The 55,293-nt window shown below is 70.2% G+C and carries 59 protein-coding genes and 1 tRNA gene (2 of these 60 only partly in view); 43 read left to right on the top strand and 17 right to left on the bottom strand.

Annotated features, from left to right (window positions below; genetic code table 11):
* Together ACERZO_RS34750 and ACERZO_RS34745 are read right to left on the bottom strand one after the other, a co-directional pair.
* Positions 1-122 carry the beginning of a hypothetical protein gene (locus ACERZO_RS34750; protein ID WP_372669969.1) on the bottom strand. Its footprint begins 571 nt before the window's first position, so the window shows 122 of its 693 coding nt (coding positions 1-122); it begins with the start codon at positions 120-122; its stop codon lies beyond the left edge, outside the window.
* Between the two features lie 58 nt (positions 123-180).
* Positions 181-885, bottom strand: a complete 705-nt coding sequence (locus ACERZO_RS34745) for a hypothetical protein (RefSeq protein ID WP_372669967.1) — start codon at positions 883-885, stop codon at positions 181-183.
* A 296-nt stretch (positions 886-1,181) separates the two neighbouring features.
* Between ACERZO_RS34745 and ACERZO_RS34740 the strand changes: the two genes are divergently transcribed.
* Complete coding sequence (locus ACERZO_RS34740) at positions 1,182-1,523, top strand: hypothetical protein (protein WP_372669965.1); 342 nt, start codon at positions 1,182-1,184, stop codon at positions 1,521-1,523.
* 155 nt (positions 1,524-1,678) lie between these two features.
* Complete coding sequence (locus ACERZO_RS34735; RefSeq protein WP_372669963.1) at positions 1,679-1,876, top strand: hypothetical protein; 198 nt, start codon at positions 1,679-1,681, stop codon at positions 1,874-1,876.
* Between the two features lie 29 nt (positions 1,877-1,905).
* Here ACERZO_RS34735 and ACERZO_RS34730 read toward each other — a convergent pair whose 3' ends face one another.
* Together ACERZO_RS34730 and ACERZO_RS34725 are read right to left on the bottom strand one after the other, a co-directional pair.
* Positions 1,906-2,304, bottom strand: coding sequence for a DUF1883 domain-containing protein (locus ACERZO_RS34730; RefSeq protein ID WP_372669961.1), 399 nt, complete (start codon positions 2,302-2,304; stop codon positions 1,906-1,908).
* A tRNA-Thr gene (locus tag ACERZO_RS34725) sits at positions 2,296-2,368 on the bottom strand. Before ACERZO_RS34725 ends, ACERZO_RS34730 begins: the two co-directional genes overlap by 9 nt.
* 171 nt (positions 2,369-2,539) lie before the next feature.
* On the opposite strand from ACERZO_RS34725, the gene ACERZO_RS34720 reads away from it, so the two are divergent.
* The 4 genes from ACERZO_RS34720 (at position 2,540) to ACERZO_RS34705 (ending at position 8,773) form a co-directional block, all read left to right on the top strand.
* Positions 2,540-4,033, top strand: a complete 1,494-nt coding sequence (locus ACERZO_RS34720; protein WP_372669958.1) for a threonine/serine ThrE exporter family protein — start codon at positions 2,540-2,542, stop codon at positions 4,031-4,033.
* Positions 4,034-4,171: 138 nt separating this feature from the next.
* Positions 4,172-5,611 (top strand): alpha,alpha-trehalose-phosphate synthase (UDP-forming), encoded by a 1,440-nt coding sequence (locus ACERZO_RS34715; protein ID WP_372669956.1) that lies wholly within the window; start codon positions 4,172-4,174, stop codon positions 5,609-5,611.
* A 39-nt stretch (positions 5,612-5,650) separates the two neighbouring features.
* The gene (gene otsB, locus ACERZO_RS34710) at positions 5,651-8,182 is read left to right on the top strand and encodes a trehalose-phosphatase (RefSeq protein ID WP_444843241.1); all 2,532 of its coding nucleotides are present in this window, start codon (positions 5,651-5,653) and stop codon (positions 8,180-8,182) included.
* An 87-nt stretch (positions 8,183-8,269) separates the two neighbouring features.
* Entirely contained in the window at positions 8,270-8,773 is a 504-nt protein-coding gene (locus tag ACERZO_RS34705) for a hypothetical protein (RefSeq protein WP_372669953.1), read from the top strand.
* On the opposite strand, the gene ACERZO_RS34700 is transcribed toward ACERZO_RS34705, so the two are convergent.
* Together ACERZO_RS34700 and ACERZO_RS34695 are read right to left on the bottom strand one after the other, a co-directional pair.
* The gene (locus ACERZO_RS34700) at positions 8,751-8,861 is read right to left on the bottom strand and encodes a DUF397 domain-containing protein (RefSeq protein WP_372670408.1); all 111 of its coding nucleotides are present in this window, start codon (positions 8,859-8,861) and stop codon (positions 8,751-8,753) included. The genes ACERZO_RS34705 and ACERZO_RS34700 overlap by 23 nt on opposite strands.
* A gap of 85 nt (positions 8,862-8,946) precedes the next feature.
* Positions 8,947-9,735 carry a helix-turn-helix domain-containing protein gene (locus ACERZO_RS34695; protein WP_372670407.1) on the bottom strand — a complete coding sequence of 263 codons (789 nt, stop codon included), beginning with the start codon at positions 9,733-9,735 and terminating at the stop codon, positions 8,947-8,949.
* A 149-nt stretch (positions 9,736-9,884) separates the two neighbouring features.
* On the opposite strand from ACERZO_RS34695, the gene ACERZO_RS34690 reads away from it, so the two are divergent.
* Together ACERZO_RS34690 and ACERZO_RS34685 are read left to right on the top strand one after the other, a co-directional pair.
* Entirely contained in the window at positions 9,885-10,457 is a 573-nt protein-coding gene (locus ACERZO_RS34690) for an ArsR/SmtB family transcription factor (RefSeq protein ID WP_372669952.1), read from the top strand.
* Positions 10,458-10,470: 13 nt separating this feature from the next.
* Positions 10,471-11,742, top strand: a complete 1,272-nt coding sequence (locus ACERZO_RS34685) for an alpha/beta hydrolase family protein (protein ID WP_372669950.1) — start codon at positions 10,471-10,473, stop codon at positions 11,740-11,742.
* On the opposite strand, the gene ACERZO_RS34680 is transcribed toward ACERZO_RS34685, so the two are convergent.
* On the bottom strand, positions 11,739-12,332 hold the full coding sequence (locus tag ACERZO_RS34680) for a C39 family peptidase (RefSeq protein WP_372669948.1): 594 nt from the start codon (positions 12,330-12,332) through the stop codon (positions 11,739-11,741). The two genes, ACERZO_RS34685 and ACERZO_RS34680, sit on opposite strands and share 4 nt — an antisense overlap.
* Positions 12,333-12,487: 155 nt before the next feature.
* Here ACERZO_RS34680 and ACERZO_RS34675 point away from each other — a divergent pair, with 155 nt between their 5' ends.
* Positions 12,488-13,081 (top strand): RNA polymerase sigma factor, encoded by a 594-nt coding sequence (locus ACERZO_RS34675; RefSeq protein WP_372669946.1) that lies wholly within the window; start codon positions 12,488-12,490, stop codon positions 13,079-13,081.
* Positions 13,074-14,144: a hypothetical protein gene (locus ACERZO_RS34670; RefSeq protein ID WP_372669944.1), complete on the top strand. Its 1,071-nt coding sequence runs from the start codon at positions 13,074-13,076 to the stop codon at positions 14,142-14,144. Before ACERZO_RS34675 ends, ACERZO_RS34670 begins: the two co-directional genes overlap by 8 nt.
* Here ACERZO_RS34670 and radA read toward each other — a convergent pair whose 3' ends face one another.
* Positions 14,145-15,503 (bottom strand): DNA repair protein RadA, encoded by a 1,359-nt coding sequence (gene radA, locus ACERZO_RS34665; protein ID WP_372669942.1) that lies wholly within the window; start codon positions 15,501-15,503, stop codon positions 14,145-14,147. It lies immediately after the preceding gene.
* A gap of 39 nt (positions 15,504-15,542) precedes the next feature.
* Entirely contained in the window at positions 15,543-16,220 is a 678-nt protein-coding gene (locus tag ACERZO_RS34660) for a hypothetical protein (RefSeq protein ID WP_372669941.1), read from the bottom strand.
* 275 nt (positions 16,221-16,495) lie between these two features.
* On the opposite strand from ACERZO_RS34660, the gene ACERZO_RS34655 reads away from it, so the two are divergent.
* From ACERZO_RS34655 to ACERZO_RS34580, 16 genes are all read left to right on the top strand, one after another.
* Positions 16,496-16,987 (top strand): CarD family transcriptional regulator, encoded by a 492-nt coding sequence (locus ACERZO_RS34655; RefSeq protein WP_004559016.1) that lies wholly within the window; start codon positions 16,496-16,498, stop codon positions 16,985-16,987.
* A 53-nt stretch (positions 16,988-17,040) separates the two neighbouring features.
* Positions 17,041-17,658: an IspD/TarI family cytidylyltransferase gene (locus ACERZO_RS34650; protein ID WP_372669938.1), complete on the top strand. Its 618-nt coding sequence runs from the start codon at positions 17,041-17,043 to the stop codon at positions 17,656-17,658.
* Positions 17,655-18,122, top strand: coding sequence for a 2-C-methyl-D-erythritol 2,4-cyclodiphosphate synthase (gene ispF, locus ACERZO_RS34645; RefSeq protein ID WP_372669936.1), 468 nt, complete (start codon positions 17,655-17,657; stop codon positions 18,120-18,122). The genes ACERZO_RS34650 and ispF overlap by 4 nt, the downstream gene beginning before the upstream one ends.
* A 96-nt stretch (positions 18,123-18,218) precedes the next feature.
* Complete coding sequence (locus ACERZO_RS34640) at positions 18,219-18,614, top strand: PPOX class F420-dependent oxidoreductase (protein ID WP_372669934.1); 396 nt, start codon at positions 18,219-18,221, stop codon at positions 18,612-18,614.
* Positions 18,615-18,624: 10 nt separating this feature from the next.
* Positions 18,625-19,011: a PPOX class F420-dependent oxidoreductase gene (locus ACERZO_RS34635; RefSeq protein ID WP_372669931.1), complete on the top strand. Its 387-nt coding sequence runs from the start codon at positions 18,625-18,627 to the stop codon at positions 19,009-19,011.
* A 22-nt stretch (positions 19,012-19,033) separates the two neighbouring features.
* Positions 19,034-19,720 carry an HAD family hydrolase gene (locus ACERZO_RS34630; protein ID WP_372669929.1) on the top strand — a complete coding sequence of 229 codons (687 nt, stop codon included), beginning with the start codon at positions 19,034-19,036 and terminating at the stop codon, positions 19,718-19,720.
* Between the two features lie 43 nt (positions 19,721-19,763).
* Positions 19,764-21,152 (top strand): cysteine--tRNA ligase, encoded by a 1,389-nt coding sequence (cysS, locus tag ACERZO_RS34625; protein ID WP_372669927.1) that lies wholly within the window; start codon positions 19,764-19,766, stop codon positions 21,150-21,152.
* Positions 21,153-21,181: 29 nt separating this feature from the next.
* A complete protein-coding gene (gene rlmB, locus ACERZO_RS34620; RefSeq protein WP_372669925.1) occupies positions 21,182-22,138 on the top strand; it encodes a 23S rRNA (guanosine(2251)-2'-O)-methyltransferase RlmB in 957 nt (318 codons plus the stop codon).
* Between the two features lie 53 nt (positions 22,139-22,191).
* Positions 22,192-23,625, top strand: a complete 1,434-nt coding sequence (locus ACERZO_RS34615) for an MBOAT family O-acyltransferase (RefSeq protein WP_372669923.1) — start codon at positions 22,192-22,194, stop codon at positions 23,623-23,625.
* Between the two features lie 16 nt (positions 23,626-23,641).
* Positions 23,642-24,004, top strand: a complete 363-nt coding sequence (locus ACERZO_RS34610; protein WP_372669921.1) for a hypothetical protein — start codon at positions 23,642-23,644, stop codon at positions 24,002-24,004.
* A complete protein-coding gene (locus ACERZO_RS34605; protein ID WP_372669920.1) occupies positions 24,004-24,609 on the top strand; it encodes a histidine phosphatase family protein in 606 nt (201 codons plus the stop codon). The genes ACERZO_RS34610 and ACERZO_RS34605 overlap by 1 nt, the downstream gene beginning before the upstream one ends.
* Positions 24,610-24,682: 73 nt before the next feature.
* A complete protein-coding gene (locus ACERZO_RS34600; RefSeq protein ID WP_372669918.1) occupies positions 24,683-25,264 on the top strand; it encodes a transglutaminase domain-containing protein in 582 nt (193 codons plus the stop codon).
* Between the two features lie 183 nt (positions 25,265-25,447).
* Positions 25,448-26,461 carry a hypothetical protein gene (locus tag ACERZO_RS34595; RefSeq protein WP_372669915.1) on the top strand — a complete coding sequence of 338 codons (1,014 nt, stop codon included), beginning with the start codon at positions 25,448-25,450 and terminating at the stop codon, positions 26,459-26,461.
* Between the two features lie 2 nt (positions 26,462-26,463).
* On the top strand, positions 26,464-27,102 hold the full coding sequence (locus tag ACERZO_RS34590) for a hypothetical protein (protein ID WP_372669913.1): 639 nt from the start codon (positions 26,464-26,466) through the stop codon (positions 27,100-27,102).
* Positions 27,103-27,174: 72 nt separating this feature from the next.
* Positions 27,175-27,846, top strand: a complete 672-nt coding sequence (locus ACERZO_RS34585; RefSeq protein ID WP_372669912.1) for an HD family phosphohydrolase — start codon at positions 27,175-27,177, stop codon at positions 27,844-27,846.
* 70 nt (positions 27,847-27,916) lie between these two features.
* Entirely contained in the window at positions 27,917-28,378 is a 462-nt protein-coding gene (locus tag ACERZO_RS34580; RefSeq protein ID WP_372669910.1) for a hypothetical protein, read from the top strand.
* Here ACERZO_RS34580 and ACERZO_RS34575 read toward each other — a convergent pair.
* Complete coding sequence (locus ACERZO_RS34575) at positions 28,375-29,025, bottom strand: class II aldolase/adducin family protein (protein ID WP_372669907.1); 651 nt, start codon at positions 29,023-29,025, stop codon at positions 28,375-28,377. The two genes, ACERZO_RS34580 and ACERZO_RS34575, sit on opposite strands and share 4 nt — an antisense overlap.
* A 528-nt stretch (positions 29,026-29,553) precedes the next feature.
* A complete protein-coding gene (locus ACERZO_RS34570) occupies positions 29,554-30,489 on the bottom strand; it encodes a hypothetical protein (protein ID WP_372669905.1) in 936 nt (311 codons plus the stop codon).
* A gap of 176 nt (positions 30,490-30,665) precedes the next feature.
* Between ACERZO_RS34570 and ACERZO_RS34565 the strand changes: the two genes are divergently transcribed.
* Genes ACERZO_RS34565 through ACERZO_RS34555 form a run of 3 tightly spaced genes read left to right on the top strand, consistent with a single transcriptional unit; the run spans position 30,666 to position 34,317 of the window.
* Positions 30,666-31,838 (top strand): DUF445 family protein, encoded by a 1,173-nt coding sequence (locus ACERZO_RS34565; RefSeq protein WP_372670406.1) that lies wholly within the window; start codon positions 30,666-30,668, stop codon positions 31,836-31,838.
* A gap of 60 nt (positions 31,839-31,898) precedes the next feature.
* Complete coding sequence (locus ACERZO_RS34560; protein WP_372670405.1) at positions 31,899-33,071, top strand: DUF445 domain-containing protein; 1,173 nt, start codon at positions 31,899-31,901, stop codon at positions 33,069-33,071.
* A gap of 37 nt (positions 33,072-33,108) precedes the next feature.
* Entirely contained in the window at positions 33,109-34,317 is a 1,209-nt protein-coding gene (locus tag ACERZO_RS34555) for a DUF445 domain-containing protein (protein WP_372670404.1), read from the top strand.
* A gap of 1,265 nt (positions 34,318-35,582) precedes the next feature.
* On the opposite strand, the gene ACERZO_RS34550 is transcribed toward ACERZO_RS34555, so the two are convergent.
* Genes ACERZO_RS34550 through ACERZO_RS34540 form a run of 3 tightly spaced genes read right to left on the bottom strand, consistent with a single transcriptional unit; the run spans position 35,583 to position 38,215 of the window.
* A complete protein-coding gene (locus ACERZO_RS34550) occupies positions 35,583-36,458 on the bottom strand; it encodes a metal ABC transporter permease (RefSeq protein WP_372669903.1) in 876 nt (291 codons plus the stop codon).
* Between the two features lie 3 nt (positions 36,459-36,461).
* Positions 36,462-37,307: a metal ABC transporter ATP-binding protein gene (locus tag ACERZO_RS34545; RefSeq protein WP_372669901.1), complete on the bottom strand. Its 846-nt coding sequence runs from the start codon at positions 37,305-37,307 to the stop codon at positions 36,462-36,464.
* Between the two features lie 2 nt (positions 37,308-37,309).
* Positions 37,310-38,215: a metal ABC transporter solute-binding protein, Zn/Mn family gene (locus tag ACERZO_RS34540; RefSeq protein ID WP_372669899.1), complete on the bottom strand. Its 906-nt coding sequence runs from the start codon at positions 38,213-38,215 to the stop codon at positions 37,310-37,312.
* Positions 38,216-38,403: 188 nt separating this feature from the next.
* Between ACERZO_RS34540 and ACERZO_RS34535 the strand changes: the two genes are divergently transcribed.
* The 5 genes from ACERZO_RS34535 to ACERZO_RS34515 all read left to right on the top strand — a co-directional run bounded on the left by ACERZO_RS34535 (position 38,404) and on the right by ACERZO_RS34515 (position 42,946).
* Positions 38,404-39,504: a LacI family DNA-binding transcriptional regulator gene (locus tag ACERZO_RS34535; RefSeq protein ID WP_372669897.1), complete on the top strand. Its 1,101-nt coding sequence runs from the start codon at positions 38,404-38,406 to the stop codon at positions 39,502-39,504.
* Between the two features lie 99 nt (positions 39,505-39,603).
* The gene (locus tag ACERZO_RS34530; protein ID WP_370969180.1) at positions 39,604-40,095 is read left to right on the top strand and encodes a beta-class carbonic anhydrase; all 492 of its coding nucleotides are present in this window, start codon (positions 39,604-39,606) and stop codon (positions 40,093-40,095) included.
* 3 nt (positions 40,096-40,098) lie between these two features.
* The gene (locus tag ACERZO_RS34525; RefSeq protein ID WP_372669895.1) at positions 40,099-41,040 is read left to right on the top strand and encodes a glycosyltransferase; all 942 of its coding nucleotides are present in this window, start codon (positions 40,099-40,101) and stop codon (positions 41,038-41,040) included.
* A 10-nt stretch (positions 41,041-41,050) separates the two neighbouring features.
* Positions 41,051-41,926 carry an A/G-specific adenine glycosylase gene (locus ACERZO_RS34520; RefSeq protein WP_372669893.1) on the top strand — a complete coding sequence of 292 codons (876 nt, stop codon included), beginning with the start codon at positions 41,051-41,053 and terminating at the stop codon, positions 41,924-41,926.
* A gap of 63 nt (positions 41,927-41,989) precedes the next feature.
* Entirely contained in the window at positions 41,990-42,946 is a 957-nt protein-coding gene (locus tag ACERZO_RS34515; protein ID WP_372669891.1) for a peptidoglycan recognition protein family protein, read from the top strand.
* On the opposite strand, the gene ACERZO_RS34510 is transcribed toward ACERZO_RS34515, so the two are convergent.
* On the bottom strand, positions 42,936-43,682 hold the full coding sequence (locus ACERZO_RS34510) for an alpha/beta fold hydrolase (protein ID WP_372669889.1): 747 nt from the start codon (positions 43,680-43,682) through the stop codon (positions 42,936-42,938). The two genes, ACERZO_RS34515 and ACERZO_RS34510, sit on opposite strands and share 11 nt — an antisense overlap.
* A 68-nt stretch (positions 43,683-43,750) precedes the next feature.
* On the opposite strand from ACERZO_RS34510, the gene ACERZO_RS34505 reads away from it, so the two are divergent.
* The 3 genes from ACERZO_RS34505 to ACERZO_RS34495 are packed head-to-tail and all read left to right on the top strand — an operon-like array spanning position 43,751 to position 46,274.
* Complete coding sequence (locus ACERZO_RS34505; protein ID WP_372669887.1) at positions 43,751-45,157, top strand: M1 family metallopeptidase; 1,407 nt, start codon at positions 43,751-43,753, stop codon at positions 45,155-45,157.
* A gap of 18 nt (positions 45,158-45,175) precedes the next feature.
* Positions 45,176-45,487, top strand: a complete 312-nt coding sequence (locus tag ACERZO_RS34500) for an antibiotic biosynthesis monooxygenase family protein (RefSeq protein ID WP_285477085.1) — start codon at positions 45,176-45,178, stop codon at positions 45,485-45,487.
* Positions 45,480-46,274, top strand: a complete 795-nt coding sequence (locus tag ACERZO_RS34495) for an SIR2 family NAD-dependent protein deacylase (RefSeq protein WP_372669884.1) — start codon at positions 45,480-45,482, stop codon at positions 46,272-46,274. The genes ACERZO_RS34500 and ACERZO_RS34495 overlap by 8 nt, the downstream gene beginning before the upstream one ends.
* Here ACERZO_RS34495 and ACERZO_RS34490 read toward each other — a convergent pair.
* On the bottom strand, positions 46,271-47,287 hold the full coding sequence (locus ACERZO_RS34490) for an endonuclease/exonuclease/phosphatase family protein (protein WP_372669882.1): 1,017 nt from the start codon (positions 47,285-47,287) through the stop codon (positions 46,271-46,273). The two genes, ACERZO_RS34495 and ACERZO_RS34490, sit on opposite strands and share 4 nt — an antisense overlap.
* Before the next feature lie 104 nt (positions 47,288-47,391).
* On the opposite strand from ACERZO_RS34490, the gene ACERZO_RS34485 reads away from it, so the two are divergent.
* Both ACERZO_RS34485 and ACERZO_RS34480 read left to right on the top strand, forming a co-directional pair.
* Positions 47,392-48,369 carry an ATP-binding cassette domain-containing protein gene (locus ACERZO_RS34485; protein WP_372669880.1) on the top strand — a complete coding sequence of 326 codons (978 nt, stop codon included), beginning with the start codon at positions 47,392-47,394 and terminating at the stop codon, positions 48,367-48,369.
* Positions 48,366-49,172 carry an ABC transporter permease gene (locus ACERZO_RS34480; RefSeq protein ID WP_372669878.1) on the top strand — a complete coding sequence of 269 codons (807 nt, stop codon included), beginning with the start codon at positions 48,366-48,368 and terminating at the stop codon, positions 49,170-49,172. The genes ACERZO_RS34485 and ACERZO_RS34480 overlap by 4 nt, the downstream gene beginning before the upstream one ends.
* A 73-nt stretch (positions 49,173-49,245) precedes the next feature.
* Here the strand turns inward: ACERZO_RS34480 and ACERZO_RS34475 are convergent, their stop codons facing one another.
* Positions 49,246-52,413, bottom strand: a complete 3,168-nt coding sequence (locus ACERZO_RS34475; RefSeq protein ID WP_372669876.1) for a BTAD domain-containing putative transcriptional regulator — start codon at positions 52,411-52,413, stop codon at positions 49,246-49,248.
* A 147-nt stretch (positions 52,414-52,560) separates the two neighbouring features.
* On the opposite strand from ACERZO_RS34475, the gene ACERZO_RS34470 reads away from it, so the two are divergent.
* The 4 genes from ACERZO_RS34470 to ACERZO_RS34455 form a co-directional block, all read left to right on the top strand.
* Entirely contained in the window at positions 52,561-53,994 is a 1,434-nt protein-coding gene (locus ACERZO_RS34470) for a M1 family metallopeptidase (protein WP_372669875.1), read from the top strand.
* 65 nt (positions 53,995-54,059) lie between these two features.
* On the top strand, positions 54,060-54,698 hold the full coding sequence (pcp, locus tag ACERZO_RS34465; protein WP_372669873.1) for a pyroglutamyl-peptidase I: 639 nt from the start codon (positions 54,060-54,062) through the stop codon (positions 54,696-54,698).
* A 100-nt stretch (positions 54,699-54,798) separates the two neighbouring features.
* On the top strand, positions 54,799-55,179 hold the full coding sequence (locus tag ACERZO_RS34460) for a hypothetical protein (protein ID WP_372669871.1): 381 nt from the start codon (positions 54,799-54,801) through the stop codon (positions 55,177-55,179).
* Positions 55,180-55,186: 7 nt separating this feature from the next.
* Positions 55,187-55,293 carry the beginning of a hypothetical protein gene (locus ACERZO_RS34455; protein ID WP_372669869.1) on the top strand. It continues 955 nt past the right edge of the window, so 107 of the gene's 1,062 nt are visible here — the first part of the coding sequence; the start codon lies at positions 55,187-55,189; the stop codon falls past the right edge of the window.

Here is a 55,293-nt window from a genome sequence, read left to right as displayed (position 1 = left end):
TGCTGGCTCGCCGCGGGCAGCTCCGCGTCGGTGACGGACGCGGACGCGACACCGGCGCCCACCATCAGCAGGCCGCCGCTGACCAGTGCGATCTGCAGGGTTCGCTTCGTCTGAATGCGCATGACAAATACTCCTTCAAAAAAACAATGGGGGAAGAACGGCCGGAAGTTCGGACGCGCGTCAGTCCGGCGTGACGCCGGGCTGGATTTCCGCTGACGCCACGGCCCGGCGCAGCACGCCGTACCCGTGGTGCGACGGCTGCGGACGAACCGCTGCCGATTCCTGGATCGCGTCACCGAAATTGCGGTCGTGGCCGGCCGTGAAACCGGCGACGGCCGGCCCCACGCAGGACAGCAGCCACGATCGGCCGCCGTCACCGTGCTCGGACCGGGTGTGCGGCTGGCTCACGACCCCCGCGCGAACCGGGACCACCGAGGAGAAGGCGGCGGACCGTTCGCGCGGGCCGCTGCTCGCCGTCGCGCGCGTCGAGCCGGACGCCTCCGCGACACCGGGACCGGCGGCCGGCTTTTCGAGGTGGTCGCGCGGGCCCGCGGCCGGTGCACCCGGCTCCGCAACGGCAGTGCGCCCGACCGAGACGACGGTGGCCGGCACCGAAGCCACCACACCGGTCGCGAACCGGGCCGTGTGCGCGGCTGCTCCAGACAGCTCGCGCACCCGGGCGACCGCCGGCGCCGCGGCGCCGCGCGCCTGCCGCACCACGGGGATCGAATCCAGCGCGGGCGGCTGCACGACAGCGATCGGCGCATCCGTGACCTCGGTGACGGTGCTGGCCGACGCGGTGGCCGTCAGCCACGCGATCGCGCAGGCCGCGGCAGCGCCGCCGAGCACGACGAGCGCACGCCCGAGGATCCGACCGGCATTCACCGTGTCGCCTCCCTGCCGCGTCCCGCTCGTCACGATCTCACCCGTTCACCGACTCGTCCGCCAATGGCGATCAATCGGGCACACCATAACCACACGCCATTCACCACTTCCGCATTACCCCCGATAAGGCACGGCGCCGACCAGCGCAAACTCACCCGATCCAGCTACAAGGTCATGGAATTTCGCCGCTTTTCCGGAACACGATCGAGGGGTCCACGCATGAATCGCGACCGCGGCGTGCACCCTCCGCACCGACAACGCTTTCCCCGTTCCATTCCCAACCGAGGAGATGCTCCATGATCAAGAAGATCGGCCTGATCACCGCCGCCCTCGCCGCCGGCGCGTTCCTCACCGGCGGGATCGCCGCCGCCGACACCCCCGGCTACGACGGCGACGAGTTCGGCGAGGCCGGTTTGGTCAACCTGCACAACACCGACGTCCTGCACAACCTCAACGTGACGCCGGGTGTCTGCGGCAACAACGTCAACGTCCTCGGCGTCCAGGTCCCGATCCAGGACTCGCTCAACGGCATCGGCGTGCCGATCCTGTCGCCGGGCGAACACGAGGCGAGCGGCGAGAACCCGGGCAACTGCGCGGCGGGCGAGATCACCGACGGCGGCACCAGCCAGGGCGACTGACCGGATGCTGGGGGCGGGCACCGAGGGCGGCCCGCCCCCAGTGGGTGTCACCCGAGACGGTGCCATCGGCCGCGAATCCGTTCCCCGCACCGTTTCCGGGGCACTCCCCGGCGGCACGACCAACCGGAAACCGGCTCTAGGACAGGAGAATCGCCATGCGACGCATCACTGCCACGATCGGTGCCTTGGCTCTGACGACCGGAGTCCTCCTCGGAGCGACCGGAACGGCTTCGGCCCAGGCGGAACCCACGCCGGGGGTACGTTGCGTGGGCAGTTCGCTCGCGATGTGGGCCACCAACGCCCTCTGCGTGGTCGACCGCCAGTACCCCCTGCTCATCATCCCGGGCTCCTGAACCCCGACGACCGCCGGACGGGCCGCTGATCACGTGACGATGGTGATCTCGGCCCGGAACCGGCTCGCCTTCAGGCCCTCGGTGTCCACGGCGACGTACCAGTGCCCGTCGAGCGGGACGGTGATGTCGAATGGACGTTGCGTAGCCACGCCACCGACCATCCGGTAAGCAATTCTCTTCTTGTACGCCTCGATGTTCGATTCCGTCATCAGCCGCACATTGGCCATGACGTCGAGTTCGACTCGCACGACGGTCGCCCTGCTGAGCCAGCCGAGGTCGAAGACTTCCGCACCGGCCATCGCGACCCCCGGGGAGACGAATTCTCTCCTCCGCTCGGCCTTTTTCAACCGGAGGCTGGCAAATACGCTGCACGCCTCACCGAAGTCGACCGGGCTGATCGCGGTGTTACACCTCTTCTGAGCCGCCAAGGGGGCTCGAACCCCTGACCTTCTGTTTACAAGACAGATGCTCTACCAGCTGAGCTATAGCGGCCTGGTACCCAAGGCACCGCCCCCAGTGTATCGGCCCCGCCCCGACGCCCTGTCAAGAGGCAAGATCGCCAGCTCCAGGCCACTATGGAGCAACGTGGTCAACGCCACTGCAACGATGGACACACCCCCGTCGATGCACCCGGAGGAGGACGACAGAGCGAGGAGGTGGATCTTGACGATCGACAGCAACGGGCACACCACGACGAGATGGCCCCTCCTCGAACCTCCCGAGCAGAAACCGCGGACCCACCGCCCGAACCTCCTCAAGCGCCGCCCCTGGCACGTCCTCGAGGCTCCCACCGGCGAGTTCCCCGCCGTCGACGCCGACGAGGCCATGGGGCCGCAGCTGCCCGACGAGGCCACCGTCAACTTCGTGCTCGACCTCTCCCTGCGCATCGGTGAGGTGCAGATGGCCAGCGGCGCCGGAGCGTCCGACGTCACCGCCACCATCATCGCCATCGCCGGGGCTCTCGGGCTGCCGCACTGCGAGGTGGACGTCATCTTCACCTCGATCACCGTCACCTGCCACCGGGGCAGTGACCTCACGCCCGTCACCGCGCTGCGCGTCGTGCGGAGCCGGAGCCTCGACTACACCCGGCTCACCGAGACCGAGAAGCTCATCCGGCAGATCGTGCGCGGGAACGTCGGGGCCGAGCAGGCGCAGCAGGAGCTCGAACGCATCACGCAGGCCTCGCACCCCTACCCGCGCTGGACCGCGACGCTCGCCTGGGGCGGGGTCGCCGCCTTCATCACCCTGCTGCTCGGCGGCGGCCTCGACATCGCGCTCGTCGCCTTCGTCATCTCCGGCGTCATCGACCGGATCGGGCGGTTCGTCAACCGCTACGGCCTGCCCTTCTTCTTCCAGCAGGTCATCGGCGGCCTGGTCGCGACGCTCTCGGCCATGGCCATCGTCAGCTTCAACGTCCTGACCACGGACAAACCGACGCTCGTCGTCGCCGCCGCGGTCACCGTGCTGCTGTCGGGCCTCTCCACCGTCTCCGCCGTGCAAGACGCCATCACCGGCTACAACGTCACCGCCGCCGGCCGCACCATGGAGACCGCGCTGATGTCCGCCGGCCTGATCGCCGGGGTCGTGCTCGCCCTGCGGATCGCCGTCATGCTCGGCCTGCCGCGGACGCCGCTGCCGGACGTGCCGACCTCGACCGCGACGCAGCTGCCGATGGTCGTGCTCGGCGGGGCCGGCGCCGCCGCCTGCTTCGCGCTCGCCAGCTACTCCAAGATGCGCGCGATGCTCGTCGCCGCGGCCGCCGGGGGGATCGGGGCCGCCGTCTACGGGTCACTCACGGTCGCCCAATTGGACGGGGTCAGCTCCTCCGCCATCGCCGCGACGCTCGTCGGGTTCTGCGGTGGCGTGCTCGCGCGGCGACTCGGTGTTACTCCACTGGTAGTAGCCGTGTCCGGGATCACTCCGCTGCTTCCGGGTCTCTCGACCTACCGTGGTCTGTATCAGATCGGGGTCGAGCCCAGTGGCAACATCTCGACGCTCATGACCGCCGTCGCAATCGGGCTTGCGCTGGCAGCGGGCGTGGTACTCGGGGAATGGCTCGCCCAGCCGGTGCGGACCGGCCTGGGCAGGCTCGAGCGGCGGTTCGCCGGACCACGCATGGCTGGTCCGCTCGAACCGACCGAACGAAGTCTTGAATAACGCAGCGGCACGAAGTGCCTCCGTTGAGGGCGGCGGTGGGGGTATTGGTGGAGTAACTCGGCGGTCACCGGCTGTTCATGGTTATCGCGATAGGGTTTCACTCTGGGGCCGCGACCCAGGACGCGAGGAGCAGCAGCTGTGAGTGACAAGGAGAACGGGAACCAGGCCGACTTCGTCGTAGTGGCGAACCGGCTACCGGTGGACCTCGAACGCACGACGGACGGTGAACGCCGCTGGACGGCCAGCCCGGGTGGGCTCGTCTCCGCGCTGGAGCCGTTCCTGCGGTCGCGAAAGGGCGCCTGGGTCGGCTGGCCGGGCATCCCGGACGTCGACGTCGAGGAGTTCGACGACGACGGCCTGGTGCTGCACCCCGTTTCGCTCAGCGCCGACGAGGTCCGCGACTACTACGAAGGCTTCTCCAACGCCACGCTCTGGCCGCTCTACCACGACGTCGTCGAGCGCCCGGTGTTCGACCGCGTGTGGTGGAACAGCTACGTCAAGGTGAACCGCCGGTTCGCGCAGGCCAGCGCCGACGTCGCCGCCCAGGGCGCGACCGTCTGGATCCAGGACTACCAGCTACAGCTGGTGCCGGCGATGCTGCGCGAGCTGAGACCGGACCTGCGCATCGGCTTCTTCCTGCACATCCCCTTCCCGCCGGTCGAGCTGTTCATGCAGATGCCGTGGCGCGCCGCGCTCATCCGCGGCCTCACCGGCGCCGACCTGGTCGGCTTCCACCGTCCCGGCGGGGCGCAGAACTTCCTGTGGCTGTGCCGTCAGCTGATCGGCCTCGAGTCGACGCGCGGCGCGGTCGGCGTCCGGTCGCGGCCGGGCACCATGCAGGTCGGCGACCGGACCGTCCGGGTCGGCGCCTTCCCCATCTCCATCGACGCCGCCGGCCTCGACACGCTCGCCCGCACCAAGGGCGTCCAGGAGCGGGCCGCGCAGCTGCGGCGCGACCTCGGCAACCCCAAGACGGTCCTGCTCGGCGTCGACCGCCTCGACTACACCAAGGGCATCGACCTGCGGCTGCAGGCGCTGCACGAGCTGCTGCACGAAGGCCGGCTGCAACCGGACGACGTCACGTTCGTCCAGCTCGCCACCCCCAGCCGCGAGCGCGTCGAGCACTACCAGCGGATGCGCGGCGAGATCGAGCAGATGGTCGGCCGGATCAACGGCGAGTTCTCCCGCGTCGGCCACCCGGTCGTCCACTACCTGCACCAATCGGTCGACCGCACCGAATTGGCCGCCTTCTTCTCCGCCGCGGACGTCATGGTCGTGACGCCGCTGCGTGACGGCATGAACCTCGTCTGCAAGGAGTACGTCGCCGCCCGCCACGACCTCGGGGGCGCGCTGGTGCTGTCGGAGTTCGCCGGCGCGGCCGCCGAGCTCTCTAGCGCATTCCTCGTCAACCCCCACGACCTGGACGGGGTGAAGGACGCTTTAGTAGCTGCCATTACGCTCGACCCGGCCGAGGGCCGTCGCCGGATGCGCGCCATGCGTCGCCAGGTCCTCACCCATGACGTCGATCGATGGGCGCGCTCGTTCCTGCAGGCTTTGGGCACCGAGGCGGTCGACTGACATAGTCTTTGACCACGCACGAGCTCCTGAGGAGGAGTGTTGACTGCCGAGGCCCTGCCCGCCGAGCTGCGGCGTGCGATCGTCCAGATCGCCCGCACGCCGCGCCTGCTGGTCGCTTGCGACTACGACGGCACGCTGGCACCCATCACCCTCAACCCGGACGAGGCACGTCCGCTGCCCGAGTCCGTGGGCGCCCTCAGATCGCTCGCCGGTCTGCACGAGACCACGACCGCGGTGATCTCCGGCCGCGCCCTGCGTGACCTGGCGACGCTGTCGCGGCTGCCCTCCGAGGTGAACCTCGTCGGCAGCCACGGCTCGGAGTTCGACATCGGCTTCATCCACGCCCTCGACGAGAAGGCGCGCGACCTGCACCGGCGGCTGGAGGCCGAGCTGGAGCAGCTCGTGCTGGACGTCCCGGGCGTGTCGCTGGAGGTCAAGCCGGCCAGCATCGCGGTGCACGTGCGCCGAGCCGAGCACGAGGCCGGGCGCCGCGTGCTCGCGGCCGTCCACACCGGACCGTCCACATGGGAGGGTGTGTCGACCACCGACGGCAAGGAGGTGGTCGAGCTCGCGGTCGTCCAGACGGACAAGGGGCGCGCGCTCGACATCCTGCGCCACCAGGTCGGCGCCACCGCGGCGATCTTCCTCGGCGACGACGTCACCGACGAGAAGGCCTTCGCCCGCCTTTCCGGCCCGGACCTGGGCATCAAGGTCGGCGACGGCGAGACGCTCGCCGGCTTCCGCGTCCCGGACACCGTGGACGTCGCCCTGGTGCTGGCGTTCATGCTGGAAGAGCGGCGCAACTGGCTGTACGGCGAGTCGGCGCCGCCGATCGAGCGGCTGTCGATGCTGGCCAACGAGCGCTCGGTCGCGCTGCTGACGCCGGACGCGAAGCTGACCTGGCTCTGCCACCCCGGCCCGGACGCGCCCGCGGTGTTCGCCGACCTGCTCGGCGGCGAAGGTGCCGGCCACTTCTCCATCAAGCCGCACCGCAACGGCCTGCCGCTGGGCCAGCGCTACCTGCCGAACACGATGACGGTCGAGACGCGCTGGTCGCGCCTGCTCGTCACCGACTACCTCGAGCCGGAGAGCCCGCAGCACCGCACGGACCTGGTCCGCGTGATCTCGGGTGAAGCGGTGGCGAGCGTCAAGTTCGCGCCGCGCCCCGAGTTCGGCGGGGTGCCGGTGAAGCTGGAGATCGTCGAAGGCGGCGTGCGGGTCCTCGGCACGTCGGAACCGTTCGTGCTGTACTCGCCGGGCGTCGAGTGGACCATCACCTCCGACGGCCTGCACGACACCGCGAGCGCGCTGGTCCAGCCGACGCCGACCCAGCCGGTGGTGCTGGAGCTGCGCTGCGGCACGACCGACCTCGGCCCGCACGAACTGTCCGAAGTGGAGCGACGCGACCGCGCCGGCCGCTACTGGAGCGAGTGGACGTCGAAGCTGCGGCTCCCGACGGTGCAGACCGACCTGGTGCTGCGCTCGGCGCTGACCCTGCGCGGCCTGGTCAACACCGACACCGGTGGCGTGCTCGCCGCGGCGACGTCGTCGCTGCCGGAGGAGATCGGCGGCGTCCGCAACTGGGACTACCGCTACTGCTGGATCCGCGACGCCGCGATGACCGTGCGGGAGCTCGTGCACCTGGGCTCGATCGAGGAGGCCGAGGGGTACCTGCGGTGGCTGCACGGCGTGCTCGCGACGCTGGCCGGCCCGGAGCGGCTGCACCCGCTGTACACCTTGGCGGGCAGCGTGATCGGCGCCGAAGCGGTCATCGAGTCATTGCCCGGTTATGCCGGTTCTCGCCCGGTTCGCGTCGGCAACCTGGCGAACCACCAGGTGCAGCTGGACGTTTTCGGCCCGGTTGTCGAGCTGGTCGGCACGCTGGCCGCGGCGCGCAGCGACCTGCGTGACGAGGACTGGCAGCTGGTCCGCGCGATGGCGGAAGCCGTGACGCGGCGCTGGAACGAGCCCGACCACGGGATCTGGGAGGAGCGGCACGTGCCGCGCCACCGGGTCTACTCCCGCGTCATGTGCTGGGTGACCATCGACCGCGCGATCAAGCTCGGCGAGCAGTACGGCCGCGAAATCCCGGGCAACTGGCACGGATTGCGCGAGGAGATCTCCCACGATGTCCTCACGCACGGTTGGAACGACGAGGTCCAGGCCTTCACCACGGCTTACGACGGCACGGACCTCGACGCGGCCTCGCTGTTCGTCGGGCTCACCGGCCTGATCGACCCGGCCGACGAGCGGTTCCAGCACACGGTGACCGCGATCGAGGCGGAGCTGCGCAGTGGGTCCACTGTGTACCGTTACCGCCGCGACGACGGCCTTCCCGGTGGTGAGGGCGGGTTCCACATCTGCGCGGCGTGGCTGATCGAGGCGTACCTGCTCACCGGGCGGCGCACCGAGGCGCAGGAGCTGTTCGACCAGATCGTCGCGGCCGCCGGCCCGACGGGGCTGCTGCCCGAGCAGTACGACCCCATCGCGGAACGGTCCCTCGGCAATCATCCGCAGGCCTATTCGCACATCGGGCTGATCCGGTGCGCCAACTTGCTGGCGGCCAGTTAGCCCTTTCGGTCTGAATCTTCGTGGAGGCCACCGTGCGGAACGCCAAGTTCCTTATGGTGGCCTTCACGGCGTTCGGAGGTGAGGTGGATGCAGGGCACTTCCGGACAGGTCGAGTTCGTCCCGCTGCCGCCCCGGTTCGCCGAGCGGGTGCGCGCGGGTTCGGTGGTCGTCGGGTGTTCGATGATCGCCGCGATGGTGCTTCTGGTCGGTCTCACGACGTTCCTCGAGAGCCTCGCGCGCGGCCACGCGCTGCCGGAGTCGCTGATCGGGAAGGCCGCGGTCGTGCTGCCGCCGCTGGGCGTGCTGGTGATCGCGGTGCTGGTGCTCTCGTCACGGCGTTGCCTGCGCGGTGACTACCTGGTGGTCGCGAGCGCGACGTCGGCGCGCACGGCGCTCGTGTTCGCGTACGTGCTGACGCTCGTGCTGATTCTCGGGCTCTTCGCCGCGTCGCTCGTGTTCCGGCTGCGGCCGGACCTGCTCACCACGGTGGCGACGTTCACCTTCGCCACGTTGGGTTACGTGGCCGGGATGTTCTTCGTGCGGCCGTCGGTGCAGACGCTGCGGAAGTTCAGCGATCACCCGATTTGGTGAGGAAGGCCGACCAGGCGGCGGCGCTCAGGTGCAGTTCGCCATGGGGCGCCTTGGAGTCCCGCACGCCCACTCGCGCACCGAGGGCCACCTCGACACAGTCGCTGCCCTGGCCATCTGTGCTGTAGCTGCTCTTGACCCACCGTGCGTCTACAGTGGACACCGCAGCCTCCCGCTCAGAGCCGTTCGATCAGCGCGATCGAGTCCTCCGCGTCCAAGGCCCGATCGGCGAAATCCTTGAAGGCCAGCTTAGCAGCGGCGACCTCTCCCTCCTTCTCAACGTGAACCGAGCCGAAGATGTGCTCGACGTAGGCGATGTCCGGCTCCTGGGGATCATCGAAGCTCGCGATGATGAGGTTGCCGTTCTGACCCGCGTAGGCGCCGACATCCTCCGGCACCACCTGGAGGGTCACGTTAGGCATCCTCGCCCGCTCGATCAGGTGCCGCAGCTGCTCCTTCCTCTCCGCCTGCCCAAGGATCGGCTTGCGCAGCGCGTACTCGTCGATGATCGCGTGGAGCTGCAGGATCGGCGGGTCGGTGAGCCGCAACTGCCTCAGCAGCCGCACGGTGACCTGGTTCTCGAGCACCTTCGGCTTCATCTGCACCCGCGCCGCGGCGAAGACCTCGCGCATGTACGCCTCGGTCTGGAGCAGTCCGGGGATGTAGCCGAACTGGAAGACCCGCACCTTGCTCGCCTCGGCCTCGATCGGCAGGAACCCGCGGTTGCCCACCCCGTAGTGGTGCCACCAGCCCTTCTCCTTGGCGCGGTCGTAGGCGGCGATGTACTCGCCCCAGTCCGAAACGACCACGTTGTACCGGTCCAGCAGCGCGCGGAAGTCGTGGTAGGGCGGCAGGTACCCCATCTCGATGCGCGACATCTTGCTCGTCGACATGCGCAGCGGCGCGCCGGCTTCGTCCTGCGTCATGCCGAGCCGTTCGCGCATGCGCTTCAGTTGACGCCCCATCTGCCGGGCGGGCAGGTTCGGCTCACCCACGGCGTCTGACCCCTCGGAACCACATGAGCACGGATAGTAAGGCCCGGGTCTGACAATCTGGGATTCCCGCGTGCACAGATTTCTTTGCACAACTTTCTTTGCACGGCTACAGTGGCGTCATGACCAGCGCTCCACCACCGGAAGAACTGGACCCGGACGTCCTCAAGGCCGTCACGCACCCGTTGCGGCGCCGGATACTCGGCGTGTTGTCCGCGGGTCCGGCGACAGCCACGAAGCTCGCGCAGACACTCGGCGAGAACACCGGCGCGACCAGCTACCACCTGCGGGAGCTGGCACGGTTCGGGTTCGTCGAGGACGTCCCGGAACTGGCCAAGGGCAAGGAACGGTGGTGGCGGACGCGGCCGCGGGACATCCGCTGGCCACGCCGCAGCTCACAGAGCGCCGAATCCCGCGTGCTGTTCGACGACATGCAGCGCCAGGGGTTCGAGGACGACCTCGAAAAGCTGAACCGGTTCGCGGAGGCGCGTGACGCACTGCCCGGCGACTGGCCGGACGCGCTGCTCTACGCCCGCGGCGGCACGTGGCTCACCGCGGAGGAACTGAAGCAGTTCTGGGACGACTACATGGAGCTGTTCCGCCGGTACTGGCGGCCCGAGGACGACCGGTCACCGGAAGCGCGGCGCGTGCTCGTGCGCCTGCTCGCGTTCCCGGACCCAGGGGAAAAAACATGACAGGGGATCTCAGATGCGAAGAGGGGCTCTACTACTGGCCGGGGTGATCCTGGCTCTTTCGGTTCCGTCGGCTTCGGCCGCGGACAGCTCGGACGTGACTTTCACGAACGGCGGAGTGACGTTGCACGGCAGCGTCGTCGCCCCGCCCGGGGGATCGAAACTGCCGGGCCTGGTGATGGTCCACGGCTCGGGGGAACACAGCCGTGAGGACTACCGCGATCAGGCGGAAGCGTTTGCGCGGCAAGGAATCGCGACACTCATCTACGACAAGCGGACCGAAGGGTATTCGCAGTTCTCGCGGTCGTACTCGACGTTGGCGGACGACGCGCTGGCGGCCGTCGAGGCGTTGCGGAAACGGCCGGAGGTGGACCCGTCGCGGGTCGGCGTGTGGGGGTTGAGCGAAGGCGGCTGGGTGGCACCGCTGGCGGCTTCCCGTTCCGCTGACGTCGCTTTCGTGGTGACGCTGGGGGCGAACGGGGTCGAGCCGTCGCGGCAACAGGCGTGGGCGATCGAAAACCAGCTGCGGCAGCTGGACGTGGACGGCTCGATGGTCCGGATGGCGTCGTCGACGATGATGCGCCAGCTCGTCGGCGGCGGCGTGTTCCCGGAGGCGTACTACGACCCGGTGCCGGTGCTGAAGAGCCTGCGTCAGCCGGTACTCGGGCTGTGGGGTGCGAAGGACGTCCTGACACCGCCGGGGGAAGCGGTCCGGATCTTCCAGGAGTCCCTGGCGCGATACACATTGCGGGTCTTCCCGGACGCGCAGCACCAGCTGCGCCGCACGACGAACGGCTACGACAAGCTGCCCGGGTACGCGCCGGGCTACCTGGAGCTGGTGGGCACGTGGGTGCACGACCTGCCCGCGGCGTCTTCGGCCGACGCACCGCCGCCGCAGGACCGGTCGAGCGTCGCGGTGCCGCCGTTGGCCTGGTACGAGTCGACGTGGCTTCAGCTGGCGGTGCTGGTGTTCCTGCTGGTGGCGTTCGGTTTCGGCCTGCGCCGCGGGACGCGTTGGCTGGGCGTGACGGGACTGCTGACGGTGGTCGGGTTCCTGGTCGTCGACGTGCTGATCCAGACGACGATGGGCAAGGGCCTGGGCCCGGCGGTACTGGGCCGGCCGCTGCCGTGGCTGGCGTTGCAGCTGCTGGCACTGGGCGCGGTGGCCGCCACCATCGGCACGGCGGTGACGTGGTGGCGGCACCGAACCCCCCGCCTCGGCGTGGCCCTGGCCGGCGGCGTGGTGTTAATTCCCTGGGCGGTTTATTGGGGTCTGCTGGGGATCTAGGCGGAGTAGCCCTTCGGCGGGATCAGCGTCGCGAGCTGGTTGAAGCTCAGCCAGTAGATCTGGTTCCCGCCGAAGCTCGCCGGGTCCGCGATCTTGACGGTCATGTCGGAGCTGTCGTACCCGATGATCGTGAAGTAGTGGTAGATGGTGTAGTTCGGGTAGCCGGGCGGGTGGTTGTTCGCGGGGGCGACGATGTTGGCGACGATCGCGTAGCCGTTGTTGATGTCGAGGGTGATGTCCCGCCAGAGCAGGTCGCGCTGGGCCTGGGTGGGCGGGTCGTTCGGCATTTCCTTGGTCTCGTACCAGGAGGTGCCGAGGTCGGAGTTCAGGACGCCGGTGACCTGGCCGATCCAGTCGGTGCCGTTGGTGGTGGTCCCGAGCTGCGAGGCGAGCGTACCTTGGCTGGGCAGGTTCCCGGTCCGCGCGGACATGGCGATCCGCGTGGCGGCGGGGCCGCACCAGTAGCCGGTTTGCTGGACTTGGTACTGGATGTTGAGAACGGCTTCGGTACGGGCTTGGGCAACGGCGGGCAGGCCGACGAGCCCGAGAGCGGCGACGAGCGCGACGAATCCCGCGCGGAATCTACGCATGGCGATCCTTCCCCAGGTGTGGCGCTGGTGTGTTGGCGCCTCACCAGGGATGATCGCGGTCCAGGTCAGGCCGTGTCTCTCACCCACCCGGAACGGATCACGACGAAGGTAGGTTCGCCCGTGAACGCTCGCGCGCGCTGCGGGCAACTGGGGGCATGCAGGTGATCCACGAGGGATCGGAGATCTGGGGGCACGACCGCCCGGACCTGGGCGGAAGCGAGCCCGGGCCGGCGTTCGGGCGGCTCTTCGACGCCCATGCCGCCGCTCTCCGGCGATACCTCGCCCGGCGCGTCGGGACCGAACCCGCCAACGACCTCGTCGCCGAGACCTTCCTCGTCGCGCTCCGGCGGCGGGACAGCTACCGGCCCGAACTCGGCACCGCGCGCTCCTGGCTCTACGGCATCGCCACCAACCTGCTGCGCCACCACGTGCGGTCCGAGCTGCGGGGGCTGCAGGCCACCGCGCGGCTCGCCCGCGCCGGGGACCACAGCCACGCCGCGCACGACGGCCGCGTTGCCGAGCAGGTCGATGCCCAGGTGCGCGCCGCGCAGCTCGCCGGGGCGCTCGCCAAGCTCAGCCCCGCCGATCGCGACACGCTGCTGCTCGTCTCGTGGGCCGGGCTCGAACCGGCCGAGGTCGCCGAAGCCCTCGGCATCCCGCCCGGTACCGTCCGGTCCCGGCTGCACCGGATCAGACGCTGGCTCAGGACGAACGCCCCGGCTCAAGAGGAGGTGCAGGACCTTGCGTGAAGACAACGTCCGGAAGATCTGGTCCGACGCCGAACTCGACGCGGCCCTGTCCGATCTGCACGACGACGTCGACTCCGGCGATGAGCTCGCCTCCGCTCGCGCGTCCCTGATGGCGGCGGCCGGCACGACCGAAGAAGCACCACCCCGGCCGCGCCGGCGCGGGAGCTGGCGGTGGATCGCCGTGGCCGCGGCCGTCGTCACGCTGGTCGGCGGGCTCGGCGTCGTCGTTTCCCTGCGTCCGCCGGCCCCGGAACCGACGCGGCCCGGCGCGACGCTGCAGGACATCGACCGCCCGCTCGCACCCGGCGAATTCCACTACGCGCAGAAGACCGCCTGGGTGCCCCAGCTCATCTTCGGGCTGAAGGCCGAGACCCAGCAGATCGTCGAGCTGTGGATCCCCGCCGACCCGACCGGCGTCTGGCACCGCCGCACGCGGTGGACGGGCGGCGTGACCGGGCTGGACGAAGCCACGCAGGCGAAGGTCAAGGTCAACCGGACGCCCCTCGACGAGTACGGCCCGGCCGGGGTCTTCCCCAGCCGGCCGCCCGAGAACTGGCTCGCGCCCGACGCGTCGTTCGTCGCGTCGCTCACCCCGGACCGCGCGCAGCTGGCCGCAGCCCTGGCGCGCGACCGTTCGCCCGCCGGGTCCTCGACCGTGGAAGCGCTCACGATGGCGCGTTCGGTGCTGGCGCTGGGCCTGCTCCGCAAGGACGTCCGGCTCGCCCTGCTGGACGTGGTCAGCACGCTGCCCGGGATGTTCGCCAAGGCGTCGCAAACGCCCGACGGCCGCCCGGCGACGGTCGTCATCGCGAAGGATACGGGCGAGCGCCTCTACTTCGACCCCTCGACGGCGCAACTGCTGGCCGCGACCGACAGCACGACGATCACGCACCGGAACGACGTCCCGCTGAGCATGACGACGGAACGGCCGCCGAACTCGGCCGCGATCCCGAGCACGACGGTCACGATGTCCTCGGAAATCCCGGTGTTCCCGCCGGACTCCCGGAAGCTCGGGGAGCCGGACGCGGTCTACTCGTACGCCATCACGCAGACCTCGGGGTGATCAGCGGGCGTGACTGGCCGCGTTCAACGCGTCTGCGACGTTCGCCACCTCCAATACGCGGATTCCCGCCGGCGGCTTCCCGGAGTCCGGCGGGACCAGGGCGTGCGTGAAGCCCAGCCGCGCGGCCTCCGCCAGCCGGCGCCCCACGCTCGGCACGCGGCGGATCTCACCGGCCAGCCCGACCTCGCCCACCGACACCAGCCGGGGCGACAACGCGACGTCTTCGAACGACGACGTCAGCGCCAGCACCAGTGCCAGGTCGATCCCCGGCTCGGTGATCTTCATGCCGCCGACGGTCGCGGTGTAGACGTCCTTGTCACCCAGCTTCAGCCCGCCGCGCTTCTCGAGGACGGCCAGGACCATCGCCACGCGCGCCGAGTCCAGCCCGCTCACCGCGCGCCGCGGCTGCGGTGCCGACGTCGACGACACCAGCGCCTGGACCTCGCCCAGCAGCGGCCGCTTGCCCTCCATCGACACCGTGATCGCCGTGCCCGGCACCGGTTCCGCCGTGCGGCTGATGAACAGCCCGGACGGGTCCGGGACGCCGACGATGCCTTCTTCCTGCAGCTCGAAGCAGCCGATCTCGTCGGACGCGCCGAACCGGTTCTTGATGCCGCGCAGCATCCGCAGCGTGGAGTGCTTGTCGCCTTCGAACTGCAGCACCACGTCCACCAGGTGCTCCAGCACGCGCGGGCCGGCAACCGAGCCGTCTTTCGTGACGTGCCCCACCAGGACCACGGGCAGCCCGCGCTCCTTGGCCAGCGCGACCAGCCCGGACGTGACCGCGCGGACCTGCGTCACCCCACCTGGTGAGCCGTCCACCTGCGGGGACGCCATCGTCTGCACCGAGTCGACGATCAGCATGCCCGGCTTGACGTCGTCGACGTGCCCGAGAATGGCCGCGAGATCGCTTTCGGCGGCCAGGTACATGCCGTCGTGGACGTTGCCCGTTCGCTCAGCGCGCAACCGGACCTGGCCGGCCGACTCCTCGCCGGTGACGTACAGGGACCGGTCGACGGTCTTCGCCCACTGGTAGGCGACTTCGAGCAGCAGGGTCGACTTGCCGACGCCGGGCTCACCGGCGAGCAGGACGACGGCGCCGGGGACGAGGCCGCCACCGAGCACGCGGTCGAGCTCGGAAACGCCGGTGCGCCGGGCACGCGCGGCTTCGACGTCGACCTCGCCGATCGGCCGCGCGGGCGCGCTGGGCGCCCCGGCGGCGACGCGCTGGATGGCCGGCTTGGCAGGTGCCCCGCGTTCCTCGAAGGAGCCCCATTCCTGGCACTCCGGACACCGGCCCAGCCACTTGGCCGCTTCGTACCCGCAGCTCCCGCAGCGGTAGGTGGTCCCTTTCTTCACCCCGCGAGGCTATCGGCGACCACCGACAAAACCGGGGACCTACTCCTTGACGTGCGCCGGAGCCGCGACCGGCAGCTCCACGGTGACCGGGCCCGCGTTCTGGAACACGAAGGTCACCTTGATGGTCTGCCCCGGCCACAGCGGCTGCTTCAGCGCCGGCAGCTTGACCGTGGCCTGGCCGACCTTCTCGGGCGCCGTCGGCGTCGCGGCCGGGCCGGACGACGGGACCTCGGACGTCGACGACGCCGTCAGGCTGCCCGGCGTGTTCGTCTCCGACTTGGTGGGCGTGGAGCTGGAACTCGAGCTCGACGAGGGCGCGCTCGGCGGTGTGGTCTGCACCTCATTGGTGGACTCGACCGCGTCGTCCGGGCCGATCACCAGCGAGTGCGCGGCGACGACGGCCTTCGAGCCGCTCACCGTCGCCTGGGTGCCGTCCTCGGTCGTCACCGAGACGAGCGAGTCGTCCTGGGTGCCGGTGTTCACGATCGTCAGCGTGAGCGACGGGGTCGCGCCGGCCGGGTAGCCGGGACCCGACGTCGGGTACTGCACCGCGGCGTCACGCAGGACGATGGTCTTGACCTGGGCATACGTGCCGTTGACGGCGGGCTGCTGCGTGTCGGTCTGGGTGATCTGGCCGGCCCCGCACCCGGCGAGCACGAGCGCGGCACCGAGCGCCAGCACGCCCGCGCCGAGCACGCGACGATTCTGCAGCCTCACGTCGCAGTCCTTCCAGTTTCACGGCCTCGTTCCCGCGAAGACTAGCCGGGCGCGATCTCCCGGGCAGAACCGGTCCGCGTTGCGCCCAAGATCAACCGTCCACAAAGGATTTCCTGCCACGTCGGGAAACGCGTCCCGGTCACCTGCATGAGCATGGGCCTCCGACGTTTGTCAAGCCCCGCTCAGGCCGCTGACCTGCGAGGACGAGTCCGGCCCGCTAGGTGGGCACTGGCGGACCGTGCTAGGATGGAGTCAGCGAAAGGGGCAGAGGACACATGGTTTTCAAGGTCGGAGAGACCGTCGTCTACCCGCACCACGGTGCCGCACTCATCGAAGCCATCGAGACCCGTGTGATCAAGGGCGAGGAAAAGAAGTACCTCGTCCTCAAGGTCGCGCAAGGGGATCTCACGGTTCGCGTGCCCGCTGACAACGCCGAGATCGTAGGCGTGCGCGATGTCGTCGGGCAAGAAGGACTGGACAAGGTCTTCGACGTTCTGCGTGCTCCGCACACCGAGGAGCCAACCAACTGGTCTCGTCGGTACAAGGCCAACCTCGAGAAGCTCGCCTCCGGCGATGTGAACAAGGTGGCCGAAGTGGTGCGCGACCTCTGGCGGCGAGAGAAGGACCGCGGGCTTTCGGCAGGCGAGAAGCGCATGCTCGCCAAGGCGCGGCAAATTCTGGTCAGCGAGCTCGCGCTCGCGGAGGGCACCGACGAGGACAAGGCTGAAGTCCTCCTCGACGAAGTTCTGGAAACCGCGACGGTCTGAGCCCAGGGTGGTCCACCCGACGGGCGGGTGGATGCCTCTACGATCGCGAACCGATGAACGTCGTCGCGATCGTGACCGTCGCACATCATGCCTCCGACGGAGAGCTCGCTCTCACGCCGGTCCATGGTGAGCCGCTACTCACGCACACCGTGCGGGGGCTGCTCGACGTACCGGAGATCGATCTGGTGCTCGTGGCGGCCCCCCAGCGGTGTGCTTCGTTGTTTTCCGAGGCCGTTCGCGGCCTGGACTGCCGGGTCGTCCCCGGCTCGCTCCGGCAGGCCTTCGCCGTCGTCGAGCCCGATCTTCCCCGTGACTCAGTTGTACTCCTCCACGACGCTCTGCGTGCCTTCATTCCTGCGGAAACGGTGCGTGACGTCATCACCGCGGTGGGTGACGCTCCGGTCGTCGTCCCGGTGCTGCCGATGGCGGACACGGTGAAGCTGACCGATTCGTCCCTGATCGTCGGAACCGAGGACCGGACACGGCTGCGCACGGCCCAGACGCCGATCGGCTACACGCTGCCGGCGTTCCTGTCGGCGGCCGACCCGTGGGACGTGGCCGGCGCGGCGCTGGTGGCCGGCCACCCGGACGCGATGCGCGTCACGACGGATTTCGAACTGTCCCTGGCCGAGGCGATCGCGGCGGCACCGAAGAACGAGGAGACGCTGTGAGGATCGGCAACGGGGTCGACGTCCACCCGGTCGAGGCGGGCCGCGAGTGCTGGATGGCGGGGCTGCTGTGGCCGGGCGTGGACGGCTGCGCGGGCCATTCGGACGGCGACGTGGCAGCGCACGCGTTGTGCGACGCGCTGTTGTCGGCGGCTGGGCTTGGTGACTTGGGCGCAGTGTTCGGCACGGGTGACCCGCGGATGGACGGCGCTCACGGCGTGGACATGCTCGTGGAGGTCCGCGAGCTGATTTCCGCCGCTGGTTGGCGGGTCGGGAACGCTTCCGTGCAGATCGTGGGCAACGCACCGCGCGTGGGGAAGCGGCGCGAGGAGGCGCAGAAGGTGCTGTCGGAGGCGGTCGGCGGGCCGGTGAGCGTGTCGGGGACGACTTCGGACGGGTTGGGTCTGACCGGGCGCGGTGAGGGGATCGCGGCCTTCGCTACGGCGCTGCTGCTGGCCCGGACGTAGTGAATGACTCATTCATGTCGCCAGATGACATGAATGAGTCATTCATGTCAGCCGGAGCCGCGGAATAGGGCCCGAGCCGCGCCGGTTCGGCGTGATATGGCCCTCACCCTCTCGGACGATGTCCGCGCGCTGATCGACGGGAAGAACTTCGCCACCGTCGCCACCCTCGATCCCGACGGTGGCCCGCAGACCTCCGTCGTCTGGGTCGGTCTCGACGACGGCGATCTCGTCTTCAGCGCGACCGAGGACCGCCGGAAGGTCCGCAACCTGCGCCGAGATCCCCGCCTCAGCGTCTCGATCACCGACGCCACCAATCCCTACCGCCACACCCAGCTGCGCGGCACCGCCACGCTCACCCCCGACCCCGGCAAGGCCCTCCCCAAGACCCTCAGCCACAAGTACCTCGCCCAGGACCCGCCGCACGAAGGCCCCGAAGTCGAACGCGTCGTCGTCCGGCTGAAAGTCGAGAAGGTCGCCGGCAACGTGAAATAGGGTCCAGACCATGTTCAACGAAGCCACCAAGGCCCTGCTCGACGGCGCCAACTACCCCGTCGTCGCCACCACGAACGCCGACGGGTCGCCGCAGAGCTCCGTCGTCTGGGCCAAGCGCGACGGCGACACCGTCCTCTTCGTGACCGTCCAGGGCCGGCGCAAGGAACGCAACATCCGGCGCGATCCCCGCGTCTCGCTCTCCGTCTTCGACCTCGCCGACCCCGAAAACTACGTCGAGATCCGCGGCCGCGCCGAGGTCACCGTCGAAGGCGGCCGTGAGCTGAACGACGAACTCGCCCGCAAGTACACCGGTGACGTCTTCCCGCCCGAGCCGGCCGACGTCGTGCGCGTGCTCGTGCGCGTTGTTCCCGAACACATCACAGGGCATTCGGCCTGAGGGTCCCGTTAGGCTGGAAACCATGACGATCAGGGCCGTGTTGTTCGACTACTCCGGCACGCTCTTCCGGCTCGAGCAGGACGAGTCCTGGCTCACCGAACTGACGAACCACGAAGGTGAGCCCCTCGACATCGAGGCGCAGGCCGAGCTGATGCGCCGGATGACCGCCCCCGTCGGGCAGGTCGTCGAGCTGGACGCCGAGCACGTGCACGCCTGGCAGCACCGCGACCGCGACCCCGAGCTGCACCGGAAGGTCTACCTCGAGGTGCTCAAGAAGTCCGGCGTCCCGCACGTCGACCAGGCCGAAGCGCTCTACAACCGGCTCATCGATCCCAGCCAGTGGACGCCGTACCCGGACACCGAAGCCGCGCTGAAGGCGGCGTCCGAGCGGGGACTGAAGGTCGGCGTGCTGAGCAACATCGCCTTCGACATCCGGCCGGCCTTCACCGCGCGCGGGTGGGACGCCTACGTCGACGAGTTCGTCCTCTCCTTCGAGGTCGGCGCCATCAAGCCGGAGCTGGAGATCTTCCGCAAGGCCGTGCAGGCGCTCGGCGTCCCGGCCACCGAGACGCTGATGGTCGGCGACAGCGAGGAGGCCGACGGCGGCGCCCGCGCGCTCGGCTGCGAGTTCGCGCTGGTCGACCCGCTGCCGACGGCGGAGCGGCCGGACGCCCTGCTCACGGCCCTGCGCACCCACGGCGTCGGCTGAGACCCAGAGACGTCCCTCACGCCCGACCCCGTACCCTTTGAGGGTGGCCCTACACCTTTTCGACACAGCGACCCGGAGCGTGCGGGAGTTCCACCCCGTCCGTAGCGGAACGGCGTCGATCTACGTGTGTGGTGCCACCGTGCAGGGCGTTCCGCACATCGGGCACGTCCGCGGCGTCCTGAACTACGACGTCCTGCGCCGCTGGCTCGTCCACAGTGGACTGGACGTGCTGCTGGTCCGCAACGTCACGGACATCGACGACAAGATCCTGACCAAGGCCGCCGAGCACGAGCGGCCCTGGTGGGAGTGGGGCGCGACGCACGAGCGCGCCTTCGAAACCGCGTACGAGCAGCTCGGCTGCCTGCCGCCGTCGATCAACCCGCGCGCGACCGGGCACGTCACCCAGATGGTCGAGCTGATGGAACGCCTCATCGAGAGCGGCCACGGCTACGTCGCGGACGGCGACGTCTACTTCTCGGTCAAGTCGTTCGACGAGTACGGCAAGCTGTCCGGCCAGGTCCTCGAGGACGTCCAGCAGGGCGAGACGCCGACCCGCGGCAAGCGCGACCCGCGCGACTTCACCATGTGGAAGAGCGCGAAGCCGGGCGAGCCGTCGTGGCCGACGCCGTGGGGGAACGGCCGGCCGGGCTGGCACCTGGAGTGCTCGGCGATGGCGACGGCGTACCTCGGCGCGGAGTTCGACATCCACGGCGGCGGCATCGACCTGGTCTTCCCGCACCACGAGAACGAGCGCGCCCAGTCGAACGCGGCCGGCGACGCCTTCGCGCGGTTCTGGCTGCACAACGCCTGGGTGACCATGTCGGGCGAGAAGATGTCGAAGTCGCTCGGCAACACCGTGTCGATCCCGTCGATGCTGGAGCGCTACCGCGCGCCCGAACTGCGCTACTACCTCGTCCAGCCGCACTACCGCTCGACCATCGAGTACTCCGACGGCGCGCTGTCGGAGGCCGCGCAGGGCTACCGGCGGATCGAGACGTTCCTGCGTCGCGCCGCGCAGTCCGGCGAGGTGGCGCTGGGCACGATCCCGGTGGAGTTCGCCAACGCGCTCGACGACGACCTCGCGACCCCGCAGGCGTTCGCCGTGGTGCACAACACGGTGCGCGACGGTAACGCCGCTCTCGACGCGGGCGACACCCCCAAGGCACTCGAACTCGCCGCGGCCGTCCGCGCGATGACCGACGTGCTCGGCCTCGACCCGCTGTCCGCGCGCTGGTCCGAGGCGGGCGGTTCCGACACGCCCACCAAGGACGCGCTGTCCCGGATCGTCGAAGGGCTGCTGGCCGAGCGCCAGCAGGCCCGCGCCGAGAAGGACTTCGCCCGCGCGGACGCCGCCCGTGACCGCCTCTCGCAGGCGGGCATCGTGGTGGAGGACACCCCCAACGGTCCTCAGTGGACAGTCAAGTCCGACTGATCCCGTTACACAGCAAGGAAACTTTCACCATGGCAGGCAATTCGCGGCGCCAGGGCGCGATCCGCAAGACGGGCACCAAGAAGGGTGCCGTCGTCGGCTCGGGCGGTCAGCGCCGCAAGGCCCTCGAAGGCAAGGGGCCGACGCCGAAGGCGGAGGACCGCCCCGGGCACAAGGCCTACCGCCAGGCGAACGCCCAGACGAAGCGCGACCAGGCGCGGCAGAAGAAGGCCGACAAGCCGGAGCTGATCGCCGGGCGGAACCCGGTGGTGGAGGCGCTGCGCGCCGGCGTCCCCGCGACCGCGCTGTACGTCGCGTTGAACATCGAGATCGACGACCGCGTGAACGACGCCGTCCGGCTGGCCGGCGACAAGGGCATCTCGATCCTGGAGATCCCGCGCGAGGAACTGGACCGCAAGACGAACCGGGCCGTGCACCAGGGCCTGGGCCTGCAGGTCCCGCCGTTCGAGTACGCGCACCCGGACGAGCTGATGGCCGCGGCCCGCAACTCGGGCGAGGTGCCGCTGTTCGTCGCGCTCGACGGCGTCACCGACCCGCGCAACCTGGGCGCGGTGATCCGCTCGGCGGCCGCGTTCGGCGCGCACGGCGTGCTGCTGCCGGAGCGGCGCAGCGCGGGCATGACGGCGGTGGCGTGGCGCACGAGCGCCGGGACGGCGGCGAAGCTGCCGATCGCGGTGGCGACCAACCTCACCCGCCAGCTCAAGGCGTGGGCGAACGAGGGCCTGATGCTGGTCGGCCTGGACGCCGACGGTTCGGTGGACATCGACGAGCTGGAGCTGGCGGCCGACCCGCTGGTCATCGTGCTGGGCTCGGAGGGCCGCGGGCTGTCGCGCCTGGTCCGCGAGACGTGCGACGCGACGGTGTCGATCCCGATGGCGGCGGGCGTGGAGTCGCTGAACGCGTCCGTGGCGGCCGGCGTGCTGCTCGCGGAGGTGGCGCGCCGCCGCCGTGTCGCCGGTCGGGTCTGACCGCACCACCCGGTCGGGTTAAGGTCACCATCGGATAAAGCCGAGGGGACCCGATGTCGTTCGTATCGCCACTGTTCCTGTGGTACTTCATGCCGGCGGTGCTCGTCGCCGTGCTGGTGTGCCCGCGGAGCTGGCGCAACGGCATCGTGGCGGTCGGCAGCCTGCTGTTCTACACGATCGGCGCCGGGCCGTTCGTGTTCCTGCTGCTGGGCTGCATGGTGGTCAACTTCCTGGCCGGCCCGCTGCTGGCCCCGAACCCGTTCGACGTGAACGGCGTCCGGCGGCGCCGCATCCTGATCGCGGTGGTGTCGCTGGACGTCACGGTGCTGCTGATCTGGAAGTACGCGGGCTTCGCGACGCAGCAGATCGCGGCGGTGGCGCACTGGTTCGGCGGCAGCGTGCCGGTGGCGAGCCTGGTGGTGCCGATCGGCATCTCGTTCTACACGTTCCACCACATTTCGTACGTGGTGGATATTTATCGAGGCGAGCGCCAGGCGCTGCGCAACCCGGTGGCGTTCGCGGCGTACATCGCGATGTTCCCGCAGCTGGTGGCGGGCCCGATCGTCAGATATCGAGAGATCGCCGACCAGCTCCCGCAGCTGCGTTCCCACCGCCTGGACGACATCGCGGCGGGCTTCCCCCGGTTCGCGTTGGGGCTGTGCAAGAAGACGATCATCGCGGACTCGCTGAGCCCGCTGGTGGAGGCGTGTTTCAAGGTCCCCCCGGACGAGATGACGTTCGCCACGGCCTGGCTCGGCGCGATCGGCTACACGCTCCAGCTGTTCTTCGACTTCTCGGGTTATTCGGACATGGCGATCGGCCTGGGCCGCATGCTGGGGTTCCGGCTCCCGGAGAACTTCGCCAGGCCGTATTCGTCGGTGACGATCACGGAGTTCTGGCGCCGCTGGCACATGAGTCTCAGTCGCTGGTTCCGCGACTACGTGTACATCCCGTTGGGAGGGAACCGGAACGGAGCGGCCCACACGTACCGGAACCTGTGCATCGTGTTCGTGCTGACGGGGTTCTGGCACGGGGCGCAGTGGACGTTCCTGGTGTGGGGCTGCTACCACGGCGCGTTGCTGGTGATCGAGCGCAGGTTCGGCTTCGACCTGGACCCGTCATCGCGCTGGCCACGGCTGGCCCGCCGGGCGCTGACGATGTTGCTGGTGGTGTTCGGCTGGGTGTTCTTCAGGTCGGCGGACCTGGGCCACGCGCTGTCGATGATCGGCCACATGCTGATCCCGGACTTCAACGGTCTGGGCGCGGGGGTGGAAGAGGCGTTCACGAACCAGCGGCTGGTCCTGCTGCTGGCGGCGCTGGCGGTGTTCCTGCTGCCGGCCCACCCGGTGACGGGACCGCTGCTGGAGTCGAGCCGCAGCAGGCCGGCGACGGCGTTGCGCATCGGTGTGATGACGGTGGGGCTGGTGTACGCGGCGATCCTGATCGCGACGGGCACGTTCAGCCCGTTCTTGTACTACCAGTTCTGAGTTGGAGTCCCGAACGATGACCGAGCCGACCGACCTGGCCAAGGTGCCCGGCGTGATCCCGTACGTCGACCACCACACCGGGCCCCGCCGCCTCCTCACGATCGACATCCCCCACCTGGGCCACACCGTCCGCGCCTACGCCCCGATCGCCAGCATCGACGGCCGCCAATACGTCGTCTCCTGGGGCGCCGTCACCTTCGAAATCCCCGGCGACCGGAACGTCCACGTGAGCGTCCACCTGCACACGAACAGCGGCTACGAGCACACGATCACGCCGTTCGCCTCGACCGTCCTTCCACCGCACCCCGCCCCGATCCGGCTGCTCGCCCAGTTCACGCCGAGCCACGGCCCGCAGGGTGCACTCGTGCCCGTCGGCTGATGCTCGCGACGCGGTACCTCTTCCTCACCCGCCACGGCGAAGCCGCACCCACCGGCGACCTGACCGAAGCCGGGCGCCGGCAAGCGCTGCTGCTCGGCCGGCGGCTCCGTGAGATCCCGATCAACGCCGTCCACCACGGCCCCCTTCCGCGCGCGAGCCAGACCGCCGCGCTCCTCGCCACCCAGCTGCCCGGCGTCCCCATCTACGTCGACAAAGCGGCCGACGACTTCGTCCCCTACACGCCGATGCGCGAGGAACTCCCCGAGACCTCCGGCGACCTCCTGCACGCCTTCACCCGCCGGCTCCCGCCCGCCGACGAAGAGCTCGCCGCCGAGGCCGAGCGGCGGTTCACCGGGCCCGTGCCGGGTGCCGAGACGCGGTACGAAGTGCTCGTCACGCACAACTTCCTCGCCGGCTGGCTCGTCCGCGCCTCGCAGGACGCGCCGCCGTGGCGGTGGCTCGCCCTCAACCACGCCAACGCCGCGCTGACCGTGATCCGCTACTCGCCGGGGCGCCCGGCCGCATTGCTGACGTACAACGACGTCGCGCACCTGACCGCGGATCTGCGCTGGACGGGCTTCTCGCCCGACTTTTACCTTCCGTAACCGGCGAACGCGGAGCGTTGCGGCGCCGGAAAACCAGGCTCGCCCGAATGGCCGCACCTGTCAGGATGGCCGGATGAGTCCCGTCCTGTCGCCGACGTCCAAACGGCTGAGCGACTACCTCGCCGCCGACGCCGTCGTCGATCACGAGCACCCGGCCATCCGCGCCCGAGCCGAGAGTCTCGGAACCGCCGGGGACGATCCCGTCGCCCGCGCCGAGGCCGCGTTCCGGTTTGTCCGGGATGCGGTCGACCACGTGATCGACGCGCGCGATCCGCGCGTCACCTGGCGAGCGTCGGACGTCCTGCGCGAGCGCGTCGGGATCTGCTACGCGAAGGCCCACCTGCTCGCCGCTTTGCTGCGCGCACAAGGGATTCCGGCCGGATTCTGCTACCAGGAGCTGTCCGCGCTGCACGGGCTGAATGCCGTGCACCTGCGCGGCAAATGGGTGCGCCTCGACGCCCGCGGCAACCGGACGGGCGCGCACGGGGAGTTTTCGCTCGACGAGGAAAACCTGGCCTGGCCGGTGGACTACGCGCGCGGCGAACGCGATCACCCGGAGATCCACCCGGCCCCCGCGCCGGTCGTCGTGGAGTTCCTGATGACCGCCGAACCCGGCCCGGGCTGGTACGAAAAGGGGCTCCCGGCCACGCTCTGAAGCCGGTTTTCCGCGATTTACGAAAACTTGGCCAAGCTGGTTAATTATTGCCGAGAGTGACGTCCGTCCGTCATCCTTGTCCCCCGAACTTCTTATTTCGCGCGCCCCGTTTGGCGCGTAAAGTAACTCCCCGCGCTCGAACAGACACTTTGTGCATTCGTCCGTTCGGGTGGTACGAGGGAGGTGAAGCACGTGGTCTCGGACGGCGGATCCCGCCGCCGTACCCCACTGCAGGAGATCTTCTGGACCAGGACGAGCTTGCTCCTCACGGTGCTCGTCGTCGTCGCCGGCCTCAGCCTGTGGCTCGCCGGCCTGATGGACCCCGGCACCGGGAAGAACCTGGTGACGTCGCTGGGCACCGGCACCCTGATCTCCGCGATCGTGGGGTTCGGCACCACGCTGATCACGGCCAGCGCGTCGCAGAAGGCGCTGGTGACCCCGGTGATCGAGGAAAGCAGGCGCGCGCTGGAGGACCTGAGCGCCGAATACCGCGCGCTGAACAAGGAGTTCTTCCCCACCGACGTCTTCGAGGCGACCACCGACCCCGACCCCGGCTTCAACCGGTTGCTGATGGCCGACCTCAACGCGACCCGGCAGTACTTCTTCCGCGGCTTCTCCGGGCGGCACGCGGCCGCCCGCCTGTTGCTTTCCCGCACCGAACGCGAACTCCGGGCCGTCATCGCCGACCCGCGCGACGCCAGCTCGATCAGCGGGCGTGCCCGCTACCTGCTGCGCCGCGAAGCGGGCGACGTCGACTCCGAACAGATCCAGACCCGGCTCGACGAAGAGATCCGGATCGGGCTCGTCGGCCTCTTCCTGGCGCGCAGCCGCTGCGCGCAGGTCGACATCACCGTCGTCGCCGACCCGCCGCTGGACCGGCTCGAAATGTTCGACGACAGCGTGTGGGTGTCGCTCTACAGCGACGTCCGCGGCGCCACGAAGCTGTACCCGCGGTCCCTGCGGTTCACCGAGGGTTCCTTCCTCTACAACATGGAGCGCGCCGAGTTCGTGCGCGTCTCGCAGTCCCGGACCGGTCGCCACTTCCGCATCACGTCCGCGACGACGCGGACGGATTTCCTGGCGCTGTTCGAAAAGATCACCGGATCCCCCCTGTCCGAGGAGCAGTTCCGCGAGCTGGAAGGCAAGTTCCACGCTTTCCGCGCGGAGTTCTCCGAAGTCGCCGAGCTAGGGAGCTGACCTTGCTCACCCGCCTGTCCCCCCTTTCCGAACTGGCCACGCGCCTGCGCGCGGCCGAGTTCCCTTTGGCCGCCGGCTGGCGCGCCGTCGACGAGTGGTTCCGGCCGTGGGCCGCCCAGCCCGGACTGCGCGACGAACTGCGCTCGCAGCTGCGCGCGTTGACCACCGCGGAATCGGTGAAGATCCTGCGTTCGTCCCGGGAAACGACCACGCACTTCGCCTGGTGCCTGCTCGATTCGCCGTCCGACCCGTTTTCCTTCTGGTTGCACGAATACAAGGCGCAGGAGGACTGGCGGGAGGGGTACGCGGATTCCGTGCACAACCACAGGTACCACTTCTGCACCACCATTCTCCGTGGTGACTACCTGCACGAGAGATACGAGACGACGATCGACGCCGGAACCGGGCTGATCGCGGCCGCGCGGCTGCGGCGCCGGACGTTGTGCCAGGCCGGAGCCTGCGCCACCATGCTGGCCGACGAATTCCACCGCATCCCCGAAGCGGCCGACGGCACCATGACGTTCCTCGTGAAATCACGCCCGGTGAGCAGTTTCAGCCTTTCTTTCGATCCCGCCACGGGAATCGGCCATCGTCACGTTCCGGTAGAGGTCCGATTGGGGGAATTGGCCGACCGCATCTAGCTACCCACCGGCGTCACGGCGCTTACCATTACTCCACCCGTCTGAACACCACGGCCGGGATCGGAGAGGTGTATGCGCACGCAGGAAAGCACGATCGACCACGTCATCGTCGACGCCGTCGCGAACCGGGTTCACCGGCTCTGCCGCCGTTACGCGGAGCGGTTGCCGTTCCACGGCTGGCACCACGTGAGCTTCGTCCGCGCGAAGGCGGCCGGCTTCGCCCAGCACAACGGGGCCGACCGCGCGGTGGTCGAGGTGGCGGCGCTGGTGCACGACGTCAACTACCTGGTGCTCCGCAACTCGCCCGCGGCGGCGGGCCGGAGCCTGCGGCTGGAGATCCTCGCGGAGTGCGGGGTCCCGGCCGGTGTCGCGCGGTGGATCGACGAAATCGTCGACGAGGCCGAGATGGCCACGCGCGGCCGCGACATTTCGCTGGAGGCGCAGGCGCTGAGCGACGCGGACACGTTGTTCAAGGCGCTGCCGGTGACGCCGGTGGTGCTGGCGCACCGGTACCTGCGCGAGAACGGGCTGAGCCTGCGCGAGCTGGCGCACAAGATCGTCGGCGAGCAGTGCGACGTCCACGACGAGGGGTACTACTTCTACAACCCCGAGGCGGCGGCCACGTATTCACGCTGGGCGACGGCGAACCTCCAGCTGTGGCAGTGCATCAAGGAGGCGGTCGACGACCCGACGGTGGCGGAGCTGCTGGACGCGGTCCACGCGGTCGACGCGCTGGCGTCGTAGGTTCCGCGGATTCGGCCGCGCCGGGGCGGCGGATTTGGTAGGCATGCGGCGACGGCAGTGAGGAGTCCGCATGACCGACGGCCCAGGAGCAGAGCCGAACCCGGCGCACCCGGATCCGGCAGCGGTACCGGGCCCGGCCGGCCAGCCGCCCTACGGGCACCCAGGTGCGGCCGGCCAGCCGCCCTACGGGTACCCGGGTGCGGCCGGTCAGTCGTACCCGGGTGCGGCCGCACCCGGGTACCAGCAGCCGTGGCCGGGCGGCCCGGTGCCGCCGCCGAAGGGGCCCGGGCTCGGCGTGGCGGCGCTGGTCCTCGGCCTGCTCGGGCTCGTGCTGCCGTTACTGCCGGTGGACATGACCGGGTTCCGCGCGTATGTGGCGTTCCCGTTCGGGCTGGCCGGGCTGACCCTCGGCGTCCTCGGCTGCGTCGGGCGGCGGCGCGGCAAGCCCGTCGCCGCGATCGGTGCCGTGCTGTCGTTCCTCGCGCTGGTGGCCGGGATGATCATGGTGGCCAACCAGGTCGTCCCGCACTAGGTCTGGCCGTAGCCCCGCAGCCGGTCGACGACCTTCGCCACCTCGGGCGGCGGCAGCAGCGCCGGCCGGCCGGCGCCCTGGGCGAGCAGCCACACCCGGCAGGCCCACTCGAGCTGCTGGGCCCGGTGGTAGGCCGCCTCGAGGCCGTCGCCGTAGATGAGGGTGCCGTGGTTGGCCATCAGGCAGCCGCGGCGCCCTTCGAGGGCCTCCAGCACCGCCGTCGCCAGCTCGGGCGTTCCGTACGTGGCGTAGCGCGCGACGCGCACCGAAGGGCCGATCGTGGCGAGGATGTAGTGGATCGGCGGCACCTCGCGCACGAGGGTCGAGACGGCGGTGGCGTGCGGCGAGTGCGTGTGCACGACGGCGGTGACGGGCTCGCGGTCCGGGTCGCGCACGTCCCAGTAGACGGACAGGTGCATCGGCAGTTCGCTGGTCGGCTTGAGCGAGCCGTCGACGACCTGGCCGCCGAGGTCGACGACGGCGACGTCGGCCGGGTTCATGCTGGAGTAGGGGACGCCGGTCGGGGTGACGGCGACGAGGTCGCCGGCCCGGACGGAGACGTTCCCGGAGGTCCCGACGACGAGGCCGTCCCCGACCATCCGCCGCGCGTAGGCGCACACGGCGGCCCGTTCGGTCTCGAGGAGCATGCGGCGGGTCCGTTCTCGCGGGTGATCAAGCAGCTGTCATGCAGACTGCCAGCCACCCACGAGCCTCGGCCACCTCCCCGGCCGGGGGATTCACCCGGTTCCGGGCCGGGATGCCCGCGGCCGCCGGACGCCCGGGTCCCGCGCGGCCGCCGGAGTCCCGCGCGGCCACTGGGTCGCCCGGGTCCCGCGCGGCCGCCGGGTCGCCCGAGTCCCGCGCAGCCGCCGGGTCGCCCGAGTCCCGCGCAGCCGCCGGACGCCCCGTCCCGGCCGCACCCCGCCCATCTCCGCAGGGTCCCCGCAAAGTCGACGCCTGGGCCGCCGGGCGAAGCCCCGTGTCTTGAATGACTCATTCAGGTCTTGGGAGGTCCTGAATGACTCATTCAAGTCTCGAGAGGTCCTGAATGACTCATTCAAGGCGTTGGCCGGCGCTGGGGCCGCCGTGGGCCGGCCGGGCTCGGGAACCTTCGGATCGAGATTGGCCCGGCTCCCCTCGACGATCCGAGGGGAGCCGGCGTCTGTGGGAAGGGGTCAGGCCTTCGCCGGCGCGGGCGGAGCAGGAGCGGCCTTCGGCGCGGCAGCAGCGGGAGCGGCGGGAGCGGCAGGGGTCTTCGCAGCCGGAGCGGGAGCCGGCTTGCGGTCCCCGTTCTCGGCCGCGGCAGGCTCGGGCGCCAGCAACCGCATGGCTTCCTGCACCGCGACGTCCGTGGCCGCGATCCGCTCGGCGACCTTCGTCCGCAGGTCCAAAGCCAGCTTCCGGTTCCGGTCGGCCTCGGCCTGCTGGGACCGGGCCGAAGCCAGCGCCGCCTCGGTCTCCTGCTTCTTGCGCGCGTGCTCCTCGTCGAAGGCCTTCTTCTTCGCGGCCAGCTCCTCCGAAGCCTTCCGGTCCGCCTCGGCCCGCGCCTCCGCCGCCGCGGCCTCCGCCGCCGCGTCCGCCTCCTTGCGCGCCCGCTCGGCCGCCGCCGCCAGCTCGACCCTCTTCGCGCCCGCTGCCGCGTTCAGCTTCTCGATCTCGCCCTTCGCCTCCGACAGCAGGCGGGCGCGCTCTTCCTCCGCGTCCTTCGCCAGCTTGTCGGCCGTGCGGCGGGTCTCGTGCGCGTACTTGTCCGCCTGGTCGCGGGTCGAGGCCGCGTCCGCCTCCGCCGCCGCGCGCAGGTCCGCTATCTCCTCCTCGGCCAGCTGCATCATCATCCGGACGCGCTCGGCCATCGCGCCCGCGCCGGACGGGCTCGAGCTCATCCGGGCCAGCGCGGCCTTCGTCTCGGCGAGCTCCTTCTGCGCGTACGCGAGGGCCTTGGAAAGGTCCGACGACGTCGCAACGGCTTCGTCGCGGCTGCGGGACGTCTCGCGCATCTCCTTGCTCAGCTCGGCGAGGCGTTCGTCGACCTGACGCTGGTTGTAGCCGCGGACACCCACGGCGAACTGGGCGGTCTTCGGGGCGGACTGGGGCTTCTCAGGCGCGACCATCGCGCCACCTTAATGAGCCGGGGCCCGTTCGCACGTACCGCCAAACGGATGCATCACGGATATTGGAACCCCCGGTAACGCATGGCATCCTGACCTTGTTGACCAGCGGTTAACGGCGGGAGGCCATTGTGGACATACTCGCCGACATCGGCGCGCACTGGCACGTCTACGCCACCATGCCGCTCATCGCCGCCCTCATCGGCTACCTCACCAAGCGCGTCGCCATCGAGATGATGTTCCGGCCTCTCGAGTTCAAGGGCATCAAGCCGTTCTTCGGCTGGCAGGGCGTCATCCCGGCGAACGCGCGGCGGATGGCCACCACCGCCGTCGATCTGCTGACCCGCAACCTCGTCGACCCGCAGGAGATCTTCAGCCGCCTCGACCCGGAAGAAATGGTCAAAGAGCTCGAAGCGCCCCTGCTCAAGGCGGTCGAAGACGTCACGCGTGAGGTCATGGAGACCTACCAGCCCCGGCTCTGGGAGATGCTGCCGTCGCGCGCGCAACGGCTGCTCGTCGACCAGGTCCGCGCGCAGGCGCCGCAGGTCGTCAAGCGGCTGCTGCGGGAGGTCTCGACCAACATCGACGACGTCCTCGACGTCAACGACATGCTCATCGGCGCCATGGTCCGCGACAAGTCGCTGACCTGCCGGCTGATCCGCGAGGTCGCCGCGCCCGAGTTCAAGTTCATCGCGCGCTCGGGGATCTGGTTCGGGTTCGTGATCGGGCTCGTCCAGTTCGTCGCCTGGGCGCTGACGAAACAGCCGCTCATCATGCCGATCTTCGGTTTCGTCACGGGCTTCGTCACGGACTGGCTGGCCCTGAAGATGATCTTCTACCCGCGCGAGCCGCGCGGGTTCGGCTTCTTCCGCTGGCAGGGCATGTTCCAGAAGCGCCGCCAGGAGGTCGCCGCCGACTACGGCGCGCTGATCGCCGACGAGGTTCTCACCGTCCGGAACGTCCTGGAGGCCATCCTCACCGGCCCGCGCGCGGACAAGCTGTTCGCGCTCGTCACCCGCGAGGTCCAGCGCACGATCGACGCGCAGGTCAGCCTGGCCAAGCCGGTCGTCGCGCTCACCATCGGCGGCCGGCAGTACCAGGAGATGAAGCGCGCGGCCGCCGCCAAGGTGATCGAGCACCTCCCCGAAACGGTGAAGCACGTCGAGAGCTACGCCACCGGCGCGCTCGACGTCCGCAACACGATCGTCGGCAAGATGCAGCAGCTGACCCCGCTGGAGTTCGAAGGCATCCTGCGCCCGGCCTTCAAGCAGGACGAATGGAAGCTGATCGCCGTCGGGGCGGTCATCGGTGGCCTGGTGGGTGAACTCCAGGTGCTGCTCCTGCTGCACTGATCACGGGCAGATAGCGTGCGCGGGGTGGACTTCGGCACGCACTGGCAGGTGTACGTCACCATGCCGTTCATCGCGGCGCTGATCGGCTACGTGACCAAGCGCGTCGCCATCGAGATGATGTTCCGGCCGCTGGAGTTCGTCGGCGTCAAGCCCTTCGGCTGGCAGGGCGTGCTGCCGGCGAACGCCGAGCGCATGGCGGCGACGGCCACCGAGATGCTGACGACGAACCTCGTCGACCCCAAGGAGATCTTCGCCCGGCTCGACCCGGCGCAGGTCGCGAAGGAGATCGAGCAGCCGCTGCTGCGGGTCGTCGAGGACGTCACCCGGGAGGTGATGGAGACCTACCAGCCCAGACTCTGGGAAGTCCTGCCGAACGGCGCGCAGCAGCTGCTGCTCAAGCGCGTCCAGGCCGAGGCGCCGAAGGCGATCACCAAGATCATGCGGGAGATCGCCGACAACATCGAGGACGTCCTCGACCTGCAGCACATGGTCGTGACGAACCTCGTGCGCGACAAGGCGCTGCTCAACCGGCTGATCCGCGACATCTCGCGGCCCGAGATGCGGTTCATCGCGCGCTCGGGGATCTGGTTCGGGTTCATCCTCGGCTGCGTCCAGCTGGTGGTCTGGGCGCTGACGAAGTCGCCGATCGTGCTGCCGCTGTTCGGCCTGGGCATCGGCTGGCTCACCGACTGGCTGGCCCTGAAGATGATCTTCCTGCCGCGCGAGCCGAAGCGGTTCTTCGGGCTCTACACCTGGCAGGGCATCTTCCAGAAGCGCCGCGACCAGGTGGCCGCCGACTACGGCGACATGATCGCGCGCGAGATCATCACCATTCCCAACCTGCTGGAAGCCGTGCTGCGGGGGCCGAAGTCCGACAAGCTGTTCGCGATGATCACCCGCGAGGTGCAGAAGACGATCGACGCGCAGGCCAGCGTCGTCAAGCCGTTCGTCGCCATCGCCGTCGGGACGAAGAAGTTCCAGGAGATGAAGCAGACGGCGGCCGCGAAGGCCGCGGAGCGCGTCCCGGAGACGATCCGGTACGCCGAGAACTACGCGATCAACGCGCTCGACGTGCGCAACACGATCGTCGACCGGATGAAGAAGCTGAGCGCGCTGGAGTTCGAGCAGCTGCTGCGCCCGGCGTTCCGGCAGGACGAGTGGAAGCTGATCGCCGTCGGCGCGGTGATCGGCGGGCTCGTCGGCGAGTTGCAGGTGCTCGCGCTGCTCGGGTAGCCGGTACGGTTCCGTTCTCGGCATGAGGAGGTCGGAGTTGGACGCGGTCCTGCACGACCTCGCGCTGCACTGGCCGCTGTACGCGGCGATGCCGTTCATCGCGGCGCTGATCGGGTACGTCACCAAGCGCGTCGCCATCGAGATGATGTTCCGGCCGCTGGACTTCATCGGGATCCCGCCGCTGCTGGGCTGGCAGGGCGTCGTCCCGAAGCACGGCGGGCGGATGGCGGCCGTCGCGACCGAGCTGCTGACGGCGAACCTGCTGGACCTGCGCGAGGTCTTCGGCCGGATCGACCCGGTGATCATCACCAGCGAGCTGGAGCAGCCGCTGCTGCGCGCGGTCGACCACATCGCGCGCGAGGTGCTGGCCGAGCACCACCCGCGGCTGTGGGAGGTGATGCCGACGCTGGCGCAGGAGATGCTGATCAAGCAGGTCCAGGCGTCGGCGCCGCGGCTGGTCCGGGAGTTCCTCGACGACGTCCGCGAGAACCTCGACGAGGTCCTCGACGTCCAGCACATGACGGTCCAGCGGCTCACCCGGGATCGCGCCCTGCTCGTGCGGCTGATCCGCGAGACGTCCCGGCCGGAGATGGCGTTCATCGCGCGGATGGGCATCTACTTCGGCTTCGGGCTGGGGCTGATCCAGACGATCGTGTGGGCGTTCACGCGCGAGCCGTGGATCCTCCCGGCGTTCGGCGGCGTGATCGGGCTGTGCACGGACTGGCTGGCGATCAAGCTGATCTTCGTCCCGCGCGAGCCGGTCCGGATGGGCCGGGTGATCTTCCAGGGCAAGTTCCAGCGCCGGCGCGCGGAGGTGGCGCGGCAGTACGGCGAGCTGATCGCGACCGAGGTGCTGACGGTCCAGAACCTGCTGGACGCGGTCCTGCGCGGCCCGCGCGCCGATCGGCTGGCCGCGTTGGTCGAGAACGTCGTTTCGGAAGTGGTCGACAAGCAGGTGCCGCTCTCCCGCACGCTGGGCGGCACGCGGCTGAAGGAGATGAAGCACGCGGCGGCGCGGAAAGCGTTGGAGCAGCTGCCGGACACCGCGCGGTACGCCGAGGGATACCTGACCGAGGCGATGGACGTCGCGAAGATGATCGAGCAGCGGATGCTCGCGTTGACGCCGTTGGAGTTCGAGGGCTTACTGCGGCCGGCGTTCCGGCAGGACGAGTGGAAGCTGATCGCGGTCGGCGGGGTGATCGGGTTCGTGGTCGGGGAGCTGCAGGTCCTGCTGATGCTGGGCTGACTCGCCGACGACGCGGCCCCGCCCTTCCCTGGCAGGGCTCCGGCAAAGTCGGATCGGCGCGGCCGGTCTGGCGGCCGGCGACGTCATGACCGAGTCGTTCACCTCGCCGGATGCGATGAACGAGTCGTTGATGACCACCGAAGCTCGGCATCCTGCCGAAGTGCCTCTTCGGTCCGGCGTTCCGCGGGCGGTGCCGGGCGGAGCATCGCCCCGCCCGGCTGGTGGAGTTCTGGTGTCAGGTGACTGGAATGGGTCATGGCGTGTGGGGCGGGGTGGGGCTTGGGGACGTGCATCCGCGTCGCGTGAGGTGGGGTGGGGGCAGCTGTCCTGCCAAAGCGCCTTCCGGCACCCCGAAGCTGTCATGGTGACTACGGCCGGCAACACCGCGTCAAGGCGGGAAAGATGCCTTGACCCGGCGCTGCCGGCCGTGTTGTGGCTTCGGATCGGGGTGCGGGGGAGTCTGGGTTCTCGTCGGTGTCTGTTCTCGGGGGCCTCTCGCCTTTGGTGTCGGCTTTTGGGGCGAGGCGGTGGGCAGTCAGTCGTTGAGGTGGCGGTTGGCGGATGGCATGAACGAGTCGTTCATCGCGTCCGATGCCGGGTCCCGGCATAGTCGGATCGGTGCGGCGGGTCCGGGGGCCGGTGACGTCATGAACGAGTCGTTCAGCTCGCCGGATGCGATGAACGAGTCGTTGATGACCGCCGAAGCTCGGCATCCCGCCGAAGTGCCTCCTCGGCCCGGCGTTCCGCGGGCGGTGGTGCCGGGCGGAGCATCGCCCCACCCGACTTTGCCGGAGCCCCGCCCTTCCCTGGGGGACGAGCCCGGTTCCAGTCTATCGGCAGGCCCCGACAGGAACCGCGAATCGGCGGAGGCGCAGCCGATCTGTCCACAAATGCGCGAGGGTGTGGATAACCGGCGTTCGGCCGCCGCGGCCAGGTCAGGCGGCCGGGGCCACCGCGCGGAATGCCGGCGCTGCAACCAGTGCAGCCGCCGTGGCAACTCGGCGCGGTACTGGCAGGCCTGTGCCCGGGCGAACGACAACGAGGTCTGATTCACCGCCGCCCTCGGCAACGTCGGGCGACATCACCTGGGCTCCGGGCGAGCTACTACAGATCCGGCAGCTACGTCTTCACCGTCGATGCCCACTCGGTCAGGCAGACGCCGAGTAACGCATGCGTGCTGCAGCGGAGCTGGGCCGCTTACCAGTCCGTCGGCTACCCCAACGGGGGCAACGCCGCGATCAGCGACACGCTCCAGGTGCCGTAGGTCAGGCCGCCGCGACGAGGGCCGGTTCCACCGTGCTGACCCTCGTCCGGCGGTCGCGCTGCCAGGCGATCACCCGGCAGACCACGTAGATCAAGAACGAAATCGCCGTCACGAACGCGCTCACCGGCAACCCGGGCGCCAGCGACAGCACGATTCCGCCGATCGCCGACACCTCCGCGAAGACCACGGACAACACCGTTGCCTTCCACGGTGACGCCGTCACCCGCGCCGCCGCCGCGGCCGGCGTCACCATCAACGCCACCACCAGCAGCGAGCCGACGACCTTCACGCTCAACGCGGTCGAGACGCCGACCAGCAGCGCGAACACCACCGTCAGCGTCTTCACCGGGACCCCGCGCGCGACGGCCACGTTCCGGTCCACCGAAGCGAACAACAACGGCCGGTACACCAGCGCCAGCACCGCCAGCACCACCACCGACGACACCACGAACAACGTCAGGTTCGTCGAGTCGATCGTGATGATCTGGCCGGTGAGGATGCCGAACTTGTTGCCGGACCGTCCTTTGTAGAACGACAGGAACAGCACGCCCATGCCGAGGCCGAACGACAGGATCACGCCGATCACGGAGTCGCGGTCCGCGTCACGCGCGCCGAGGATCCCCAGCAGCAGCGCCGCCACCACCGCGCCGATCAGCGCGCCGTACTCGACGCCGATCCCGAGCAGCAACGCCGCCGCGCCGCCGGTGAACGCCAGCTCGGACGTCCCGTGCACCGCGAACGACATCCGCCGCATCACGATCAGCGGGCCCAGCACCCCCGCCACCAAACCGAGGATCAACGCCGCCAGCAGGGCGGTCTGCACCCCGGACAGCTCGGTGATCAGCTCCCAGGTCTTGCCGAAGTCGAACAGATCCAAGACTCAGCCCACTTGCTCTTCGACGTCGTGTTCGTGGTGGTGCGGCTCTTCCTCGCACAACGCGCTCTGCGCGCCCGCGATGTGGATCTGCCCGCCGACCTTCAGCACCTCGACGCGGGTGCCGTACAGCTCCGACAGCGTCTCGGTGGTCATGACCTCGTCCGGCTTGCCGATCCGGAAGTGGCCGTTGACCAGGTACAGCACCCGATCGACGAACGGCAGCACCGGGTTGATCTCGTGCGTCACGAACAGCACCGCCGTGCCGGCCGTGCGGCGCCGGGAGTCGATCAGCTCGCTGATCGCGCGCTGGTGCGCGAGGTCCAAGGACAGCAGCGGCTCGTCGCAGAGCAGCACCTCGGGGTCGCCGACCAGGGCCTGCGCCACCCGCAGCCGCTGCTGCTCACCGCCGGACAGCCGGCCGACCGGCTGCTTCGCGTAGCGCGTTGCCCCGACCGCGGAAATCGCGTCGGAAACAAGCCGGCGCCGGGCCGCCATGCCGAACAAGCCCGGCCCCCAGCGGTGCCCGTCGAGGCCCAGCCCGACCAGGTCGACGCCGCGCAGCGTCAGCGATTCGTCGATCGCGCGCTGCTGCGGGATGTAGCCGACCTTGCGGTTCGCGCCGCCCGGGCGGCCGCCGGCGATCTCGACCGAGCCCGCCGACAGGCCCTGCATGCCGAGCAGTGCCTTCAGCAGGCTGCTCTTGCCGGAGCCGTTCGGGCCGAGCACGGCGAGGAACTCCCCCGGCTCGACGACGAGGTCCAGCCCCGACCAGAGGGTCCGGGGTCCGAACGCGAGCCCCGCCCCGCGGACCCGGACCGCGGGGCGTACGTCGTCTGAGACGGGAGCCATGCCTACTTCAACGCCCCAGCCAGCGCATCTACTTCCCCGGTCATCCAGCCAATGTAGTCGGTCACACCCTGCGGCAGCGTCTCGGTCACGTCGACGACGCCGATCCCGGCGGCCTTCGCCTGCCCGACGACGTCCTGGGTCAGCGGGGTCACCGTCTGCGCGTTGTTGATCAGCGCCTTGACCTGCTTGGTGGCGATGAGCTGCTTGTACTCGTTCACCGCGCCCGCCGGGACGTCGGTGTCGTTCTCGACGGCGTCGGAAAACGCCTTCGGCGTCGCGTCGGTCAGCTTCGCGCTCTCCAGCAGGTAGTGCGCGACCGGCTCGGTGACGACGACCTTCGTCCCCGGGTGGGTGGTGCCGAGCTCGCCGAGCCGCTTCTCGAGCGCGTCGACCTTCGCCTTGAACGCCGTCGCGTTGTCGGTGAACGCCTGCTTCGACGCCGGCTGCAGCTCGCCGAGCTGCGCCGCGACCTGGTCGGCGACCTTGTCGACGCCCGGCAGGTCGTACCAGACGTGCTCGTTCTCGTCGCCGGTCGCGGCGATGTCGTAGGCGACGAGCTTCTTCGCGTCCCCGGCCTGCGCGGTGAGCTTGTCGAAGAACTCGTCGTACCCGCCGCCGTTGGACAGCAGCAGCTTCGCGTCCTTCGCCGCAAGGGCGTCATCGGCGGTCGTCTCGTAGGAATGCGGGTCGGCCGACGGGTCATGGATGATCGACTTGACCTCGACCTTGTCCCCGCCGACGGCGCTGACGACGCTGCCCCAGACGTCGGTCGAAGCGACGACCTTGATCTTGTCCGAGCCGCCGGACTGCCCGCCGCCGTCGGAGGTCCCGCCGGAGCACGCGGCCAGCGCGAACAAGGACAGGGCCGAAGCGGCGGCGAGCACGCTCGTGGTGCGGCGGGAACTCATCTGAAGGACTCTCCTGACGGCACTGAGACGCTAATGGAAACCGTTGTCAGATTCACCTTACCCCATCCGGATGACTTCCTGGCCATCCGATCCCGGTTTGGTGTATGCGTCTTCATGCATGCGGATCGAGACATCGACCACCCGGGGTGTCTCTTCAGGAAAACGATCTGAACCGTTACGGTTTGCTGATGGGACGTCCTATTCGCACCCGGAGGCAGGCGACGCTGGCGTCGCTCGCGGCGGAGCTCGGTGTGTCCAGGACCACGGTGTCCAACGCCTACAACCGGCCGGACCAGCTGTCCCCGGAACTGCGCCGCCGGGTCCTCGAGACCGCGCGGCGGCTCGGCTACCCCGGCCCCGACCCGGTCGCCCGCTCCCTGCGCACGCGCAAGGCGGGCGCGGTCGGCCTGCTGCTCACCGAGAACCTCTCCTACGCCTTCCGCGACCCCGCCGCCGTCGGAGTGCTCGAAGGACTGGCCCTGGCCTGCGAAGACGCCGGTGTCGGCCTGCACCTGGTGCCGGCCAGCCCCGGCCGTGAAGACGTCGCCGCGGTGCACCGCGCGGGTGTCGACGGCTTCGTCGTCTACTCCGTCCCGGACGACGACCCGCACCTGGCCGCCGTGCTGGAGCGCCCGGTGCCGACGGTGATCATCGACCAGCCGAGCCTCGAAGGCATCGACCGCGTCGGCCCGGACGACGCGGCGGCGGTCGGCAAGATCGCCGAGCACCTCGTGACGCTGGGCCACCGGCAGGTCGGCGTGATCTGCATGCGCCTGGCCCGCGAGCGCAACGACGACTTCGTCTCCACGGCGCGGCAGAGCGGCGCGCACTTCCACGTCCAGCGCACCCGGCTGGAAGCGCTCGCCGTGGCGTTCTCCGCGGCCGGCGTCGACTGGGCCGGCGTCCCGGTGGTCGAGCGCTTCGACCACACGGTGGACGACGGCGCGTCCGCCGCGCGCCAGCTCCTGGACGCGTATCCGCAGATCACGGCGGTTATCTGCACCTCGGACATCCTCGCGCTCGGCGCCATGGCCGAGGCCGAACGGCGGGGGCTGCGGGTGCCGCAGGACCTGACCGTCACCGGGTTCGACGGCATCGCCGAGGCCGAGCGGATCGGCCTGACCACGGTCCACCAGCCGGTGCTCGAGAAGGGCAAGACGGCCGGGCGGCTGCTCCTCGGCTCGGCCGAGCGGAGCGCGCCGAAGGTCATCACGCTGCCGACCGAGCTGCGCGTCGGCCGCACGTCCGCACCCCCTAGGACGGTCGAGGAGCCCTGGTTCGGGGGCTGACCCGTGACATAGCTCGTAGTGCATTGCTCGAACGGGTACTCACCAGGTCAAATGAAGTGGCACGCCCGCGCCGCGGGGCCACTGGCCGGAAGGTGACCGATGACCTCGATCGACGTACTGCTCAAGCGCAACCAGGAACTCGGCGAGGTGACGCCCGGCGACCGGTCATCCCCCAAGCCGTCGCTCCAGGTGGCCATCCTGACCTGCATGGACGCCCGCATCCGGGTGTTCGAGCTGTTCGGCCTCCTGCAGGGCGAGTCGCACGTCCTCCGCAACGCGGGCGGCGTGGTGACCGACGACATGATCCGCTCGCTGGCGCTTTCGCAGCGCAAGCTGGGCACGCGCGAGGTGCTGATCGTCCAGCACACGGAGTGCGGCCTGTCGATGGTCACCGAGGACGACTTCAAGGACGAGCTCGAAAGCGACACCGGCCTGCGGCCGACGTGGTCGGTCGAGGCGTTCCGCAACGTGGAGAACAGCGTCCGGACGTCGGTCGAGCGCGTGCGGCGGAGCGCTTACCTGCCGCACACGGAGAACGTCCGCGGGTTCGTCTACGACGTGAAGACCGGGAAGCTCACCGAGGTCCAGTAGGCGTTGCGCGTTCTCTTCGCCGGTCTCGCCTCGCCCGGCCACACGTACCCGATGGTCCCGCTCGCGGTCGCGGCGCGGGACATCGGGCACGAAGTGCACTTCGCCGCCGGTGAGCACGTCCACGCGCCGCTGGGCCGGCTCGGGCTGAACCCGTTCCGGCCGGCGGACTCGTTCTACGAGATCTACGCCGAGGACCTCGAGCCGGACCTGAAGCGGCTGAGGCCGGACCTGGTCGTGCACGGGTGGGGCGTCCCGGAGGTGACCGTCGCCGCGCGGCGCGCCGGGATCCCCGCCTTGTGGCACGGGTTCGGCCGCTTCATCCCCGAAGGCATCGGGTTCGAGCGGCCCACCGGCGGCACGCACCTCGACATCTGCCCGCCGTCGCTCCAGGACCCGGCCTTCCTCGCGACCGCGGAACGGATCGCCCTGCGCCCGGTGCCGTTCGCCGAGCCGGGCGACTTCGAGCGGCCCCTGATCTACCTGACGCTCGGCACCGCGTTCGGCACGCCGGAAGTACTCGAGACGGTCATCGAGGGGCTGACCCGGCTCGGCACACACGTCGTGGTGGCCACCGCCGGGGTGCCCCTCGGGCCGCAGCCGGCCCACATCACGGCCCTGGCTTGGGTACCGCAGGCGGCGGCGATCCGGCAGGCGGACCTCGTCGTGCACCACGGCGGTAGCGGCACCACCCTCGGCGCGCTCGCCGCCGGCGTCCCGCAGCTGGTCCTGCCGCAGGGTGCCGACCAGTTCGCCAACGCCGACGCGCTCGTCGCCGCCGGGGCCGCGCTGCGGCTCCTGCCCGGCGAGCTGACCGCGGACGCCGTCGCCGAACAGGCCGGAAAGGCGTCCTCCTGCCGCGACGCGGCCCGCGCGGTCGCCGCCGAGATCGCGGGACTGCCGTCGCCGGGCGAGGTCGCCCGCGAGCTGCCGAAGTACGCGAAGTAGCCTCCCGGGCGTGTCCGTAGACGCCGAAACCCTGCTCGACTGGTTCTCCACGCACGGCCGGGACCTGCCCTGGCGTGAGCCGGACTGCTCGGCGTGGGGCGTGCTCGTCAGCGAGATCATGCTCCAGCAGACCCCCGTCGCCCGCGTGCAGCCGATCTGGCACGAGTGGATGGCGCGCTGGCCGGTGCCCTCGGCGCTGGCCGCGTCGAGCCAGGGTGAGGTCGTGCGGGCCTGGGGCAAGCTCGGCTACCCGCGGCGCGCCCTGCGGCTGCACGAAGCCGCCGGCGTCATCGCGCGGGAGCACGGGGAAGTCGTTCCGTCCGATGTGGACACTCTGCTCGCGCTGCCCGGGATCGGCGCCTACACCGCGCGCGCCGTCGCCGCGTTCGCCTACGGCCGGCGCGCGCCCGTCGTCGACACCAACGTGCGGCGGGTCGTCGCGCGGGCCGTGCACGGGGCCGGGGACGCCGGGCCCGCGTCGAACACCCGGGACATGGCCGACGTCGAGGCGCTCCTGCCCGCCGAAGACGCGCCCGCGGCTCGCTTTTCCGCGGCGATCATGGAACTCGGCGCGTTGATCTGCACCGCGCGTTCGCCGCGGTGCGCGGACTGCCCGATCTACGACGAGTGCGCGTGGCAGCTCGCCGGCCGGCCCGAGTACGCCGGGCCGGCCAAGCCGGTGCAGAAGTTCGCCGGCACCGACCGGCAGGTCCGCGGCCTGCTGCTGGACGTCCTGCGCGGCAGCGAAGGCCCCGTCGAAAAAGCGCGGCTCGACCTGGTGTGGCACGACAGCGGCCAGCGCGACCGCTGCCTGGACTCCCTGCTCGTCGACGGCCTGCTGGAGCAGACCAGCGGCGGCCTCTTCGCCCTGCCGGGTGAACACTAACGCGCTATAACAAAAGTTGGTCAATAGTTGTCATCGGCGCGATGCGGAGTTACCTTTTCCCGCATGGTCACTATCGACCGCCGGACCCTGTTCAAAGCGGGGGTGACCGCGACCGCGGCCGGCACACTGGGGATGACGACCACCGGGACGGCGTCGGCGGCGGTACCGACACCGACCATCCACGGCTGCTCCGAGTGGGGCGCCCGGCCCGCCGCCGGCCCGATCGTGGTGGAGAACCACAAGCCGACCTACATCGTCGTGCACCACGCCGTGGATCCGCCGATGAACAACGACTTCTCGCTGGCGCGCGCGTTCTACGTCTCGCGGTACATCCAGAACCTGCACATGGACAAGAACGGCTGGATCGACAGCGGCCAGCAGTTCACGAACAGCCGCGGCGGGTTCGTCACCGAGGGCCGGCACCGCAGCCTGGAAATCCTGCGCGGCGGCACGCAGCACGTCCAGGGCGCGAACGTCGGCAACCACAACAGCGAGGTCATCGGCATCGAGAACGAGGGCCTGTACAGCACGGTCGACGTGCCGCAGGCGCTCTGGGACTCGCTGGTGAACCTGGTCGCCTACATCGCCCACCAATACGGCATTTCGCCCGAATTCATCAAGGGCCACCGCGACTTCAACTCGACCGAGTGTCCCGGCACGGTGCTCTACAACCGGCTGCCCGAGCTGCGGACGGCGGTCGGGCGCGTCCTCGGCGTCTCGGTGGCGCGTGCCGAGGCGGAGTGGCCGCTGCTGAAGCCGGGCGACACGGGTCGTCAAGTGCAGCTGGCCCAGCAGTTCCTGCGCTCGTCCGGGTACGACGTACCGACCGACGGCGTGTTCGGGAAGTCCACAAAGGACGCCGTGGCCGCTTTGTCCGTTCAGGCCGGATTGCCGCGTCATACGTGCACCGCGACGAAGGTGACCGACGAGACCGGCTTCCTCGGCGCGGACGTCTGGCCGCTGATCGTCCCCTCGGACCGCTCGACGGCGGCTTGGCGGGCTGACCTGGCTAGCGCTTGAGGACCTGGCTCAGGAACGCTTCGACGGCACCTCGGTAGGTCGCCGGGGCTTCGTCGTGGGGCAGGTGCGCCGACCCCGGCACGACCAGGTGCTTCGCGCCCGGCACCCGCCGGGCGACTTCGGCCTGCTGGCCGGGCGGCATCGCCGTGTGCTCGCCCTCGACCAGCAACAACGGGCAGCGGATCGCGTCGACGACGTCCCAGTAGTCGCGCCGGCCCCATTCGGCGGCGATGACGTACAGGTCTTCGAGGTCGGCGACCAGGTGGAAGCCGTCCTCACGCTCCTCGACGCAGTCCGCGAAGTACTCGCCCGCGTCGCCGAAGAACCCGCGGACGTGGTCGAGCGACTCGAACGGCACCGGCCAGCTCTCGAAGTACCCGCGCCACGTCTCGACGGTCCGGCCGCGCTGGTCCGGCGCGAAGTCCTCGGAGACGACCGCGCGGACCAGCTCCGGGTACTTCGCGGCCGTCGTCCACGCGTGCAGGCCGCCCATCGAGTGCCCGATGAGCACGGCCGGCCCGGCGTCGAGCGTCCGCAGCGCTTCGGCGACGTCGTCGGTGAACCGCTCGGTCGTCCACGGCCCGACGCGCGGCGCGCTGCCGTGGCCGCGCGCGTCGAGGCCGTACACCGCGCCGTAGGGCCGGAGCCACTCCGCGACCCGCGACCACGTGCGCGCGCGGCCCATCAGTCCGTGGAGCAGGACGATCGGCACACCGGTGCCGCCGAAACAGAGCACGCGGCCACCATAATGGCTGGTGCGAAGCGTGACCGAGTGATCGCAATCCATCACCTATGGTGGTGGCTATGCGCCGCCGACTCGCTGCCCTCGCCGTCTGCGCCGCGGTGGTCCTCGCCGCGGCGTGCAGCGGTGACGCCGTCACGGCGCCACCCCCGCCGCCGCCGATGCACCCGGTTCCGGGCGCGGCCGGCGCCGGTGATCCGTATTACCCGGACGACGGCAACGGCGGCTACGACGCTCTCGCCTACCAGGTGGGCGTGACGTACGACCCGCCCAGCGGGCACCTCGACGGCGACACGACGGTCACCGCGAAGGCCACCCAGGACCTCAGCCGGTTCGACCTCGACCTGCGCGGGCTGGACGTCCACAGCGTCGAAGTCGACGGGCAGCCGGCGCGCTTCACGCGGGAAAAGGCGTTCGAGCTGGTCGTCACACCGGCGTCGCCGATCCGCGCCGGGACGACGTTCCGCACGCGGGTGCGCTACGGCGGCGACCCGGCGAAGACCCCGCACGACGGCGGCAGCGAGAACGGCTGGCAGCACTCGGCCGACGGCGGCGCGTACATGGTCGGCGAGCCGCACTCGGCGGCGTTCTGGTACCCGGTCGACGAAACTCCGCGCGACAAGGCGACGTTCACGCTGACCGCGCACGTCCCGCCCGGCTGGACGGTCATCTCGAACGGCCGCGAAGGCCCGCCGGGGACGTGGACCGAGCCGAACCCGGTCGCGAGCTACCTGACGACGATCGCGATCGGCAAGTTCAGTGTCGACAGGTCGACATTGCCGGACGGCACCCCGGTCGTGAACGCGTACTCGCCGGGAGCCGAGGGCCGGCGCGCGATCGGCGACCGCCTCCCGGAGGTGCTCGGGTTCCTGAAGAGCAAGTTCGGGCCGTACCCGCAGTCGGCGGCGGGCGGGATCTTCCTGAACGAGGACGTCCACTTCTCGCTGGAGACGCAAACCCGGCCGACGTACGCGAAGTGGGCCGACCTGCCGACGCTGGTGCACGAGAACGCCCACGAGTGGTTCGGCGACTCGGTGTCGCTTCGCAATTGGTCGGACATCTGCTTGAACGAGTGCTTCGCGTCGTACGCGCAGTGGCTGTGGGCCGAGCGCGAGGGCCAGAGCCTCGACGACCGCTACCGCGCGGCGATCGAGATCACCAGGGGCAGCACGGACTTCTGGGCCCAGAAGCTGGTGGGCATGGGCCAGGGCCACGAGTTCGAGGGCGTGTACAACAAGGGGATCTTGGCGCTGCACGCGTTGCGAAGGCAGATCGGCGACCCGGCGTTCGACCGGCTCCTCCACGAGTGGCCGGCGCGTTACCGGCACGGCAACGCTTCGTGGGCCGACTTCGAGAAGATGGCTTCTTCGGTGAGCGGGCAGAATTTGAAGCCGTTCTTCGACGAGTGGTTCCGGGGGACGAAGCTCCCCGCGGACGCCGACCTCTTCCCCGGCTCACTGCGCAGCTGAGGTCAGTAGGCTGGCCTCATGAGTGTCGTGAAGATCAACGCGATCGAGGTTCCCGAAGGCGCCGGCCCCGAGCTGGAGAAGCGGTTCGCCGCGCGGATGCACTCCGTCGACCAGCAGCCCGGCTTCCTCGGGTTCGAGCTGCTGCGCCCGGTGTCCGGCGAGACGCGCTACTTCGTCTACACGAAGTGGGAGACGGAAGAGGCCTACCAGGCGTGGGCCAAGGGCGGCCCGGCCGCGGCGGCGCACTCGGGCGAGCGCGCCAAGCCCGTGTCCACCGGGGCCAACCTGCTGGAGTTCGAGGTCGTCCTCGGTTCGCAGCCGGGTGAGTGACGCCCTCGAACGGGCCGCGGAGCTGCTGGACGGCGCCGGTGCGCTGCTGATCTGCGCCGGCGCCGGGATGGGCGTCGACTCCGGGCTGCCGGACTTCCGCGGCGGCGAAGGGTTCTGGCGCGCGTACCCGCCGTACGCCCGGCTCGGGCTGCGGTTCGAGGAACTGGCCGACCCGCGTCACTTCGCCGACGACCCCGAGCTGGCCTGGGGGTTCTACGGGCACCGGCTCGACCTGTACCGCAAGACCGTGCCGCACGAGGGTTTCCGGCTGCTGCGCGGCCTCGCCCCGTCCGTGCGCGTCTTCACGTCCAATGTGGACGGCCAGTTCCAGAAGGCGGGCTTCGAGCACGTCGCCGAGGCGCACGGCTCGATCCACCACCTCCAGTGCCTTTCCCGTTGCAGCGAAGAAATCTGGTCCGCTTCGGACGTCGACGTCGTCATCGACGAAGAAACCATGCGGGCGGTGCCGCCGCTGCCGTCGTGCCCGCGGTGCGGCGGGCTCGCGCGGCCCAACATCCTGATGTTCGGCGACTTCGACTGGGTGCCGGACCGCAGCCAGGCCCAGCTCGACGAGCTGACGGCGTGGCGACGCACCGCGCGTGACCTCGTGGTGGTGGAACTGGGTGCGGGCCAGGCGGTCCCGACGGTCCGCCGCTACAGCGAACTGGCGAGCGCGGCGACCGGCGCGCTGATCCGCATCAACCCCCGTGAACCGGAGATCCGCCACGGCCGGGGCGTCTCGATCGCGGCCGGGGCGCTGGAAACGCTCACCGCCCTCCTCGGCTAAGGCAGGCGCACTTCGGCGAACACCGCCCGGTGGTCGCTGCCCGCCACGTCGAACACGCGGTAGTCCAGCACCGCCGCCCGGTTGTCGACGACGACGTGGTCGATCGTCACCACCGGCGACGACGACGGCCAAGTCGGCGTCAACCCCGCGCCGCGCTCCTCCGCCGCGTCGTTGTAGCCGCGTGAGAGCACCGTGCGGAACGCCGCGTGGTCCAGCGTCGCGTTGAAGTCGCCCGCCAGGATGCGCAGGCCGTGCTCGCCCGCCGCGCGGGACAGGTCCTTGATCTCGCGCTCCCACTGTGGGGTGTCGACGTCCGGGGAGATGGGGTGGACGGCGACGATCTCGGCCACCACGCCGTCGCCGAGGTCGGCCTGCGCGCCCGGCTGCTTGGCCGCCGAGTCCCCGGTCAGGTTGACCTCCTTCAGCGGGAAGCGCGACACAATCCCCGAGCCGAACGCGCCGGGCGCGGGGTGCAGCACCCGGTACGGCAGCAGCTGGAACAGCCCGGCCGCGGTCAGCCCGTCGACCACGCCCGGCGTCAGCTCGACCAGGTTGAGCACGTCGATCCGCTGCTCACGCACCAGGTCGACGACGGCCTTCGGGTCCGCCTGGCCGTAGAGCAGGTTCGACGCGAGCACGCGCAGTGTCTTCCCGTGCACTTCGCGCTGATCGCTCGCCGACAGCCGCGGCACGACGAGGACGGCCAGCGCGACCGCCAGCACCAGCGCAGTCCCGCCGGCCCACCAGCGCCGCAACGCCAGCGCCAGCCCGCCGAGCAGCAGGCCCGCGGCCGCCACGAACGGCGTCAGCGACAACGCGACGAGGGTGTACCAGTCGCCGTCGTAGCCGATCAGGCGCAGCGCGGCCAGTCCGGCCAGCGGCACCAGCGGCACCACCAGCAAGGCCGTGACCAGCGGGTTCTTCCGCCGGACGCGCGTCTCTTCCGCAACCGTCATGGTGCCGAGTATGCCGAGCCGACGCCGGCGAGGTCCGGGCACCGACAACTCCTCCACAAGATCTCCACCAGCCGCTGCCAGCGCCTGCCAGCGCGCTGTGCGCGTGCTGCCAGCGCGTCCGGCCACAGTGAAGACCACAGCGACAGCGAAGGAGGACGCCCATGTCGCACGCGATCCAGGCCGAGGGCCTGGTCAAACACTTCGGGGACACCAAGGCGCTGGACGGGGTGGACCTCGAGGTCCCGTTCGGCCAGGTCGTGGGGGTACTCGGCCCGAACGGCGCCGGCAAGACGACCGCCGTCCGGATCCTGGCCACCCTGATGAAACCCGACGCCGGCAGAGCCACCGTCGGCGGCTTCGACGTCGTCACCGACCCGGTGCGGGTCCGCAGCCTGATCGGGCTCACCGGGCAGTACGCGTCGGTCGACGAGGACCTCAACGGCATCGAGAACCTCGTCCTCATCGGACGGTTGTACGGCCACTCCCGCGCCCAGGCCAAAGCCCGCGCCACCGAGCTGATCGAGCGGTTCGAGCTGACCAAGGCGGCCAAGCGGCCGATCCGGACGTACTCCGGCGGCATGCGGCGGCGGCTCGACCTGGCCGCCAGCCTCGTCGGCCACCCCGAGGTGCTCTACCTCGACGAGCCGACCACCGGCCTCGACCCGCACGCCCGCAACGAGGTCTGGGACGTCGTCCGCGGCCTCGTCGCCGAGGGCGCCACGGTGCTGCTGACCACGCAGTACCTCGAAGAGGCCGACCAGCTGGCCGACAAGATCACCGTGTTCGACCACGGCCGGGTCGTCGCCGACGGCCGGGCCGACGAGCTCAAGCGCCGCGTCGGCGGCCAGACGCTGCAGGTCCGGCCGACCCAGCTGTCCGACATGGACGCCGTCAACCGGATCCTCGGCGACCTGTCCGGCGTCCGGCCGACCCGCGACGACGCGACCGGCCTGCTCACCGCGCCGGTCAACGACCCCGTCCTGCTGTCCACTTTGGTCCGCAAGCTGGACGAAGCCGGCATCACCGCGGACGAGCTGGCGCTGCGGCTGCCCAGCCTCGACGAGGTGTTCCTCGCCCTCACCGGGCACACCGCCGAACCGACCGCCCCGGACAAGACCCTCGAAGGGAGCCTGGCATGACGACGCTGGCGCTCGACCGCCCGGCCCCGCCGCGGCACATCAGCCCCGCCAAGGGCTTCCAGCACGCGCTTTCACTGGCCTGGCGCGGCATCCTGAAGATCCGCAAGAACCCCGAACAGCTCGCCGACGTCACCCTGATGCCGATCATCTTCCTGGTGATGTTCGTGTACCTGTTCGGCGGCGCGCTGTCCGGCTCGACCGACGCCTACCTGCAGATGGTCGTGCCCGGCATCATCGTGATGAACATCCTCCAGGCGTGCCTCGCGGTCGGCACGAACCTCAACACCGACATCACCAAGGGCGTGTTCGACCGGTTCCGCAGCATGCCGATCGCCCGGTCCGCACCGCTGATCGGCGCGGTGCTCGCGGACATCGTGCGGTACGTCGTGTGCCTGACGGTGCTGATGGTGGTGGCCACGATCATGGGCTACCGCATCGCGACCAGCCCGGCGGAGTTCGCGGTGGCGATCCTGCTCGCACTCGCGTTCGGGCTCTGCTTCTGCTGGGGCTCGGTGTTCGTCGGCATGGTGATGAAGTCGCCGGGGTCGGCGCAGGCGCTGATGTTCGTCTTCATCATGCCGCTCACCTTCGGCAGCAACGTGTTCGTGCAGACGTCGACGATGCCGGGGTGGCTGCGGGCGTGGGCGGACATCAGCCCGGTCAGCCTGATGGCGAACGCGCTGCGCGGCCTGATGAACGGCGGCGCGGTCGCCGGCCCGCTGGCCGGGGCGCTCGCCTGGATGGCCGGCGCGGTCATCGTGTTCTTCCCGCTGGCCACCTGGGCCTACCGCCGGCGGGTCTGAAAGGGCGCGCGACACGGGGGTGACCCGCGCCAGGGGAGGTCGTGAGTGAGAAACAGTGTTCTAGCACTGTTTCTCACTCACGACCGATTTCGTCGAGGAGCCAGGTGATGGTGTCCTTTTTGGACATACTGCGGAACTCTTCGTACCGCGTGTCGTAGTCCGGCAGGGCCGCGCGCAGGTCCTCGATCAGCGCCCGCACCTCCGGGCTGCCGAGGTCGAGCCGCCCGCGGACGACGGCGGAGGCGGCGAGCACCCGCGCCGCCTGCTCGGGACGTCCCTGCGCCGCGCGTACCATCGCCAGCAGCTCCACCGACCCGGCCAGGTCCGGCATGTCGCCGCGGCGGTTCGTCGCCCGGATCGCGATGGCCACGTGGGACTCGGCCTCGTCCGGGCGGCCCTCGGCCAGCAGGATCCGGGCTTCGAACGCGTGGATGAACTCGTCGCCGATGCCGCCGGGGAACCAGTCGTCGCCTCCGAACGCGGCGACGCGGTCGAGCAGCACCCGCGCCTCCGCCAGCTTCTCGGTGCGCAGCAACAGCTCCAGCCGCCCGAACATCAGGATGGCCCGCTGCTGCGGGTTCGTGATGCCTTCGCCGTAGCGCTCCGCCGCCTCCTGGTCGCGCCACGCACCCTCGAAGTCCCCGGTCCGCGCCCGCTCGACGGCAAGCCGCCACCAGTGCTGCACCGCGTCCTCGTGCGAGCGCAGCTCCATCGAGAGCGCCAAACCCTGTTGGTAGATCTCGATGGCCTTCGCGCTTTCGCCGTCCTGGGACAGCGCGTACCCCTTGAAGCTCAACGTCATCGCGATGCCCCAGCGGTCGCCGACCTCCGCGAACCCGGCGTGGGCCAGGTCGCGCGCCCGGTCCGCGCCCTCGACGTCACCCGCGTCGTCGAGCAGGAAGCTCTCCACCCAGTGGCCACCGGCCCGGGTCCACGGATCGGGGTGCTGCGCGGCCCGGTGCACCTCGCGCACGGCGATCTCGCGGTCGCCGCCGAGGAAGGCCAGCATCGGCAGGGCCACCGCGAGCCCGGGATAGCGGTCCACGGCGTCCGTGCGCACGCACTCGTCGACCAGCCGCAGGATCTCGGCCTGGTCCGAGCGCACCGGGACGGCGTCCATGAGGTAGATCAGCGCGTGGTAGGCGGCCGACACCGGCGGCGGCAGCCGGTCGCCGAATTCGAGGGTCTCGCGCAGCAGCCCGCCGACCCGGCCACCCTGGCCGAGGATGGTGAGGTACCAGAACATCCCGTCCAGCAGCGCGACCGCGTTGTCCACATCGGACATCTCGATCGAGCCGCGCAGGGCCGCGATCATGTTGTCGCTCTCGGCCTCGAACGCGTCGATCGCCTTCAGCTGCGCCGCGGTGCGCAGCGTCGGCTCCAGCCCCTGCGCGAGGTCGGCGTAGTACGCCGCCATGGCCCGGCGCGTCCGGTCGTGCTCCCCCGACTCGACCAGCCGCTCGGTGGCGTACGCGCGCAGCGTCTCCAGCATCCGGTAACGCGGCTCGCCACGACCACCGTCGATGGTGTCCACAATGGACTTCTCGACCAGGCTACCGAGGACGTACGGGACGTCCGCGGCGGGCAGCAGCTCGTCCGCGCAGACGGCCTCGATCGGCTCCAGCTCGGCGCCGCCGGCGAACACCGCGAGCCGCCGGGCCAGCACCAGCTCGGCCTCGGTCAGCAGGTCCCAGCTCCACTCGACGACCGCGCGCAGGGTCCGCTGCCGCGGCAGCGCCGTGCGGCTGCCCGAGGTCAGCAGCCGGAAGCGGTCGCCGAGGCGCCCGGCGATCTGGGCCACCGTCATCGACCGCAGCCGCGCCGCGGCCAGCTCCAGCGCGAGCGGCATCCCGTCGAGCCGGCGGCAGATCTCGCCGACCTGGTCCACAGTGGACTCGTCGAGCACGAAGTCGGGCCGCACGGCGGCCGCGCGGTCGAGGAACAGCCGCGTCGAGTCGAGCTCGGCGGCCTCCGCGGGCGCGGCCCGCTCCGCGGGTACCGGCAGCGGACCGAGCGGGCAGAGCGCCTCCCCGGTGATCGCGAGGGGCTCGCGGCTGGTGGCCAGGATCCGCAGCCGCGGCGCCCGCTGCAGCAGCTCGTCGGCCAGCCGGGCGGCGGCGTCGACGACGTGCTCGCAGTTGTCCAGCACCAGCAGCGCTTCCGCGCCGCCGAGCGCTTCGAGCGCCTGCTCGACGGGGTCCAGCGGCCGGCGGATCTCGGTGTCGGTGCTGCGGATGTCCCGGATCTCCAGCGCGCTCAGCAGCGCGCCGCCGAGGTCGTCGGGGTCGCGGACGCCGGCCAGCGCGGCGAACCAGACGCGGCCCTGCTGGTGCGCCGGGTGCCGCGACGCCGCTTCGGTGGCCAGCCGCGTCTTTCCCGCACCGCCAGGCCCGGTCAAGGTGACCAGCCGGGCGCCGCCGAGCAGCTCGGCCAGCAGCTTGAGCTCGTCGTCGCGGCCGATGAACGTGGTGAGCCGGGTCGGCAGCCGGTCGGTCACCGGCGACGGCGGCGCGAACTCGCCGCGCAGCGCCGCCAGGTGGATCTCCTGCAGCTCGGCCGACGGGTCGACGCCGAGCTGGTCGGCCAGGGTCCGGCGGATGCCGGAGTAGACGCCCAGCGCCTCCGACTGCCGCCCGGCCGCGCAGAGCGCGCGGATCCGCAGCCCGGCCAGGCGCTCGCGCAGCGGGTCGGCGTCGGCCGCGGCGGCCAGGTCGGCGAGCACGGAAGCGTGCTCGCCCAGCCGGATCAAGGCGTCGAAGCGGTCTTCGGCCGCCTCGGCCCGCAGCTCGGTGAGCCGGCGGGCGGGGGCCGGCGCGAACGGCGCGTCGAGGACATCGGCGAGTGCGCCGCCCTGCCACAACGCGAGGGCTTCGGCGAGCAGCTCGGCCGCGTGGGCGTCCCGGCCCGCGGCCAGCTCACGGCGGCCGTCGGCGGCGAGCCGTTCGAAGCGCTCGGCGTCGACGTCTTCGCGGGCCACGGCGAGCCGGTAGCCGCCGGGGCCCGATTCGACCGGCACCGGCAGGGCTTTGCGCAGCCGCGAGACCAGCGACTGCAGGGCGTTGGCGGCGTCGGCGGGCGGTTCGCCACCCCAGAGACCGTCGACGAGCGCGTCGGCCGGGACCGCGCGCCCGGCGTCCAGCGCGAGCCGGGCCAGGAGCATGCGGAGGCGGGCGCCGCCGATGTCGATCGGCGTGCCGTCGTCGTTCACCGCTCGCAGCGGCCCCAGCAGCGCAACGCGCATGCGTCCAGCTTTCCAGACGACACCCGGGCAGCGGGGCGGGCCGACGTAAGTGCTGATTATCCGGACAAAAGCGACGCACCTCTTCGAACCATGCATTCGTGGCGATACGTTGCGGACGAGGTCCATCCGATACGGACAGGAGCGTTCATGAGGGGAAAGAAACCGGCCGTGGTCGCGGCCGCCGTGGTCGCCAGCCTCTGCCTGGGCACCGGCGTCGCCGCGGCGGGCGACGGCTGGGGTCCGGCGAAGCCCGGCAGCGACGGCGCCGGGGACAGCTACTACCCGCAGGACGGCAACGGCGGCTACGACGTCGCCGACTACAACCTCAAGGTCACCTACGACCCTGCGTCGCACCAGCTGACCGGGAACGAGGACATCGCCGCGCGGGCGACCCAGTCGCTCAGCTCGTTCAACCTGGACCTGCACGGCCTGACCGTCGACTCGGTGAAGATCGACGGCCGGAGCGCGACGTTCGCCCGGACCGGCGACCACGAGCTCGTCATCACGCCGGCGCGCGCCCTGCGGCGCGGCCAGAACTTCCAGGTCAAGATCGCCTACCACGGTGTCCCCGCGCCGATCAGCGACCCGGCGCTCGGCAACAACGGCTGGCAGTACGCCCAGGCGGGCGGCGCGTTCGTCGCCGGCGAGCCGAAGTCGGCGACCACCTGGTACCCGGTCAACGACACCCCGCTCGACAAGGCCACGTTCCACCTCGCGATCACCGTGCCCGACGAGTGGGGCGTGATCGCCAACGGCCGTGAGAAGCCGTCGATCAAGGCCCCGGGCGGCACCACGCACGTCTGGGCCGAGGAAACGCCGATCGTGCCGTACATGACGACGGTCGCGATCGACAAGTGGACCTTCGACCGGCAGAAGCGCAAGGACGGGACGCCGATCGTCAGCGCGTTCGCCCCGGGCGTCCCCGACTCGACGAAGCAGGCCGAAGCGCGGCTGCCGGAGATCCTCGACTTCCTCGAGTCGAAGTTCGGCAAGTACCCGATCGACGCGGCGGGCGGCATCTTCCTCAACGAGCAGATCGGCTTCTCGCTGGAGACGATGAGCCGGCCGATCTATTCGGCGGGCTGGGCCGGCACGGTCCCGACGATCGTCCACGAGAACGCCCACCAGTGGTACGGCGACTCGGTGGCCGTGGCGCACTGGCGGGACGTCTGCCTGAACGAGTGCTTCGCGTCCTACGCCACTTGGCTCTGGGACGAGGGCAAGGAAGGCGTCGACCTGAACAAGCAGTACGCGGACGACGTCAAGAAGGCGTCGACGACGTTCTGGAACGGCAAGCTGTACGACATGGGCGCCGGCCAGGAGTTCACGTACGTGTACTCCAAGGGCCCGATGATGCTGCACGCGCTGCGCAACTACGTCGGTGAGCAGGCCTTCTCCAGGGTGCTCAAGACGTGGCCGGCGCTGCACCGCGACGGGAACGCGAGCATGCAGGACTTCCAGCGGTACACCGAGCTCGTCGCGCACAAGAACCTGCAGGGGTTCTTCGACGCGTGGGTGTACGGCGCCGGCAAGCCCGCCGACCAGTACCTGTTCCCCGGTGGGTTGAAGCCCGCCGCTTGATCCGATCGTTCGTGAAGGCCACCCCGCGGTCGTAGGGTGGCCTTCACGGCGTTTCGGAGGTGGGTATGGCCAGGGTGCTGATGACGGGGTTCGCGCCGTTCGGCGGCGAGTCGGTGAACCCGTCCTGGCAGGCGGTTTCCCTGCTCGGTGCCCGCCGCGACGACATCGCGGCGGTCGAGCTGCCGTGCGAGTTCGCGGCGTCGCTGCCGGCGTTGCGCGCGGCTTTCCTCGAGCACCGGCCGTCGCTGGTGGTGTGCGTCGGCCAAGCGGGCGGCCGGCAGGAGGTGACCCCGGAGCGCGTCGCGATCAACCTGGTCGACGCGCGCATCCCGGACAACGCGGGCGAGCAGCCGGTGGACGTCCCGGTGGTCCCGGACGGCCCGGCGGCGTACTTCACGACGTTGCCGGTGAAGGCGTGCGTGGCGGCGATCCGCTCGGCGGGCGTGCCGGCGTCGGTGTCGCACACGGCGGGGACGTACGTGTGCAACCAGGTGTTCTACGGGTTGATGCACCTGCTGACGGAGTTTCCCGGGGTGCGCGGCGGGTTCGTGCACGTCCCGTTCAGCCCGGAGCAGGTCGCGGCGTCGGGGACGGCCGCGCCGTCGCTGGGGGTGGACCGGATCGCGGCCGCGCTGGAAGCGTTGGCGGACACGGCGTTGGCGACGGCGGAGGACATCGCGGTCAGCGCGGGCGCGGAGCATTGATCATCTCCGTGATCTGACGCACACCACCTCCGAATCCCCCTGTCGGGCGACCGAACGGTGTTTACATGTCGGGACGCCTGCCCGGAAGAAGAGGTGAACGATGATCGGGTTCGAGACCGACCTGCAGGATCTCCGCGACTCCGCCCGCGCGCTGGCCGGCGCCGCCGAGGCCGCGGAAACCGCGTCCAGCGGCCTGCGCGGGACCGATGTGCCGGTTTCCTCGGACGGTGGCGGGATCTTCGGCGGCATCACCGGCATGCTGCCCGTGCAGAACGCCTTCGGCCGGTCGCTGGGGATGCCGGAGGTCGCCAAGGCCTACAACGACCACCTGGCGAAGATCCAGAAGCTCGTCGCGCAGCTGCACCAGACCACCGCGGACACCAGCCACGCGCTGATGCGGGTCGCGGAACTGTACGAAAAGGCCGACGAGGACTCGAAGCAGCACGTCAACCGCGCGGCCGCGGGCCTGGAAGCGAACTGAGGGAACGATGGACGGCTACTTCGACACCGGCCTCGACGCCGAACCGATGTCCAGCGGCGAAGACCGCCGCGCCGAGCTCCTCGAAGGGATCTCCGAGGACCTGAAGGAGGGCGC

Origin of the sequence: Amycolatopsis kentuckyensis, from assembly GCF_041679295.1 — a bacterium.
Lineage (GTDB): Bacteria > Actinomycetota > Actinomycetes > Mycobacteriales > Pseudonocardiaceae > Amycolatopsis > Amycolatopsis kentuckyensis_A.
The sequence above is the reverse complement of the archived record's forward strand: the minus strand, read 5'-3'. Positions and strand labels throughout refer to the sequence as shown.

Excerpts from the sequence above, each read along its gene's own strand:
- ACERZO_RS34740 (WP_372669965.1), top strand. The coding sequence starts at position 1,182 with ATGATCAAGAAGATCGGCCTGATCACCGCCGCCCTCGCCGCCGGCGCG.
- ACERZO_RS34735 (WP_372669963.1), top strand. The coding sequence starts at position 1,679 with ATGCGACGCATCACTGCCACGATCGGTGCCTTGGCTCTGACGACCGGA.
- ACERZO_RS34705 (WP_372669953.1), top strand. The coding sequence starts at position 8,270 with ATGCAGGGCACTTCCGGACAGGTCGAGTTCGTCCCGCTGCCGCCCCGG.
- ACERZO_RS34695 (WP_372670407.1), bottom strand. The coding sequence starts at position 9,735 with ATGGGGCGTCAACTGAAGCGCATGCGCGAACGGCTCGGCATGACGCAG.
- ACERZO_RS34690 (WP_372669952.1), top strand. The coding sequence starts at position 9,885 with ATGACCAGCGCTCCACCACCGGAAGAACTGGACCCGGACGTCCTCAAG.
- ACERZO_RS34685 (WP_372669950.1), top strand. The coding sequence starts at position 10,471 with ATGCGAAGAGGGGCTCTACTACTGGCCGGGGTGATCCTGGCTCTTTCG.
- ACERZO_RS34680 (WP_372669948.1), bottom strand. The coding sequence starts at position 12,332 with ATGCGTAGATTCCGCGCGGGATTCGTCGCGCTCGTCGCCGCTCTCGGG.
- ACERZO_RS34675 (WP_372669946.1), top strand. The coding sequence starts at position 12,488 with ATGCAGGTGATCCACGAGGGATCGGAGATCTGGGGGCACGACCGCCCG.
- ACERZO_RS34655 (WP_004559016.1), top strand. The coding sequence starts at position 16,496 with ATGGTTTTCAAGGTCGGAGAGACCGTCGTCTACCCGCACCACGGTGCC.
- ACERZO_RS34650 (WP_372669938.1), top strand. The coding sequence starts at position 17,041 with ATGAACGTCGTCGCGATCGTGACCGTCGCACATCATGCCTCCGACGGA.
- ACERZO_RS34640 (WP_372669934.1), top strand. The coding sequence starts at position 18,219 with ATGGCCCTCACCCTCTCGGACGATGTCCGCGCGCTGATCGACGGGAAG.
- ACERZO_RS34635 (WP_372669931.1), top strand. The coding sequence starts at position 18,625 with ATGTTCAACGAAGCCACCAAGGCCCTGCTCGACGGCGCCAACTACCCC.
- ACERZO_RS34630 (WP_372669929.1), top strand. The coding sequence starts at position 19,034 with ATGACGATCAGGGCCGTGTTGTTCGACTACTCCGGCACGCTCTTCCGG.
- rlmB (WP_372669925.1), top strand. The coding sequence starts at position 21,182 with ATGGCAGGCAATTCGCGGCGCCAGGGCGCGATCCGCAAGACGGGCACC.
- ACERZO_RS34615 (WP_372669923.1), top strand. The coding sequence starts at position 22,192 with ATGTCGTTCGTATCGCCACTGTTCCTGTGGTACTTCATGCCGGCGGTG.
- ACERZO_RS34610 (WP_372669921.1), top strand. The coding sequence starts at position 23,642 with ATGACCGAGCCGACCGACCTGGCCAAGGTGCCCGGCGTGATCCCGTAC.
- ACERZO_RS34605 (WP_372669920.1), top strand. The coding sequence starts at position 24,004 with ATGCTCGCGACGCGGTACCTCTTCCTCACCCGCCACGGCGAAGCCGCA.
- ACERZO_RS34600 (WP_372669918.1), top strand. The coding sequence starts at position 24,683 with ATGAGTCCCGTCCTGTCGCCGACGTCCAAACGGCTGAGCGACTACCTC.
- ACERZO_RS34585 (WP_372669912.1), top strand. The coding sequence starts at position 27,175 with ATGCGCACGCAGGAAAGCACGATCGACCACGTCATCGTCGACGCCGTC.
- ACERZO_RS34580 (WP_372669910.1), top strand. The coding sequence starts at position 27,917 with ATGACCGACGGCCCAGGAGCAGAGCCGAACCCGGCGCACCCGGATCCG.
- ACERZO_RS34575 (WP_372669907.1), bottom strand. The coding sequence starts at position 29,025 with ATGCTCCTCGAGACCGAACGGGCCGCCGTGTGCGCCTACGCGCGGCGG.
- ACERZO_RS34570 (WP_372669905.1), bottom strand. The coding sequence starts at position 30,489 with ATGGTCGCGCCTGAGAAGCCCCAGTCCGCCCCGAAGACCGCCCAGTTC.
- ACERZO_RS34565 (WP_372670406.1), top strand. The coding sequence starts at position 30,666 with ATGCCGCTCATCGCCGCCCTCATCGGCTACCTCACCAAGCGCGTCGCC.
- ACERZO_RS34560 (WP_372670405.1), top strand. The coding sequence starts at position 31,899 with ATGCCGTTCATCGCGGCGCTGATCGGCTACGTGACCAAGCGCGTCGCC.
- ACERZO_RS34545 (WP_372669901.1), bottom strand. The coding sequence starts at position 37,307 with ATGGCTCCCGTCTCAGACGACGTACGCCCCGCGGTCCGGGTCCGCGGG.
- ACERZO_RS34540 (WP_372669899.1), bottom strand. The coding sequence starts at position 38,215 with ATGAGTTCCCGCCGCACCACGAGCGTGCTCGCCGCCGCTTCGGCCCTG.
- ACERZO_RS34535 (WP_372669897.1), top strand. The coding sequence starts at position 38,404 with ATGGGACGTCCTATTCGCACCCGGAGGCAGGCGACGCTGGCGTCGCTC.
- ACERZO_RS34530 (WP_370969180.1), top strand. The coding sequence starts at position 39,604 with ATGACCTCGATCGACGTACTGCTCAAGCGCAACCAGGAACTCGGCGAG.
- ACERZO_RS34515 (WP_372669891.1), top strand. The coding sequence starts at position 41,990 with ATGGTCACTATCGACCGCCGGACCCTGTTCAAAGCGGGGGTGACCGCG.
- ACERZO_RS34505 (WP_372669887.1), top strand. The coding sequence starts at position 43,751 with ATGCGCCGCCGACTCGCTGCCCTCGCCGTCTGCGCCGCGGTGGTCCTC.
- ACERZO_RS34500 (WP_285477085.1), top strand. The coding sequence starts at position 45,176 with ATGAGTGTCGTGAAGATCAACGCGATCGAGGTTCCCGAAGGCGCCGGC.
- ACERZO_RS34485 (WP_372669880.1), top strand. The coding sequence starts at position 47,392 with ATGTCGCACGCGATCCAGGCCGAGGGCCTGGTCAAACACTTCGGGGAC.
- ACERZO_RS34480 (WP_372669878.1), top strand. The coding sequence starts at position 48,366 with ATGACGACGCTGGCGCTCGACCGCCCGGCCCCGCCGCGGCACATCAGC.
- ACERZO_RS34475 (WP_372669876.1), bottom strand. The coding sequence starts at position 52,413 with ATGCGCGTTGCGCTGCTGGGGCCGCTGCGAGCGGTGAACGACGACGGC.
- ACERZO_RS34470 (WP_372669875.1), top strand. The coding sequence starts at position 52,561 with ATGAGGGGAAAGAAACCGGCCGTGGTCGCGGCCGCCGTGGTCGCCAGC.
- pcp (WP_372669873.1), top strand. The coding sequence starts at position 54,060 with ATGGCCAGGGTGCTGATGACGGGGTTCGCGCCGTTCGGCGGCGAGTCG.
- ACERZO_RS34460 (WP_372669871.1), top strand. The coding sequence starts at position 54,799 with ATGATCGGGTTCGAGACCGACCTGCAGGATCTCCGCGACTCCGCCCGC.